General features: G+C 70.4%; 48 protein-coding genes (1 of these 48 running past the window's edge). 30 read left to right on the top strand and 18 right to left on the bottom strand.

Annotation, left to right across the window (positions count from 1 at the left end; translation table 11 throughout):
* Positions 1–190, bottom strand: partial view of an MFS transporter gene (locus tag ACWEOO_RS16880; protein WP_452143736.1) — the 5' portion only. The gene continues 1,010 nt to the left of window position 1, outside the view; the window shows 190 of its 1,200 coding nt (coding positions 1–190); its start codon is at positions 188–190; the stop codon falls past the left edge of the window.
* A 90-nt stretch (positions 191–280) separates the two neighbouring features.
* Here ACWEOO_RS16880 and ACWEOO_RS16885 point away from each other — a divergent pair, with 90 nt between their 5' ends.
* Both ACWEOO_RS16885 and ACWEOO_RS16890 read left to right on the top strand, forming a co-directional pair.
* Positions 281–1,708, top strand: coding sequence for a beta-N-acetylhexosaminidase (locus ACWEOO_RS16885; protein WP_452143737.1), 1,428 nt, complete (start codon positions 281–283; stop codon positions 1,706–1,708).
* A gap of 103 nt (positions 1,709–1,811) precedes the next feature.
* Positions 1,812–3,335 carry a WS/DGAT/MGAT family O-acyltransferase gene (locus ACWEOO_RS16890; protein WP_452143738.1) on the top strand — a complete coding sequence of 508 codons (1,524 nt, stop codon included), beginning with the start codon at positions 1,812–1,814 and terminating at the stop codon, positions 3,333–3,335.
* Position 3,336: 1 nt separating this feature from the next.
* Here ACWEOO_RS16890 and ACWEOO_RS16895 read toward each other — a convergent pair whose 3' ends face one another.
* Positions 3,337–3,969: a VOC family protein gene (locus ACWEOO_RS16895; protein WP_452143739.1), complete on the bottom strand. Its 633-nt coding sequence runs from the start codon at positions 3,967–3,969 to the stop codon at positions 3,337–3,339.
* A 55-nt stretch (positions 3,970–4,024) separates the two neighbouring features.
* Positions 4,025–4,765: a hypothetical protein gene (locus ACWEOO_RS16900; RefSeq protein WP_359932035.1), complete on the bottom strand. Its 741-nt coding sequence runs from the start codon at positions 4,763–4,765 to the stop codon at positions 4,025–4,027.
* A gap of 73 nt (positions 4,766–4,838) precedes the next feature.
* On the opposite strand from ACWEOO_RS16900, the gene ACWEOO_RS16905 reads away from it, so the two are divergent.
* The 6 genes from ACWEOO_RS16905 to ACWEOO_RS16930 are packed head-to-tail and all read left to right on the top strand — an operon-like array spanning position 4,839 to position 9,287.
* Entirely contained in the window at positions 4,839–5,771 is a 933-nt protein-coding gene (locus ACWEOO_RS16905; RefSeq protein ID WP_452143740.1) for a Ppx/GppA phosphatase family protein, read from the top strand.
* Between the two features lie 4 nt (positions 5,772–5,775).
* Positions 5,776–6,630: a sugar phosphate isomerase/epimerase family protein gene (locus ACWEOO_RS16910; RefSeq protein WP_359932041.1), complete on the top strand. Its 855-nt coding sequence runs from the start codon at positions 5,776–5,778 to the stop codon at positions 6,628–6,630.
* Positions 6,627–7,217 (top strand): TetR/AcrR family transcriptional regulator, encoded by a 591-nt coding sequence (locus ACWEOO_RS16915; protein WP_359932044.1) that lies wholly within the window; start codon positions 6,627–6,629, stop codon positions 7,215–7,217. The genes ACWEOO_RS16910 and ACWEOO_RS16915 overlap by 4 nt, the downstream gene beginning before the upstream one ends.
* Positions 7,217–7,786 (top strand): HDIG domain-containing metalloprotein, encoded by a 570-nt coding sequence (locus ACWEOO_RS16920; RefSeq protein WP_452143741.1) that lies wholly within the window; start codon positions 7,217–7,219, stop codon positions 7,784–7,786. The genes ACWEOO_RS16915 and ACWEOO_RS16920 overlap by 1 nt, the downstream gene beginning before the upstream one ends.
* A gap of 44 nt (positions 7,787–7,830) precedes the next feature.
* Positions 7,831–8,553: an ABC transporter ATP-binding protein gene (locus ACWEOO_RS16925; RefSeq protein ID WP_359932050.1), complete on the top strand. Its 723-nt coding sequence runs from the start codon at positions 7,831–7,833 to the stop codon at positions 8,551–8,553.
* Entirely contained in the window at positions 8,550–9,287 is a 738-nt protein-coding gene (locus ACWEOO_RS16930; RefSeq protein WP_359932053.1) for an ABC transporter permease, read from the top strand. Before ACWEOO_RS16925 ends, ACWEOO_RS16930 begins: the two co-directional genes overlap by 4 nt.
* Before the next feature lie 40 nt (positions 9,288–9,327).
* Here the strand turns inward: ACWEOO_RS16930 and ACWEOO_RS16935 are convergent, their stop codons facing one another.
* Genes ACWEOO_RS16935 through ACWEOO_RS16950 form a run of 4 tightly spaced genes read right to left on the bottom strand, consistent with a single transcriptional unit; the run spans position 9,328 to position 12,940 of the window.
* Positions 9,328–10,236: a hypothetical protein gene (locus ACWEOO_RS16935; protein WP_452143742.1), complete on the bottom strand. Its 909-nt coding sequence runs from the start codon at positions 10,234–10,236 to the stop codon at positions 9,328–9,330.
* Positions 10,237–10,294: 58 nt separating this feature from the next.
* The gene (locus ACWEOO_RS16940; RefSeq protein WP_452143743.1) at positions 10,295–11,329 is read right to left on the bottom strand and encodes a hypothetical protein; all 1,035 of its coding nucleotides are present in this window, start codon (positions 11,327–11,329) and stop codon (positions 10,295–10,297) included.
* A gap of 11 nt (positions 11,330–11,340) precedes the next feature.
* A complete protein-coding gene (locus tag ACWEOO_RS16945) occupies positions 11,341–11,847 on the bottom strand; it encodes a SigE family RNA polymerase sigma factor (protein WP_452143744.1) in 507 nt (168 codons plus the stop codon).
* A gap of 58 nt (positions 11,848–11,905) precedes the next feature.
* Complete coding sequence (locus tag ACWEOO_RS16950; RefSeq protein WP_452143745.1) at positions 11,906–12,940, bottom strand: DUF695 domain-containing protein; 1,035 nt, start codon at positions 12,938–12,940, stop codon at positions 11,906–11,908.
* Positions 12,941–13,009: 69 nt separating this feature from the next.
* Here ACWEOO_RS16950 and ACWEOO_RS16955 point away from each other — a divergent pair, with 69 nt between their 5' ends.
* Positions 13,010–13,939 carry a proline dehydrogenase family protein gene (locus tag ACWEOO_RS16955; RefSeq protein WP_452143746.1) on the top strand — a complete coding sequence of 310 codons (930 nt, stop codon included), beginning with the start codon at positions 13,010–13,012 and terminating at the stop codon, positions 13,937–13,939.
* Here the strand turns inward: ACWEOO_RS16955 and ACWEOO_RS16960 are convergent, their stop codons facing one another.
* Complete coding sequence (locus ACWEOO_RS16960; protein WP_452143747.1) at positions 13,940–14,479, bottom strand: hypothetical protein; 540 nt, start codon at positions 14,477–14,479, stop codon at positions 13,940–13,942.
* A gap of 104 nt (positions 14,480–14,583) precedes the next feature.
* Here ACWEOO_RS16960 and proC point away from each other — a divergent pair, with 104 nt between their 5' ends.
* Both proC and ACWEOO_RS16970 read left to right on the top strand, forming a co-directional pair.
* Entirely contained in the window at positions 14,584–15,387 is an 804-nt protein-coding gene (gene proC / locus ACWEOO_RS16965) for a pyrroline-5-carboxylate reductase (RefSeq protein WP_452143748.1), read from the top strand.
* Between the two features lie 70 nt (positions 15,388–15,457).
* Positions 15,458–16,024 carry a hypothetical protein gene (locus ACWEOO_RS16970; RefSeq protein ID WP_355694698.1) on the top strand — a complete coding sequence of 189 codons (567 nt, stop codon included), beginning with the start codon at positions 15,458–15,460 and terminating at the stop codon, positions 16,022–16,024.
* On the opposite strand, the gene ACWEOO_RS16975 is transcribed toward ACWEOO_RS16970, so the two are convergent.
* Positions 16,017–16,451: a PPOX class F420-dependent oxidoreductase gene (locus tag ACWEOO_RS16975; RefSeq protein WP_359932075.1), complete on the bottom strand. Its 435-nt coding sequence runs from the start codon at positions 16,449–16,451 to the stop codon at positions 16,017–16,019. The genes ACWEOO_RS16970 and ACWEOO_RS16975 overlap by 8 nt on opposite strands.
* Before the next feature lie 50 nt (positions 16,452–16,501).
* On the opposite strand from ACWEOO_RS16975, the gene ACWEOO_RS16980 reads away from it, so the two are divergent.
* Positions 16,502–16,858 (top strand): winged helix-turn-helix transcriptional regulator, encoded by a 357-nt coding sequence (locus ACWEOO_RS16980; RefSeq protein ID WP_359932078.1) that lies wholly within the window; start codon positions 16,502–16,504, stop codon positions 16,856–16,858.
* Positions 16,859–16,862: 4 nt separating this feature from the next.
* Positions 16,863–17,765: a TIGR03560 family F420-dependent LLM class oxidoreductase gene (locus tag ACWEOO_RS16985; protein WP_452143749.1), complete on the top strand. Its 903-nt coding sequence runs from the start codon at positions 16,863–16,865 to the stop codon at positions 17,763–17,765.
* On the opposite strand, the gene ACWEOO_RS16990 is transcribed toward ACWEOO_RS16985, so the two are convergent.
* The 3 genes from ACWEOO_RS16990 to ACWEOO_RS17000 form a co-directional block, all read right to left on the bottom strand.
* Positions 17,751–18,497 carry an endonuclease/exonuclease/phosphatase family protein gene (locus ACWEOO_RS16990; RefSeq protein WP_452143750.1) on the bottom strand — a complete coding sequence of 249 codons (747 nt, stop codon included), beginning with the start codon at positions 18,495–18,497 and terminating at the stop codon, positions 17,751–17,753. The two genes, ACWEOO_RS16985 and ACWEOO_RS16990, sit on opposite strands and share 15 nt — an antisense overlap.
* Positions 18,494–19,462 (bottom strand): tryptophan--tRNA ligase, encoded by a 969-nt coding sequence (gene trpS / locus ACWEOO_RS16995; protein WP_452143751.1) that lies wholly within the window; start codon positions 19,460–19,462, stop codon positions 18,494–18,496. Before trpS ends, ACWEOO_RS16990 begins: the two co-directional genes overlap by 4 nt.
* 185 nt (positions 19,463–19,647) lie before the next feature.
* Positions 19,648–20,385, bottom strand: a complete 738-nt coding sequence (locus ACWEOO_RS17000; protein ID WP_452143752.1) for a hypothetical protein — start codon at positions 20,383–20,385, stop codon at positions 19,648–19,650.
* A gap of 300 nt (positions 20,386–20,685) precedes the next feature.
* Here ACWEOO_RS17000 and ACWEOO_RS17005 point away from each other — a divergent pair, with 300 nt between their 5' ends.
* Together ACWEOO_RS17005 and ACWEOO_RS17010 are read left to right on the top strand one after the other, a co-directional pair.
* Positions 20,686–21,861, top strand: a complete 1,176-nt coding sequence (locus ACWEOO_RS17005; RefSeq protein ID WP_452143753.1) for an acetoin utilization protein AcuC — start codon at positions 20,686–20,688, stop codon at positions 21,859–21,861.
* 118 nt (positions 21,862–21,979) lie between these two features.
* Positions 21,980–22,195 (top strand): helix-turn-helix domain-containing protein, encoded by a 216-nt coding sequence (locus tag ACWEOO_RS17010; RefSeq protein WP_012923942.1) that lies wholly within the window; start codon positions 21,980–21,982, stop codon positions 22,193–22,195.
* A gap of 64 nt (positions 22,196–22,259) precedes the next feature.
* Here the strand turns inward: ACWEOO_RS17010 and ACWEOO_RS17015 are convergent, their stop codons facing one another.
* Positions 22,260–22,748 (bottom strand): MarR family winged helix-turn-helix transcriptional regulator, encoded by a 489-nt coding sequence (locus ACWEOO_RS17015; RefSeq protein WP_452143754.1) that lies wholly within the window; start codon positions 22,746–22,748, stop codon positions 22,260–22,262.
* A gap of 64 nt (positions 22,749–22,812) precedes the next feature.
* On the opposite strand from ACWEOO_RS17015, the gene ACWEOO_RS17020 reads away from it, so the two are divergent.
* Positions 22,813–24,057: an amidohydrolase family protein gene (locus ACWEOO_RS17020; protein WP_452143755.1), complete on the top strand. Its 1,245-nt coding sequence runs from the start codon at positions 22,813–22,815 to the stop codon at positions 24,055–24,057.
* Here ACWEOO_RS17020 and ACWEOO_RS17025 read toward each other — a convergent pair.
* Complete coding sequence (locus ACWEOO_RS17025; protein WP_452143756.1) at positions 24,054–24,914, bottom strand: alpha/beta fold hydrolase; 861 nt, start codon at positions 24,912–24,914, stop codon at positions 24,054–24,056. The two genes, ACWEOO_RS17020 and ACWEOO_RS17025, sit on opposite strands and share 4 nt — an antisense overlap.
* 54 nt (positions 24,915–24,968) lie before the next feature.
* Here ACWEOO_RS17025 and ACWEOO_RS17030 point away from each other — a divergent pair, with 54 nt between their 5' ends.
* Complete coding sequence (locus tag ACWEOO_RS17030) at positions 24,969–26,756, top strand: AfsR/SARP family transcriptional regulator (RefSeq protein ID WP_452143757.1); 1,788 nt, start codon at positions 24,969–24,971, stop codon at positions 26,754–26,756.
* Here ACWEOO_RS17030 and ACWEOO_RS17035 read toward each other — a convergent pair.
* The gene (locus ACWEOO_RS17035; protein WP_452143758.1) at positions 26,753–26,968 is read right to left on the bottom strand and encodes a hypothetical protein; all 216 of its coding nucleotides are present in this window, start codon (positions 26,966–26,968) and stop codon (positions 26,753–26,755) included. The two genes, ACWEOO_RS17030 and ACWEOO_RS17035, sit on opposite strands and share 4 nt — an antisense overlap.
* Positions 26,969–27,071: 103 nt before the next feature.
* On the opposite strand from ACWEOO_RS17035, the gene ACWEOO_RS17040 reads away from it, so the two are divergent.
* Positions 27,072–27,245 (top strand): hypothetical protein, encoded by a 174-nt coding sequence (locus ACWEOO_RS17040; RefSeq protein WP_363712679.1) that lies wholly within the window; start codon positions 27,072–27,074, stop codon positions 27,243–27,245.
* A gap of 3 nt (positions 27,246–27,248) precedes the next feature.
* Here ACWEOO_RS17040 and ACWEOO_RS17045 read toward each other — a convergent pair whose 3' ends face one another.
* Positions 27,249–27,920: a class I SAM-dependent methyltransferase gene (locus tag ACWEOO_RS17045; protein WP_452143759.1), complete on the bottom strand. Its 672-nt coding sequence runs from the start codon at positions 27,918–27,920 to the stop codon at positions 27,249–27,251.
* 110 nt (positions 27,921–28,030) lie between these two features.
* Between ACWEOO_RS17045 and ACWEOO_RS17050 the strand changes: the two genes are divergently transcribed.
* Genes ACWEOO_RS17050 through ACWEOO_RS17060 form a run of 3 tightly spaced genes read left to right on the top strand, consistent with a single transcriptional unit; the run spans position 28,031 to position 30,281 of the window.
* Positions 28,031–28,132: a 30S ribosomal protein bS22 gene (locus tag ACWEOO_RS17050; RefSeq protein WP_008356322.1), complete on the top strand. Its 102-nt coding sequence runs from the start codon at positions 28,031–28,033 to the stop codon at positions 28,130–28,132.
* A gap of 36 nt (positions 28,133–28,168) precedes the next feature.
* A complete protein-coding gene (locus tag ACWEOO_RS17055; RefSeq protein ID WP_452143760.1) occupies positions 28,169–29,176 on the top strand; it encodes an NAD-dependent epimerase/dehydratase family protein in 1,008 nt (335 codons plus the stop codon).
* Complete coding sequence (locus ACWEOO_RS17060; RefSeq protein WP_452143761.1) at positions 29,169–30,281, top strand: lysophospholipid acyltransferase family protein; 1,113 nt, start codon at positions 29,169–29,171, stop codon at positions 30,279–30,281. The genes ACWEOO_RS17055 and ACWEOO_RS17060 overlap by 8 nt, the downstream gene beginning before the upstream one ends.
* Before the next feature lie 60 nt (positions 30,282–30,341).
* Here the strand turns inward: ACWEOO_RS17060 and ACWEOO_RS17065 are convergent, their stop codons facing one another.
* Positions 30,342–31,562 carry a DUF5667 domain-containing protein gene (locus ACWEOO_RS17065; RefSeq protein WP_452143762.1) on the bottom strand — a complete coding sequence of 407 codons (1,221 nt, stop codon included), beginning with the start codon at positions 31,560–31,562 and terminating at the stop codon, positions 30,342–30,344.
* A 106-nt stretch (positions 31,563–31,668) separates the two neighbouring features.
* Positions 31,669–32,241 carry a sigma-70 family RNA polymerase sigma factor gene (locus ACWEOO_RS17070; protein WP_238332099.1) on the bottom strand — a complete coding sequence of 191 codons (573 nt, stop codon included), beginning with the start codon at positions 32,239–32,241 and terminating at the stop codon, positions 31,669–31,671.
* Positions 32,242–32,601: 360 nt separating this feature from the next.
* Here ACWEOO_RS17070 and ACWEOO_RS17075 point away from each other — a divergent pair, with 360 nt between their 5' ends.
* The 9 genes from ACWEOO_RS17075 (at position 32,602) to ACWEOO_RS17115 (ending at position 42,472) form a co-directional block, all read left to right on the top strand.
* Entirely contained in the window at positions 32,602–34,047 is a 1,446-nt protein-coding gene (locus tag ACWEOO_RS17075; protein WP_452143773.1) for a class I adenylate-forming enzyme family protein, read from the top strand.
* Positions 34,044–34,280 (top strand): glutaredoxin family protein, encoded by a 237-nt coding sequence (locus tag ACWEOO_RS17080; RefSeq protein ID WP_452143763.1) that lies wholly within the window; start codon positions 34,044–34,046, stop codon positions 34,278–34,280. The genes ACWEOO_RS17075 and ACWEOO_RS17080 overlap by 4 nt, the downstream gene beginning before the upstream one ends.
* A gap of 99 nt (positions 34,281–34,379) precedes the next feature.
* Complete coding sequence (locus ACWEOO_RS17085; RefSeq protein WP_355694665.1) at positions 34,380–35,135, top strand: redox-sensing transcriptional repressor Rex; 756 nt, start codon at positions 34,380–34,382, stop codon at positions 35,133–35,135.
* Positions 35,132–36,409 (top strand): glutamyl-tRNA reductase, encoded by a 1,278-nt coding sequence (locus ACWEOO_RS17090; RefSeq protein WP_363712692.1) that lies wholly within the window; start codon positions 35,132–35,134, stop codon positions 36,407–36,409. Before ACWEOO_RS17085 ends, ACWEOO_RS17090 begins: the two co-directional genes overlap by 4 nt.
* Complete coding sequence (gene hemC, locus ACWEOO_RS17095) at positions 36,406–37,287, top strand: hydroxymethylbilane synthase (protein WP_452143764.1); 882 nt, start codon at positions 36,406–36,408, stop codon at positions 37,285–37,287. Before ACWEOO_RS17090 ends, hemC begins: the two co-directional genes overlap by 4 nt.
* Positions 37,284–39,023, top strand: coding sequence for a uroporphyrinogen-III synthase (locus ACWEOO_RS17100; RefSeq protein WP_452143765.1), 1,740 nt, complete (start codon positions 37,284–37,286; stop codon positions 39,021–39,023). Before hemC ends, ACWEOO_RS17100 begins: the two co-directional genes overlap by 4 nt.
* A 4-nt stretch (positions 39,024–39,027) precedes the next feature.
* Positions 39,028–40,011, top strand: coding sequence for a porphobilinogen synthase (hemB, locus tag ACWEOO_RS17105; protein ID WP_452143766.1), 984 nt, complete (start codon positions 39,028–39,030; stop codon positions 40,009–40,011).
* 81 nt (positions 40,012–40,092) lie between these two features.
* Complete coding sequence (locus ACWEOO_RS17110; protein WP_452143767.1) at positions 40,093–40,419, top strand: CU044_2847 family protein; 327 nt, start codon at positions 40,093–40,095, stop codon at positions 40,417–40,419.
* 4 nt (positions 40,420–40,423) lie between these two features.
* On the top strand, positions 40,424–42,472 hold the full coding sequence (locus ACWEOO_RS17115; protein WP_452143768.1) for a CHAT domain-containing protein: 2,049 nt from the start codon (positions 40,424–40,426) through the stop codon (positions 42,470–42,472).
* Positions 42,473–42,563: the final 91 nt, after the last annotated feature.

A 42,563-nucleotide genomic window follows, 5' to 3' on the forward strand; every position in this document is an offset into this window, starting at 1 on the left:
CCAGGGGGACGGCCAGGACGGCTGCGCCCAGCGTGGTCGAGGTGGCGACCAGGCCCGCGAGTGACGTCGAGCCGGAGACGTTCTCCGCCAGCAGCGCGGCTACCGCGAAACCGCTGGCTGTCGCGACGCCGCCGAGCGCGTTGCTCGCCACCAGGACCCGGAGAGTTGTCCGCTGCTGCTCGCTCGTCACGGGCAAACCCTCTCATGAACCTGACAGGGAAGCCGCTTATAGGATCGTCCTGACATAAATCGACCCGCGCTGCTTCCCCCTGGAGTCCGGATGTCCGACATCGCGATCGTTCCTGCCCCGCGCGAACTCACCGTCCACGACGGCCGCTGGGTGACCGCCGACCCGCTCGGCGAGGCCGTCCGGGACGTCGTCGGGAACCTCGGCGCCGCCGAGTACCGGATCGAGATCACCGGCGAGGGCGCCCGGCTGACGGCCGGCTCCGAGGACGCGCTGCGGCACGCCGAGACGACGTACGCCCAGCTCGTCGAGGCCGCCGAGCCGGCCGACGGCGGGCAGGTCGCCGTACCGCTGGCGCACGTCGCGGACGCGCCGCGGTTCGGCTGGCGCGGCATGATGCTCGACGTCGCGCGGCACTTCATGCCCAAGGAGTTCGTGCTCCAGATCATCGACGTCCTCGCCCTGCACCGCCTGAACGTGCTGCACTTCCACCTCACCGACGACCAGGGCTGGCGGGTCGAGATCGAGGCCTACCCGCGGCTCACCGAGGTCGGTGCCTGGCGGGCCGAGAGCATGGTCGGCAGGATGTCGCACGGCCAGACCGAGTTCGAGTACGACGGGACGCGGCACGGCGGGTTCTACACCAAGGCCGACCTCCGCGAGATCGTCGCGTACGCCGCGGAGCGTGGCATCACCGTCGTCCCCGAGATCGACCTGCCGGGGCACATGCAGGCCGCGATCGCGGCGTACCCCGAGCTGGGCAACCATCCCGACCAGCAGCTGTCCGTGCGGCAGGTCTGGGGGATCAGCGACGACGTGCTGAACGTCAACGACGCGACGGTCGAGTTCGTGAAGACCGTGCTGCGTGAGGTGCTGGACATCTTCCCCGGCGAGTACGTCCACCTGGGCGGGGACGAGTGCCCGTCGGTGCAGTGGGCCGAGTCGGACGAGGCGCAGAAGCGGCAGGCCGAGCTGGGGCTGGACGAGCCGGGGCAACTGCAGGGCTGGTTCACCGCGCAGGTCGCGGAGGTCCTGGCCGAGGAGGGCCGCCGGCTGGTCGGGTGGGACGAGATGGTCGAGACCGACTGCCCGAAGGACGCGGTCATCATGGCGTGGCGGAGCGCCCAGCGCGGCGAGGTCGCGGCGAAGGCCGGGCACCAGGTCGTGATGGCTCCGTGCGAGTCGGTGTACTTCGACTACTACCAGGGCGACCCCGCGACCGAGCCGCTCGCGATCGGCGGCAACATCCCGCTGGAGAAGGTGTACGACTTCGAGGTGGTCCCGGCGGCGCTGTCCGACGCGGAGAAGGCGCTGGTCATCGGCACCCAGTGCCAGATCTGGACCGAGTACATGGAGGGGCCGGAGCAGGTCGGCTACATGCTGCTGCCCCGGCTGTCCGCCTTCGCCGAACGCGCCTGGGGCTCCCCGAAGGTCTCGTACGCCGAGTTCCTCGGCCGGCTCCGCCCGCACCTGGCCCGGATCGAGCGGCTCGGTGTGAACTACCGCCCCCTCGATAGCTGAGGGGATAACAAAATCTCCGTTAGCCCTGTTAGCTGGGGTAGACGACCCGGCCGACCCTGACCAAGGATTGCCAGGAAGGCCGGGTCGGGAAGCGGAGGCGCGCATGACCGCGGTGGGGCCGCTGGATGCGATGTTCCTTGGCGGGGAGACCCGGGAGCAGCCGATGCATGTCGGCGGGCTGATGCTGTTCGAGCTTCCCGAGGGGGCCGGGCGGGACCATGTGTTCCCGGAGTCGTCGCGGGACTTCGTGTCGCGGCTGTACCACGAGATCGTGGCGGCGCCGGAGGTCAACCCGCTGTTCGCGCGCCGGGTGCGGAACCGGCCCGTCGACCTCGGCTACTGGTCCTGGGAGACCGACGACGAGATCGACCTGGAGTACCACGTCCGGCTGTCCGCGCTGCCGCGGCCCGGACGGTTCCGCGAGCTGTTCGAACTCACCGGCCGCCTGCACGGAACCCTCCTCGACCGGCACCGCCCGCTGTGGGAGATGCACCTGATCGACGGCGTCGAGAGCCGCCGGTTCGCGATCTACAGCAAGATCCACCACTCGATGATCGACGGCGTCACCGCACTGCGCTGGATGCAGGACACCGTCACCACCGACCCGACCCGCACAGGTATGCCGGCCACCTACGCCCTGCCGGCCGGGGGAGACAAGCCGGTCCGCGGCGAAGGCGCCGGGTCGAGGGTCGGCTACGGGGTCGCGCCTGGTGCCGCCGGCCCCGGGCTCGGTGCTGCCACGGGAGGGGCGTTCGGCGGGCTGCCTACTCCTGCGGGGTTGCTTGCCGCACTCGGTCGCGTGCCTGGGCGCACGCTCGGTGCCGCTGCGCAGCGAGCCGGCGCCGCCGGGCACCTGCTGGCGGAACTGGCCGGACTCCCCGCCGCCGGGCTCAAAGGGCTGCTGGAGTCGACGGTGCCGTTCCAGGCGCCGCGGACGATTTTCAACCAGCCGATCACCGGCGCGCGCCGGTTCGCGGCGCAGTCGTGGCCGATCGAGCGGCTGGAGAAGGTCCGGGCGATCACCGGCGCGACGCTCAACGACGTCCTGCTGGCGATGTGTTCCGGGGCCCTGCGCAACTATCTGCTCGAGCAGAACGCCCTGCCGGACAAAGGGCTGACGGCGATGGTGCCGGTCTCCCTGCGGACCAAGGACGACGCCCCCGGCGGCGGTAACTCGCTCGCCACCCTGATCGCCGACCTCGCCACCGACGAGGCCGTCCCCGAGCGCCGGATCCACCGGATCATGGCGTCGACCGCGCACGCCAAGCGCGTCCTGTCCGGCCTCAGCCCGCTGCAGAACCTGATCGTCGGCGCGCTGGGCTTCGGCGTCGCCGGTCCTGCCGCGATCCTTCCCGGCGTGGCCGGCCGCACGACGCCGCCGTACAACGTGGTCATCTCGAACGTGCCAGGCCCCGCCGACAGCCCGCTCTACTGGAACGGCTCACGCCTGCTCGGGATGTATCCCGCGAGCATCGTCCTGAACGGCCAGGCGCTGAACATCAGCGTCACCAGCTACGCGCACGAGCTGCACTTCGGCCTGGTCGGCTGCCGCCGCACCGTCCCGCACCTGCAGCGCCTGCTCGGCCACCTGGAAACCTCCCTGGCCGACCTGGAACAGCTCCACTGAGTCAGATGCGGACCGGGCCGTTCGGCGTGCTGAAGGTGGCCGCGACCAGGCCGGGCTGACCGTTCGGGCCGGCCCAGGTGACGTCGAGGTCGTCGAGCAGATGGTCGGCGGGGTGTCCGATCCAGTCGGTCACCCGGGACGGGTCGCCGGCGATCTCCAGGCCGGTGAGCTCGAGGTCCTTGCCGCCGATCGACGGGTGCTCGGCGAGGTCGTCCCAATGGATGAAGAACGGCAGCTGCGGGTCCGCGATCAGGCCCTTCACGCCGATCTGCCGCCAGGTCAGGTTCACCCCGTCCGGCCGGTGCCGGTTGCCGGGCACCGCCTGCCGCCCGAGGCGCTTCTCCATCGCTTCCATGTCGCGGACCGCGACCACCCAGCCCAGCCAGCCGCCGCCGAGCTCCTTGCGGGCCCGGACCGCCTGCCCGAACGGCGCCTTGTCCGACGCCGGGTGGTCGAGCACGTCGACCACCTCGATGTACCGGTCGTTCTCCAGCGGCAGAATGTGGTTGACGGTGCCGAACCGCGGGTGCACCCCGCCGTCCAGGAACTCGGCGCCGAGCAGCGCGGACAGCCGCTCGAGCGTGGCCGCACAGCCATCGGGTCCGCACGCGTACGACAGATGATCCAGACGCATGTCAGTCATTGTTACGTCTCGCACCGACAGCCGACACACCCAGGGTGTGTCGGCGCTATTTCGAGGCGGGGTGCGGCAGCAACGGCCGCGCGGCCTCCAGGCGCTGCCGGCACAGGTCGGCGAGGACGTCGTACGCCTTCACGCCCATCAGCGTCTGCAGCTCCACCTTGCTGGACTCGAACACCGGCTCGACGGCGATGTGCGCCTCGGTGTTACCGGTGCAGTACCAGTCCAGGTCGTGCCCGCCCGGACCCCAGCCGCGGCGGTCGTACTCCCCGATGCCGACCTCGGTGTACGTCGTACCATCCGGCCGCTCGACCTCGCGGAACGTCCGCCGGATCGGCAGCTGCCAGCACACGTCCGGTTTGGTCTCGACGAAATGGATGCCGCGCTTCAGCGCCAGCCCGTGCAGCGCGCACCCGGCGCCGCCCGGGAAGCCCGGCCGGTTCAGGAAGATGCAGGCGCCCTCCCAGACCCGGGTCTTGCGCTCGCCCTCGTCGTCGGTCTCGACCCAGCCGTTGTTGCGGCCCTCCTTGCGGAACTCCCAGTCCTCCTTGCCGAGCTCCTTGACGTACTTCTTCACCCGCTTCTCGTCGTCGGCGTCGGAGAAGTGCGCGCCGAGGGTGCAGCAGCCGTCGTTCGGACGGCCCTTGTAGATCCCCTGGCAACCGCCGCCGAAGATGCAGCTCCAGTTGGAGGTCAGCCAGGTCAGGTCGCAGCGGAAGACCTGGTCGGGGTCGGCGGGGTCGGTGAACTCGACCCAGGCACGCGGGAAATCGAGAGAAACCTCAGGCACCTGAAAAGCGTACGCGCCGAAGCCGCCCATGCGTGAATGCACCGCTGCTGCGGTTGTCCAGTAGCGTGAGGGTATGCGGCTCGGCGTACTCGACGTGGGATCCAACACCGTCCATCTGCTCGTGGTGGACGCGCACCGTGGCGCCGCGCCGCTGCCGGCGTACTCGCACAAGACCGAGCTGCGGCTGGCCGAGCACCTGGACCAGGACGGCCGGATCGCCGAGTCCGGGGTCGACGGGCTGATCGCGTTCACCAAGGAAGCCGTCGTGCTGGCCGAGGACAAGGGCTGCGAGTCGGTGCTCTCGTTCGCGACGTCCGCGCTCCGCGAGGCGCCGAACGGCGAGAAGGTGCTGGCCCGGGTCCGCGACGAGACCGGTGTGGACCTCGAGGTGCTGACCGGTGAGGACGAGGCCCGGTTGACGTTCCTGGCGGTCCGGCGGTGGTTCGGCTGGTCGTCCGGGCGGCTCGCGGTGTTCGACATCGGCGGCGGATCCCTGGAGATCGCGGCCGGGTCGGACGAGCAGCCGACCGTGGCGGAGTCGGTGCAGCTCGGCGCGGGCCGGCTGACCCGCGAGGGGCTGACCACGGATCCGCCGGACAGCGACGAGGTCCGGGCGCTGCGGCGCCGGATCCGGCTGGAGCTGGCCGCGGTCGCAGGTCCGGTCCTGCGGGCCGGTAAGCCGCAGCGTTCCGTGGCCACCAGCAAGACGTTCCGTTCGCTGGCCCGGATCGCCGGTGCGGCCCCGTCCGCCGACGGGCCGTACGTGCCGCGCACGCTGAACCGCGACGATCTGAACGAGTGGATCCCGAAACTGACCAAGATGTCGGCCGCCGAGCGGGCCGCCCTGCCCGGGGTCTCGCCCGGCCGCGCCTCCCAGCTGACCGCCGGCGCGCTGGTCGCGGACGCCGTGATGGACCTCTTCGACCTGCCCGCGCTCGAGGTCTGTCCGTGGGCCCTGCGTGAAGGCGTCATCCTGTCCCGGCTCGACCAGCTGCAACCCCGGTGAACGAATGAACCCCCGTACGACCGCGAAGATCGGCCTGTCCACCGCCTCCGTCTACCCCGAGTCCACCGCCAGCGGCTTCGAACTGGCCGCCCGGCTCGGGTACGACGGCGTCGAGGTGATGGTCGGGATCGATCCGCTCAGCACCCAGATCGACGCGGTCCAGCGCCTCGTCGACTACCACCAGCTGCCGGTGCTCGCGGTCCACGCGCCCTGCCTGCTGATCACCCAGCGGGTCTGGGGGACCGACCCGTGGGGCAAGCTCGAGCGCAGCGCGGAGGCGGCCAAGGACCTCGGCGCCGATGTGGTCGTCGTGCACCCGCCGTTCCGCTGGCAGCGGGAGTACGCGCGCGGCTTCGTCGAGGGCATCGCGCGGCTGGAGGCGGAGACCGGCGTGATCTTCGCGGTCGAGAACATGTACCCGTGGCGGGCGCCGGGCAAGGGTCTGCAGGCGTACGCGCCGAGCTGGGACCCGACCGAGCAGAGCTACGCGCACACCACCCTCGACCTGTCGCACGCGTCCACCGCGGAGCAGGACTGCGTCGAGCTGGCCGCGACGATGGGCAAGAGTCTCACCCACGTGCACCTGACCGACGGCACCGGCTCCGCGAAGGACGAGCACCTGGTGCCGGGCCGCGGCACGCAGCGCGCCGCGGACCTGCTGACCGCCCTGGCCAAGCAGGACTTCCGCGGTCACATCGTCATCGAGATCAACACCCGCCGCGCGGCCAGCCGGTCCGAGCGCGAGATCGACCTGGTCGAGTCGCTGGAGTTCACCCGTAAGCACTTCGTGAAGGCGGTCTCCCGCCGGACGCCGTTCGCGGTCACCCCCGAGGGGGAGATCTCGGAGCTGACTCCGTGACGGTCGCCCGCCGTACGCCGGGCCGCCGTCCGGGCGGGCCCGACACCCGGGGTGAGATCCTCCGGGCGGCCCGGGAATCCTTTGCGGACAAGGGGTTCGCGGCCACTTCGATCCGTGCGGTCGCGCGCCAGGCCGGTGTCGACGCCGCGCTCGTCCACCACTACTTCGACAGCAAGGACGAGCTGTTCATCGAGGCGATGGCGTTGCCGCTGGATCCGCGGCAGGTGGCCGCGGCGATCCTGGACGGCTCCCGCGAGGATCTCGGCCGCCGGATCGCGACGGTGTTCCTCGGCGTCTGGGAGTCCGACGAGGGGCAGCAGCGGATGAAGGCGATGCTGCGCAGCGTCGTGACCAGCGACGAGGTCGCCCGGATCATGCGCGAGGGGATGACCCGGATGATCCTGGAGCCGGTCTCGCGGTTCATCGACGTCCCGGACGCGAAGCTGCGGGTCGCGCTGATCGCGAGCCACCTGATCGGGCTGGCGCTGACCCGCTACGTGGTCGAGCTCGAGCCGGTGGCCTCGGCCGGCCTGGACGCCCTCGTCGACCGGATCGCGCCGGCCATCCAGCAGTACGTCTCCGGCTGATGGAGATCCCGACCGACCGGGAGATCCGCGCGCTGCACCGCGACCACGCGCCGAGCCGGTCGTCGTTCGAGCTGGTGTACGAGCATTGCCGGTTGGTCTGTTCGGTGGCCTCGCAGTTCTTCGCCGGCCTGGACATCGACGCCGACCTGGTGCGGGCGGGCGCTCTGCTGCACGACATCGGTGTCTACCGCCTGGACTCGACGGCCCACGTGCGGCACGGCGTGCTCGGGCACGCATTGCTCGCGTCGCTCGGGCTCCCGGTCGAGATCTGCCGGTTCGCGTCGTGTCACACCGGCGTCGGCATCACGCGCGAGGACGTCGTACGGCAGGCGCTGCCGATCCCGGTCGACGACTATCTGCCGCGGACGCCCGAGGAGGAGCTCGTCCTGTACGCGGACAAGTTCCACAGCAAGCGGCGGCCGCCGGTGTTCCTTTCCGGTGACACCTACGCCGCCGAGGTCGGCCGGTTCGGCGCGGACAAGGTGACGCGCTTCGCGGCGCTGCGGGAGCGGTACGGCGACCCGTCGCTGGACGCGCTGAGCCGGGCGACCGGGTACGCCGTCGTCTGAATCTCCCTGTTGCCGTCGGTCCTGGTTCGCGCTAAATTCATCATATGATGAAAAACGCGGTGAGCTGCCGTGACGTCGTCGTGGTGCGCGGCGACCGGGAGGTCCTGCACGGGGTCGGGTTCGACCTCCGGGCCGGGACCGTGACCGGGCTGCTCGGGCCGTCCGGCTGTGGCAAGACGACGCTGATCCGGGCGATCGTCGGCCTGCAGGCGCGGGTGACCGGCGACGTCTCGGTCCTCGGGCTGCCGGCCGGCGCGCCGAAGCTGCGCGGGCGGATCGGCTACGTGACGCAGGAGCCCAGTGTGTACGGCGATCTGACCGTCACCGAGAACCTGCGCTTCTTCGCGGCGGTCCTCGGGGTCGCGTCGGGCGACGTCGAACGGGTGATCGAGGCCGTCGACCTCGCCGACCGTGCGGACGTCCGTGTCGACCGCCTGTCCGGCGGCGAGCAGTCACGTGCCTCGTTGGCCGCCGCGCTCCTCGGCGACCCGGAGTTGCTGGTGCTCGACGAGCCGACGGTCGGACTCGACCCGGTGCTGCGGCGCGATCTCTGGGCGCTCTTCCATCGGCTCGCCGACGGCGGCGCGACGCTGCTCGTCTCCAGCCATGTCATGGACGAGGCCTCCCGGTGCGACCGGCTCCTGCTGATGCGCGAGGGCGAACTGCTGGCCGACGACACGCCGCAGGCCCTGCTCGCGTCGGCCGGCGCCGGCGAGATGGAGCAGGCGTTCCTCACCCTGATCGACCGGAAGGCTGGTGCGCGATGACCCCGCGGGTGACCTTCGCCGTTGCGGCCCGGGTGCTGGCGCAGTTGCGCCGGGACCACCGGACGGTGGCGATGCTGATCGTGCTGCCGACCCTGCTCGTCAGCCTGATGTGGTGGATGTTCACCGACTCCCCGATGGTCTTCGACCGGATCGGCGGGCCGCTGCTCGCGGTCTTCCCGTCGATCGTCATGTTCGTGGTCACGTCGGTCGCGACGCTGCGCGAACGGTCCAGCGGCACCCTGTCCCGGCTGTTCACGATGCCGATGGGCAAGCTGGACTTCCTGCTCGGGTACGCGCTCGCCTTCGCGCTGATCGCCGTCGTCCAGGCGCTGGTGGTCGTCTCGATCGCCTTGTACCTGCTGGATCTGGACATCCAGGGCGACGCCTGGCAACTCGGTGTGGTCGCGGTCCTCGACGGCGTCCTCGGTACGGCGCTGGGCCTGTTCGCGAGCGCGTTCGCGGCGACCGAGTTCCAGGCCGTGCAGATGATGCCGGCCGTGATGATCCCGCAGATCCTGCTGTGCGGCCTGCTCGTTCCCCGCGACCAACTGCCGACGGTCCTGCACGCGATCAGCGACGTCCTGCCGTTGTCCTACGCCGTCGACGCCGTCCTGGGAGTTGCCGCAGGCAACGGATTCACCTCGGGTGTCGGCGGCGACACGCTGGTGGTCGTCGCGTTCATCTTGGCGGCTCTGGGCCTGGGTGCGGCCACCCTCAGGCGCCGCACCGCTTAGGGGATCTGGCGCGCGCCGTGGGGCGCGCGCCAGACCTGTCCTACTCGCCGAACAGCCAGTCGGACTTCACCGGCGGGGCCCAGCGGAAGTAGCTGGGGTCGGCCAAGGTGCCAGGCACCTTTCCGTGGCCGGTGATCGACGTCTTTGTCCCGTCCGCGTGACCGAAGGTGTAGAGGTACGCCGACTTGGTCTCCTTGTCGATGCCGACGACAACGGTCCCGTAGTTGCCGCAACCGCCGGCGACGAGCGTCTCGAAGCCCTGCCAGGTCGCGGACCGCACCTTGGTGACGACCGGCCGCAGCTGGGAGTTGACCGGGATGCGGATGGTGTAGAGCGCGCCGCCGCGGGTGTTCGCGAGGAACGTGTCGTACGCCGCGGCCTTGCTGATCAGCGTCATCGACTTCACGGCCGCGAACCCGGACGCCGATCCGTACGCCTTCCAGGCGCCGGTGTCGCCGACGACCCACCGGAACAGCACGCCGTCCGAGCGGAGCGCGTACTCGTAGGTCCGCGGGTGCGCCGGGTCGTCGTTGAACACCGACGTCTCGTGGTCGACGAACCTGCTCCACCCGCCGCCGATCCGGGCCAGCTCCGACGACGTCACCTTGCCGCTCTTGTCGAGCTCGAGCCAGTGCTGGTACATCGAGTCCCCGAGCACGACCCGCCCGTACCGGGAACTGCCGGTCGCCGTCGCCTCGTTGACGAGTGTCGCGACCGTCCGCGCCGCGCCGTCGGCGTACACGTTCGGCACGACGCTCCGCGCGCCGGCCGCCGGCGGTGCCGACGCGGTCAGCCGTTGCAGTGTCTGATCACCACCGGCCGTCACCGAGCCGAGGTTCAGCCCGCAGGACGCGGTGGCTGCCATCGTCCCGGCGACGGCGGTGTTCACACCCGCGGCGGCCAGTCCGGCCGCCGCGAGCAAGGTCAAGGTCGTACGCAGTTTCCCCATGTCTCCCCCTTCGAAAGTTCGATGGGTAAGACCAACGAGGCCGCCGTTCGGTTGATAACTATTCGAAGACTTTGACGATCTTCCCGTCCTTGGTGTATGCCGCGACCTTCGGGAACGTGCCCTGCTTGTACTTGGTCGAGCTCCTCCAGGTGTAGGCGAACCAGCCGCCCTCGCCGACCGGCACCTGGTAGATCGGGCCGTTCCCGATCCGCAGGCGGACCGCGACGGCGTCCTTCGACGCGACCCGGCCCCAACCGGACATGCCCCACCCGTTGCAGACTCCCGCAGTGCAGGGCCCACCGCCACCCCCGCCGACGTACATGTCGGTACGACCGGACTTGGCGGCCGGGTTCAGCACCGGATCACTGCTGTTGAGGTTGGTCAGCGTTGCGAAGGTCGTGTTTCCTTGGAGGCCGGTCGCGAGCAGCGCGTTCGTCAGCAGCGAACACTCCATGACCTTGTGCCCGGTGGGGGAGATCGCGACGACGACGGCCTGTCCGAGCGTCTTCGACTCGTCGGATGCCACGACCTGCCAGCCGGTCACGTCGACCCAAGTCAGGACGGAACAGTTACGGAGCTTGCCGGCGATGCTCTTCGGCATCGGATCCTTGGCCGCCGCCGCGACCAGCTCGGCCGACGGCCTGTCCCCGCCGGGGACGATGCACGGGGTGGCCTTCTTCTCGCCGATCTTGATGTCGTACATCGACACGTGACCGGACCGGGCGCCCTTGGTGTCCCGGAGCTTGCGTTTCTCGTCCGGATTCCGCAGCTCACAGCGGCGCTGCGCTTCCGCCATCGTGATCCGCTGGTCCGCGCCGGCCTCGCCGCGCGGCACTCCCGGCACGGCCTCGAACCGATCGGGCGGGTTGCCGGCGATCCCCGGTTGGTTGTCGGCCGAGCTCAGGTTGGGCAGCAGACTGGCGCCGAGGGCGATCACCACGACGCCTGCGACCGCACCGCCCGCGCCCAGCAGCTTGCGGTGGCGCCTGGTGCGGCGGCCGCGGGCCAGTAGTTCGGTCGTGTCCAGCGGCTGCATCGTCTCCGACTCCGCCAGCCGGTGCAGTTCGGCGCTGATCTCTCGTACGTCTTCCATCTCGTTCTCCTTCACAGCGCCCGGCTCGTCCGCCGCTGGTCGATGGCTCGTCGGAGAGTTTCGAGACCACGTGCCGCCTGGCTCTTCACGGTGCCCGTGGAGCAGCCGAGGATGTCCGCGGTCTGCTCGACGGACAGGTCCTCGTAGTACCGCAGGACGACGCAGGCGCGCTGCCGCGGACCGAGCGATCGCAGGGCCGCCAGGACCTCGTCCCGGTCGGCGTACCCGACCGCGAAGTCGTCGTCCCCGGCCCGGTCCGGTACGTCGCCGAGCGTCACCTCCCGGCGCCACGGCCGGCGTTTCCCGTCGTACGCCGCGTTCACCACCGTCCGGCGGGCGTACGCGAACGGGTTGCCCACCCGCCGGACCTTCGGCCAGGCCAGGTACAGCTTGTACAGCGCGTCCTGGACGATGTCGTCGGCCCGGTGCCGGTCACCCGACACCAGGAACGCCGTCCGCCGCAACGCCGCCTCGGCTCCCTCGACGAACTCGACGAACTCCCGGTCCCGCTCCGCCATCCGCGCCTCCACTCTCCATCTCCCCCTCAAGACGAAAAGCCCGGACTCCCAGGTTGCATCACCCCGACAGGTGCGCGACGTTCTGCCAGGCGGGGTCGGGGGAGGCGGTCAGCGCCACCTTGCCGTGCGGCCAGCCGGTCGTGGCGGCCTGGAGCTGGGCGTCGGCGGGCGTGGTGCCGTCGACGTAGTAGTGCAGGATCCGGACGCCGGCGGACGTCTCGTGGGCGAGCAGGTTGCCGGAGCCGCCGAGTCGGTCGGTGAGGTGGTCCTCGAAGGCCCGCAGCTCGTCGAGCATCTCGGACTCAGGCAGCCCGTCGTCGCGGACCAGGGGATAGTGGATGGCGACCGCCACGTGGGTGTCGAGATGCGGCCGGCGGATCGATCGCAGCGGGTACTCGGCAGTCGCGATCACCCGCTGCCCGTCGCGGGTCCCCTCCAGCATTTTCCACGCCGGACTGCCGTCCTCGAGCGTGTGCTCGGCGGCGAACCCGGCCACCACCGGCAGCAGTTCGGTCACCGGTACGGCGTCCTGCGGCGCGTCCGGCAGCGTGTCGATCGCGCCCACCCACGTCTCCACCATCTCCTCGCCGAGCACCAGGTCGAGGATCAGGAACGTCACCCGCCGCTGCGCGTCCACCGGCAGCGACGAGAACACCGGGTGGTGGACGCCGACGTGCACCGCCGCCGCGTCGGGCTCGATCGAGACCAGCGACTCGTCGATCGCGACCGGCGGGAGCCCGTCGAACTGCAGCGTCACCGCGGGCCCGGGGCGGCGCAGGTCGGCGTACTCCCAGACCTGGTCGGACGGCGGGGCGGCGCGCAGCCAGCGGCGGGCGATCGCACGCTGCGCCGGGTTGCCCGCCGCGGTGACGATCAGCACGTGCTCGGCGTGCAGCCCGGGCCCGAGCTCCCACTCCAGGTCGGGGTGGATGCGGGCGACCCGCTCGTTCAGTTCCGCGTTCGCGCCGGCCGGCTCCCGGCGGCCGACGGCGTCCGCGACGCCGCCGGCCCCGGCGCTCGACCACCAGGACCAGAACGCGCCGATCGGGTCCGCCTCCACGGCGTTCCGGCGGCGGCGCTTGAAGATGGGCATGGGCGCATCCTCTAACAAGCAGGGGTGCGACTATCGAACCAGTGACCCCTGGTTGAGGAGGAACACGGAGTGCTTCGGCGAATGCTGCTGGGTGTGTCCCGCAGTCCCCAGATCAAGAAGGCGGTGGCGTCGCTGCCGGTGTCCAGTGGCATCGTCGCGCGCTTCGTCGCCGGTGAGACCGCTCCGGAGGCGGTGCTGGCCACCGAGAAGCTGGTCAGCAACGGGCTGCGCGTCACCCTCGACCATCTCGGCGAGGACGTCACCGATCCGGCCGCCGCGACCGCGACCGCCGACGCGTACCTGGAGCTGCTCAAGAAGCTGTCCGCGGCCGGCCTGACGAAGTACGCCGAGGTCTCGGTGAAGCTGTCCGCGGTCGGGCAGGCGCTGCCCGGCGACGGCGAGAAGATCGCGCTCGACAACGCGCGGACGATCTGCCTCGCCGCCCGCAACGCCGGGACGACGGTGACGCTGGACATGGAGGACCACACCACGACCGACTCGACGCTGGGGATCCTCCGCGAGCTGCGCCAGGACTTCCCGGCGACGGGCGCGGTCCTGCAGGCGTACCTGCGGCGTACCGAGGCCGACTGCCGCGACCTCGCGTACGCCGGCTCCCGCGTCCGCCTCTGCAAGGGCGCCTACAAGGAGCCCGAGTCGGTCGCGTTCCAGGACAAGCGCCAGGTCGACAAGGCCTATGTCCGCGCCCTGAAGATCCTGATGAACGGCCAGGGCTACCCGATGATCGCGTCGCACGACCCGCGGCTGATCCGGATCGCCGGCGCGCTGGCCGACCGCGCGCGGCGCAAGCCGGGCAGCTACGAGTACCAGATGCTGTACGGCATCCGCCCCGAGGAGCAGCTCCGGCTGGCCGGCCTCGGCCACACGGTCCGCGTCTACGTCCCGTACGGCGAGGACTGGTACGGCTACCTGGTCCGGCGCCTCGCCGAGCGCCCCGCCAACCTGCAGTTCTTCGCCCGCTCCTTGATCACCAAGAAGTAATCAGCACGGATAGCCGTATTGCGTGCCGTACCAGGCGCTCCAGCCCGTGAAGTTCCGGGTGTCCCCGTCCTTGAGCTCGTACATCTGCCAGCGGACGCACTTGCCTTCGACGTGGTCGTAGTTGCACTTCCCCCAGCCGTCAGCGGACGGGAGCGCCTGGCAGTACCGGTCCTTGCCGTAGTTGGTCTGTACGTGCACCACGGCGGCCCAGCCGTTGGCGATGCCGTCCACCACCCACTGGTCGTCACCGACCCACTGGTAGCAGGTGGCGCCGATCTCGTAGCCGTAGAGGATGCAGTGGTCGACAGGCGACGTGTACGAATAGCCTGCCGTCGACATCGCCGCGGGGGCGACCACGGTGGCCATGGTCGGGTTGGTCAGGGTTCCGGCGTCGCTGTCATCCGTGTCGGTGTCGGCGGCCTGCACGACGGCGGCAGCTCCAGGGGCGGCCACGGCTTGTGCGGTGGCGGTGACCTGGGTCAGGCCGCTGGCCAGCAGGAGCGCGGCGGCGGGGACGGCGAGGGCGCGCAGCATTCGCATGGGCGGTCTCTTCTCGGGGGCGGAGGAGTGGGAGAGGAGAGCCTATGTCCCGCCTGGTGGGCAGCGGGACCGGGATCTGAGCAGTTCGTCAGTAGTCTGTGGGCATGAGCGCGAAGGTGGCCGTTCTCGGGGCCGGGGTGATGGGGGAGACGTTGCTGTCCGGGCTGATTCGGGCCGGGCGGCGACCGGAGGACCTCCTGATCACCGAGCGCCGGGAGGAGCGCGCCACCGAGCTGCGTGAGCGGTACGGCGTCGACGTCGTGTCGAACGTGGAGGCCGCGAAGCAGGCCGAGACGCTGGTCCTGGTGGTGAAGCCCCAGGACATGCCGGACCTGCTCGCCGAGATCGCCCCGGCGGTCCGGCCGTCGCAAACCGTCGTCTCGCTCGCCGCCGGTATCACCACCACCTTCGTCGAGTCGAGGCTGCCGGAAGGCGTGGCCGTCGTCCGGGTGATGCCGAACACGCCCGCCCTGGTCGACGAGGGGATGGCCGCCATCTCCCGCGGCGCACACTGCGACGAGAGCCACCTGGAGCTGGCCGAGAGCCTGCTGGCCGCGACCGGCCGGGTGATCCGGGTGCCGGAGAAGCAGCAGGACGCGGTCACCGCGATCTCGGGCTCCGGTCCGGCGTACCTGTTCTTCGTCGTCGAGGCGATGATCGAGGCCGGCGTCCACATGGGTCTGCCGCGCGGTACGTCGACCGAGCTCGTCGTGCAGACCGTGGTCGGATCCGCGAAGCTGCTGCGCGAGACCGGCGAACACCCGACGGTCCTGCGCGAGCGAGTGACCTCTCCGGGCGGTACGACGGCCGCCGCGATCCGCGAACTCGAGGACCACAAGGTCCGCGCCGCGTTCCTGTCCGCGATCGAGGCCGCTCGCAACCGGTCACGGGCCCTGGCCGCCGAGTAACACCTCTCGCGCGGGTGGCGTTAAGGTGGGCGCCGAGGTTTCCCACCATGTTCGAGGGATGAGTCCGCCCATGACTAATGGTTCGGTCGAGCCGGTCGCCGCGCCTGCGCCGCAGCAGGAGGTCCCGCCGCTCCCGTGGCGAGTGCCGCTGGACCCGGCGCCGTGGTGGGCCTGGACGTTGTTCGTGCTGCCGTTCGTCGTCGTGCCGGCGCTGAACTCGTGGCTGTGGATGGGCGCCCGCGACATGCTGGCCGTCGGGCTGCTGACGATCATCGGCGCGTCGGTCGTCCGGGTCGCCGGCGGCGTCGTGCTGTACCGCGTCGAGTTGTTCCCGAGCGGCCTGAAGGCGCGGACGAGCATGCTGATCCGCAGCCTGGCCTGGCAGGACGTCGGCAAGATCGAGGTCGGCGACGACAACGTCGTGCTCACCCGCGGCCCGGACGAGCACGAGATCAACGGCATTCCCACCGACCGCACCGCGGAGGTCGCCGCGGTGATGGAGGCCCTCCGCGAGCGTTCCCTGACCACCCCGGTCCGCCGCCACCGCCCGCGCCCCGGCATCGGCGCCGCGCTCGTCCTGCTCTACGTCGTGCTCTCGATCGGCGCCTTCCTGCTCCGCTGGCACATCGTCATCTGACCGCCCACGGCCCTTCGCCGGTCACCTTCTCGACCCGCACCCGCACGACCGTCGCCCCGGCGTACACCTGCTCGCTGCCGAACGGGAACGTCTCCTGGCCGAGGTACTTCCGCGCCAGCCGGTCCATCAGCGTCTTGTACGCCGGGTTGCCGGGTCCCTCCAACTGCACGGTTCCGCGCACGACCAGGTACTGCGTCAGGCCGCGCGGGCTGATCCGGTCGTCCTGCACGAGCAACGTGATCCGCGGGTCCCGGCGCAGGTTCCGGGTCTTGCGGTGCTTCTCCTCGACGCCGATCAGCAGATCGTCGCCGTCCCGCCCGACCCACACCAGCGCGGCCTGCGGCGACCCGTCCGGGTCGATCGTGATCATCGTGACGTCCTTCGGCTCGTCGAAGAGGCGGTAGCTGCTCTCGGGAAGTCTGCTCATGCGGCAGACGCTAGACAGCGCCGTGGGAACCTCTGGGTACCCTGACCGCTGTGCACGGAGTGGAACCCGGAGATGTCTTCCTGGCCGACTGCCCGGCCCGGCTCGCGGTCGAGGTGATCGCCGACAAGTGGGCGGTCGTGGTGCTGTGGGGTCTCAACGATCACGCCAGACGGCACTCCGAGCTGCTCGAACTGATCGGCGGCATCTCGAAGAAGGTGCTCACCCAGACCCTGCGCCGCCTGCAGACCAACGGTCTGGTTGCCCGTACGGACCACGGCGGCGTACCCCCTCGAGTCGAGTACGCGCTCACCGAACTCGGACGCACGCTGATGGGACCGGTCCGGCTGCTCACAGAGTGGGCAGAAGAGAACGGCGAGGCGGTGCTGGAGGCGCAGGAGAGAGGATGACGGCATGGATTTCTCTTTGTGGCCTGCGGCCTCCCGGAACTGGCGGTCGGTGCTCGATGGCGCCGAGTACGCCGAGCGGACCGGCTGGCACGGCGTGTGGATCGCTGACCATTTCATGCAGAACGGGGACGACCTGAGCGTTCCGGTGAACGAGGCCCTGGCGCTGGTCGCCGGGATCGTCGCGCGGACCGAGCGGGTCCGGGTCGGCACGATGGTGCTCGGCAACACCTACCGGCACCCGGCCGTGGTGGCGAACGCGGCCGCGACCATCGACCAGATGGCGAACGGCCGGTTCGTGCTCGGCATCGGCGCGGGCTGGCAGCTGAACGAGCACGCGGCGTACGGCATCGAGCTGCCGGCGATCGGGCCGCGGCTCAAGCGCTTCGAGGAAGCGTGCCAGGTCATCAAGGGGTTGCTGACGCAGGAGCGGACGACCTTCGAGGGCAAGTACTACCAGCTGTCGGACGCGCCCTGTGAGCCGAAGCCGGCGCAGCTCCCGATCCTGATCGGCGCGTCCGGCGAAAAGGTTGCCCTCGGCATCGTTGCCAGGTATGCGGACGAGTGGAACCACTGGGGACGTCCCGATCTGGCGGCGCAGAAGGGCGAGGTGTTCGCCCAGCACTGCGAGCGGGTCGGGCGGGATCCCCGGACCGTCAGGCGGTCGGCCCAGACCTTCCTCGAGATCGTCGACCCGGGGGACACCGAGGCAGCCGAGCGGAAGGCCCGGTTGGAGCAGCGTGGGGCCCAGGTGGTGATGGGGTCGGCTCAGGAGGTGCTCGACGCGGTCGCGCAGTACCCGGCGGCCGGGATCGACGAACTGCTGGTCCCGGACGCGTTCCTCGGTGAGGGCAACCGGCGGTTCGACGCGCTGGAACGGCTGCGCGAAGAGGTGCTACTGAAGTTCTAGCGTCGCGAACAACGGCCAGTGGTCGCTCGGCACGCGGCCGTCCGGGCGGTAGTGCGAGACGGCCGCGTCGGTCACGGTCCACTCCTTCGTGACGAGGATGTGGTCGATGCGGTCGTCGTCGGTCGCGCCGGTGAAGTCGTGCCAGCTGCCGCCCGCGGCGGCCGGTACGGCGAGGCGCAGCCCGGAGTCCACCAGCGTCTTCAGTGGCGGGGAGTCCGGTGTCGCATTCAGGTCACCCATCACGATCCACGGCAGCGACCCGGTGATCCAGCGCGCGATCAGCCGGGACGACTGCAGCTGCGCGACCTCGCCCGCGTGGTCGTAGTGCGTGTTGACGAGGCCGACCGTCGTACCGTTGCGGTGCCGCAGCCACACCAGGGTCGCGACCCGCGTCAGGTCGGCGTCCCACCCGATCGATCCCGGCGTCCCGGGGTCGTCGGACAGCCAGCGGGTCTCGTGGCGCTCGATCCGCCAGTCGCCGGGCCGGACCAGGACGGCGGCGTGCTCGCCCGCGCTCATGCCGTCGTCCCGGCCGGCGCCGACCAGCTCGTGCTTCGGGAACCGCCAGCGCAGGTAGTCGAGCTGGTCGGGCAGCACTTCCTGCAGCCCGACCACGTCCGCGTCCAGGTGCTCGATCGCCGCCACCGTCGCCTTCCGCCGGACCGGCCAGGCGTTGTCGCCGTCGGGCGCGGAGGAGTTGCGGATGTTGAACGAAGCGGCGCGGATCTTCATACAGGTGATCCTGCCAAACCCATCGCGCGGGACGCCGCCCGGAGTCGCGGTGTGCTCGCCTCGAGCGCCCGGTCCCGGCCCTGCTCGAGCAGATCCTCGATCGCGCCGCGGTCGGTCGTGAGCCGCGCGTACTCCTTCTGCAGCGGCTCGATGACGGCCAGCACCGCGTCCGCGACGTCCTGCTTGAGCGCGCCGTACGACGCGTAGGACTTCGCGAGCTCGACCGGATCGCCGTCGGTGCAGGCCGCGAGGATCTCCAGCAGGTTCGTGATGCCGGGCTTGTCCGCCTCGTCGTGCCGGACCTCGTTCCCGGAGTCGGTGACCGCGCGCATGATCTGCCGGCGGATGACGTCCGGCGGGTCCAGCAGCCGGATCGTGCCGATCGCGTCGTCGGCATCGGACTTGCTCATCTTCGCGGTCGGGTTCTGCAGGTCCTTCACCCGGGTCGCGAGCGCCGCCTTGTTCAGCTGCGGTACGACGAACGTGTCGCCGTACTCGCGGTTGAACCGGATCGCGATGTCCCGGGCCAGCTCGACGTGCTGGTCCTGGTCGCCGCCGACCGGGACCTGCTCCGCGCCGTACAGCAGGATGTCCGCGGCCATCAGGCACGGGTACGTGAACAGCGAGGCCCGCGTCATCGGGCGGCCCTTGCCCTTCTCCTTGTACTGGATCATCCGGGACAGCTCACCGACGTACGACGTGCACTCCAGCAGGTACGCGAGCTGGGCGTGCGTGGGGACGTCGGACTGGACGAAGACGGTGCCCTCGGGGACACCGGCCGCGAGCATCAGCGTCGCGAACTCGCGGGTCAGCGCGGCGAGTCTTCGCGGATCGTGCTTGGTCGTCATCGCGTGCAGGTTCGCGACGAAGTAGAAACCGTCCGGGTCGGTGAACCGGCGCAGCGCGCCGAGGTGGTTGCCGAGCGTCAGCCGGCCGGACGGGGTGATGCCGGAAAGCGAGGTCATGATCGTGCCCTTTCGGTGGTGTGTGAGGCCCCACCGAGGACATGAAAAAGGCCGCCTCGGCGAGGCGGCCTCAGTGGCTGCGTGCGAACACGCCGGGTGGACCGCCCTAGGCGGCCCACCACAGCTGCAGGTTCGTGTTCACACTGCCAGCATATCTCACCGACCGGGGCGGTGGAGTGGGGAATTCAACGCTGGACGAGCGACTGGACGATCAGCTCGTTGCGGGCGTCCTGGCCGAGCGGCACCGTCGGGTGCACGCCGTCGCGCAGGTAGTTGAGCAGCCGGTACGGCTTGACCCAGAGCCACTCGGCCCACCGGATGATCCGCAGGTTCGGGTACTTCTCCTGCTGGTCGTAGAGCTGCATGTTGAGCCACGAGCTGTTCCGCTGGTCGGCGAGCTGCACGGTCGAGGTCACGCTCTTGCGGACGACCTGGATGTTGACCCAGTACAGGATCCGGTTCTGGCCGACGATGCTGACCGCCCGGGCCACCTGGGCGGCGAACTTCGGCGGGTCGAAGATGTCGTTGGACCCGCTCGCCATCAGGACGCGCCGCGGCAGACCGTACGCCGACGCGCACTGCTGGAGTGCGTCGACCGCGCCGGAGGTCGGCCGGCTGGACCAGTTGTTGACGGCCAGCTGGCTGCCGTCGCGGTCCTGCAGCCGGATCGCGAGCGCCTTGCCGTCCTGCACGGAGATGCTGTCGCCGAACATGAACACGCCGTTGGTCTCACGGGTGTGCTGGAACTGCGCCGCGGTGGAGATGGCACGGGTCGCACCGGCCCAGGAGCCGAGCACGCCGGAGCCGTACGGCCCGGTGTCCGACGACGTGGCGGCGGACGCGGTCTCGGTCGAGGCGGCCACCGTCGCGGCGGCCGCGGCCGCCGCTCCTACTGTAAAGATCTGCCGCCGGTTGGGTTTCATTTGCCTCACCGGAGAACTGTGGCGGCCGACCGAGGGTACTCGCAAGTCCGAATCTCACTGTCCGCAGTCGCCCGACGCCGCGGCGGACCCAGAATCTGCGGTTTCTGCGCCTCCGACGGCAAAATCTGTAACGCTTTGCAGTCCGGCGCCGATGAATCGACTGTTGGACCGCTGGCGGGGCCGGCGCGGCCAGGGAGGGGTGTCGCGCCGTCCGTGCCTGTTGAGCCCGGACCCCGCTCAACCCGGTTGGAGCGGCTTCGGACCCGCGCTTGCGCAGGCGCGACGGTTAAGGTCGAGGGCATGAGCGGTGAGGCGTTGCTGGTGTTCGACGACGGGCTGACGGCGTACGACTTCGGCCGGGGACACCCGATGAGTCCGATCCGGGTGGAGCTGACCATCAAGCTCGCTCGTGAGCTCGGCGTCCTCGACCACCTCAAGGTCGCGCCCGCGCCGACCGCCGACGACGCGTTGCTCGAGACCGTACACACCGCCGAGTACGTGGCCGCGGTGAAAGCGGCCGGCGACCACCCCGACGAGGCCGATCCGGTGCACGGCCTGGGCACGTCGGACACGTACTGCTTCCCGCGCATGCACGACGTCTCGGCGCGGATCGCCGGCGCGACCGTGGAGGCCGCCCGCGCGGTCTGGGAGGGGGACGTCCTGCACGCCGCGAACGTCGCCGGCGGCCTGCACCACGCGATGCCCAACCAGGCCAGCGGATTCTGCGTCTACAACGATCCGGCGATCGCGATCCGGTGGCTGCTCGACCACGGCGCCGAGCGGGTCGCGTACGTCGACGTGGACGTCCACCACGGGGACGGCGTACAGACCGTGTTCTACGACGACCCGCGGGTGCTGACCGTCAGCCTGCACGAGTCGCCGACCACGCTCTTCCCCGGCACCGGAAGCGCCGGTGAGACCGGCGGACCGGGCGCCGAGGGTACGGCGGTCAACGTCGCGCTGCCGCCCGGCACCGGGGATGCGGGCTGGCTGCGTGCGTTCCACGCCGTCGTACCGGACGTGGTGAAGGCGTTCCGCCCGAGCGTGCTGGTCACGCAGCACGGCTGCGACTCGCACGTCGAGGACCCGCTGGCGCACCTGACGAAGACGATCGACGGGCAGCGGGCGGCGTACGTCGCGCTGCACGACCTCGCGCACGAGGTGGCGGACGGGAAATGGGTCGCCACGGGCGGCGGCGGGTACGCGATCATCGACGTCGTGCCGCGGGCCTGGACGCATCTGCTGGCGATCGTCGCGGGTACGCCGATCGACCCCGCGACGCCGGTGCCGGACGCCTGGCGCGAGGAGGTCCAGCTGCGGTTCGGGCGGGTCGCGCCGCTGCGGATGACCGACGGCCGCGACGCGTCGTACGTCGACTGGTCGACCGGTTACAACCCCGACACCTGGCTGGACCGCGCCATCAAGGCCACCCGTGACGCGAGCTTCCCGCTGCTCGGTCTCGATCCGAGCTGGTGAGTCACACGAGTCCCCCTCTTTCCCATTCGTACCAACAGCCACTAGGCTCGTGACATGCACGGACGGAGGTGCCGGAGGGGAAGCCGGCGCACGATCCGTGCTGGAAGTGCGGTGCGCAATGGCATCAAAGAAGTCCGGTGGTGAGCAGCCGCTCGCCGAGGTGAAGTTCCTGACCGTGGCGGAAGTCGCCACGGCCATGCGCGTGTCCAAGATGACGGTGTACCGGTTGGTGCACTCCGGTGAGCTGCCCGCGGTGCGGGTGGGTCGTTCGTTCCGGGTGTCGGAGGACGCCGTGCACGACTACCTCAAGGGCGCCTTCTTTCAAGCCGGATAACAACGAGAACGAGGCGGCTCGGCCCTGAGGGGTCGGGCCGCCTCGTTGTCTGTCCGCGCGGGGTTTACCGGCGGCGGGCGGACAGGCCTCGTAGCGCGGCGGTGGCCGCCTCGAGCGTGTCGGCCGGGATGTCGGCCCACAGCTCGGCGTGGGCGGCCGAGCTGGCCTTCACAGCTTGCTCGGCGAGGCTGATTCCCGCCGGGGTCAGCCGGACCTGCGTCCCGCGACCGTCGTCCGGGTCGGGCTCGCGGACGACCAGGCCGCGGCGGACCAGCTGGTTCGTCACATTGCTGGTGCCGCCGGAGGACAGCAACAGGATCCGGACCAGGTCGGACGGCTTCTGGCGGTACGGCGCCCCGGACCGGCGCAGCGAGACGATCACGTCGAACTCCGCCATCGTCAGCTCCAGGTCGCGGAGCACCCGCCGGGTCGCCGAGTTCAGCTCGCCGGCGAGCAGCATGATCCGCTTCGTCAGCTCGCTGGTCGGATAGAGCACCTCGGGCAGCTCGTGCTCCCAGGAGGCGATCACCCGGTCCACAGGGTCGTCGGTCACGGTTGACAGCCTAGCTTTCTTTGATGATAGCTTTCCCAAAAGCTTTCTACTGAGGGAGATGCTCGTGAGACTTTTGCTGAAGGGCGGGACGGTGATCGACACCTCCCCGGAGGTCGTCGTCCGTCGGGACACCGACGTCCTGATCGAGGACGGACGGATCGCCGCGGTCGGGCCGGGGCTGGAGGTCGACGCGGAGGTGATCGACGCGCGGGAGCGGATCGTGCTGCCCGGTTTCGTCGACACCCATCGGCATCTGTGGCAGACGGCGCTGCGGGGGATCGCGGTCGACGCCGGTCTCGGGACCTATTTCGAGCGGGTGCTCGGCGCCCACGGGTCGCGGTTCCGGCCGGAGGACGTTGCCGCAGGCAACCTCGTCGGCGCGCTCGAGTGCCTGGACGCCGGGATCACCACCGTGCAGGACTATTCGCACGTCCAGCGCACCCCCGACCACGCGGACGCGGCGCTGGACGCGCTGGAGTGCAGCGGCATCCGGGCCGTCTTCGGTTACGGGCCGTCGCCGTTGAGCGGCGGCGCCGTGGATGCGGGGGAGATGCGCCGGGTGCTGGCCCGCCGCTCCGGGCGGCTCGGGCTCGCAGTGGCGGCGATCGGGCCGTCGTTCGCGCCGTTCGAGACCGTGCGGGCGGACTGGGAGCTCGCGGATGCTCTCGGGGTGCCGGTCGTCGTACACATCAGCAGCAGTTCGGACGTGCCCGATCCGGTCACGCGGTTGCGGGACGCCGGGCTGGCGCGGCCCACCACGCTGTACGTTCACGGCAACAACCTGCCGGACTCCGAGCTGAAGGTGATCGCGGAGACCGGCGCGGCCGTCTCCGCGACACCGACCGTCGAGGCCCGCATGGAGATGGGCCAGCCACTAGCCGGCCGTCTGCGAGCAGCCGGCGTCGACTTCAGCCTCGGCATCGACGTCGTGACAACAGCCGGCGGCGACATGTTCCGCGCCATGCACGAGGTGCTCTCCCTCGGCTACCGGACCTTCTCCGCCGCCGAGATCCTGCAGCTGGCGACATCCGCCGGCGCGCGTGCCCTGGGCCTGCCCGACGTAGGATCGCTTGCCGTCGGCAACCAGGCCGACGTGATCCTGCTACGCACCACAGATCTCAACCTCGCCGGCGGCCTACACGACCCAGTGGCCACCGTGGTGACATCCGCCCACCCCGGCAACGTCGACACAGTCCTGGTCGCAGGCACCCCAGTCAAGCGCGACGGCCACATCATCAGCACGTCGCTGCGAGACGCCCTGTCCGAGCTCGCGGAGTCCGCGGCGTACCTCGAGGGGGCAACCGTCTAGCGGTTGAGGAGGGTGCGGATGGCTGCGGTGATCTCGGTGGGGGATTCCTCGGCCATGAAGTGGCCGGAGGTTGTGGTTTGGTGGTGGAGGTTGGTGGTCCAGGTCTTCCAGCGGGCGGCGGCGTCGAAGCCTAGGGCGGTGCCCCAGTCCTGCTGGATCACGGTCACCGGCATTCGCAATTTGTTGCCGCGGGCAAGGTCTTGCTCGTCGTGCGTGATGTCGACGGTCGCCGTGGCGCGGTAGTCCGCGACGATCGACGGCACCGCGCGCCGGCACGCCTCCAGGTACGCCGCGCGGACGTCGGACGGGATCGCCGCGGGATCGTTCACCCACTGATCCAGGAAGTATCCGAAGAACTCGTCCGAGGTGGCCGCGATCATCCGCTCCGGCAGGCCGGGCGGCTGCGCCATCAGGTAGAGGTGGAAGCCGACCGCAGCACTGGCTCCCTGCATAACGTCCCACATGTCGAGGTTCGGCAGAACGTCCAGACACATCAGATGGGAGATGGCATCGGGGTGATCAAGACCCGCGCGGAACGCCACCAACGCTCCCCGGTCGTGCCCGGCCACGGCGAAGCGCCGATGACCCAACCGACCGGCCACCGCGACGATATCGGCCGCCATGGCCCGCTTCGAGTACCCGTCGGCCGGTTTGCCGCTCTCGCCGTACCCGCGCAGGTCCGGGCAGATCACGGTGTGATCCGCGGCCAGCGCCGGAGCAACGTGCCGCCACATCAGGTGCGTCTGCGGAAACCCGTGCAGCAACACGATCGGCGGACCGGATCCGCCGACGGCGACGTTCAGGTCGACCCCGTCCGTGCCCTCGACCTGCTGGTACTCAAAGCCTTCGATCAACATGCCGACCAGCGTCGCGGATCCGGATGAGCAACGGATGAGCGCTACCGTGGCCGCGTGGAGTTCGGTGTGCTGGGGCCGGTGGTGGCCCGGGACGGGGGACCGGTCGACCTGAAGGGCCGACGGCACCGGGCGGTCCTCGCGCGGCTGATCGTGGCGAGAGGGCGGGTCGTGCCGGCGAGCGTGCTGGTGGACGATCTGTGGGTCGATCCGCCCGACGGCGCCCTGGGCGCCGTGCGGACGTTCGTGGCCGCGCTTCGCCGCGCGATCGAGCCCGACCGAGCGCCTAGGCAACCCGCCCGGCTGCTGGTGACGTCCGGCCCCGGCTACGCGTTGAAGACCGACAACGTCGACGCGTGGCGGTTCGAGACCTCCGCCAGGGCCTCGCTGCCACCGGAACAGCTCCTGCCGGAACTCCTGGCCGGATTGGCCCTGTGGCGAGGGCCGGCGTACGCCGAGTTCGTGGACGAGCCGTGGGCGTCGGCCGAGCGTGCCCGGCTGACCGAGCTGCGGCTGCACGTGGTCGAGCGGGTCGCGGAGACGCGGCTGGAGCTGGGACGAGCCGCCGAGGCGGTGCCGGATCTCGACGCACACGTCACCGAGCATCCGTGGCGCGAGGACGCGTGGCGGTTGCTGGCGCTCGCGCTGTACCGGAGCGAGCGCCAGGGCGACGCTCTCGCCGTACTGCGCCGTGCCCGGGAGACCCTGGTGGATCAGCTCGGCGTCGATCCCGGTCCCGCGCTGAGCCGGCTCGAGGGCGACATCCTCAACCAGGCAGCGCATCTGACGCCGGCCGGCTCCGTCTGGGCCGAGACCACCGCCGCGTACGACCGTGCCGTCGGCGGCACCCGTGCCCGGATCGAGTCGACGGTCGGCCTGCTGCGCAACCTCGCGGTCACCGGGGGCGGCGGCCTGGAAGCGGCCCGCCGGCATCGCCTCGCCGCCATCTCGGCGGCCGCGGAACTCGGCGACCCCGATCTCACCGCGCGCGTGATCGGCGCGTACGACGTACCGGCGATCTGGACCCGCTCCGACGACGAGGCGCAGGCGGCCGCGATCGTCGCGGCGGCGGAACGGGTGCTGCCGACACAGGATCACGCCGGCCCCCGCGCGCGGCTGCTCGCCACGATCGCGCTCGAGTCCCGCGGTTCCCGGTCGCCGCGGGCCCGCGAGGCAGCGCTCGAGGCCGAGCAACTCGCCCGCGGTCTCGACGATCCCGCGCTGCTCGCGTTCGCGCTGAACGGCCTGTTCATGCAGACCTGCTACCGCGCCGGCCTCGCGGCCGAACGCGACACGATCGGCGCCGAACTCATCACACTCGCGCAGCGCCACAACCTCTTCACCTACGAGGTTCTCGGCCACCTGATCCGTCTGCAATCCGCGTGTGCGAGAGCCGATCACACCGCGGCCGACGACCATGCCGCAGCCGCCGACGCGCTGGCCGCCCGGCACGAGCTGCCGCTCGTCGCCGTCTTCACCCGCTGGTACGCCGCGCTGCGCGACGATACCCCGGAGTCCTACCGCGCAGCTGCCGCGCTGCTCGACGGCGCGGGCATGCCCGGCCTGAGCGAGGGGCTTCTCCCGCTGGCGTTGGCCGCGCACGCCGTACGGCATGACGAACCGATCCCCGAGGCCGACTACGGACCACACGCCCCGTGGGTGCACGGATCGCCGGATCCGCCGCCTGGGCTGCTGTTCGAGGCGTACTGGGCATTCACCGCCCACAGCACCAGAGACCCCGAGCTGCTGGCGAGAGCGCAAGCTGCTCTAGCGCCGGCGGCCGGCGAACACGCGGCCGGCAGCGGCCTGCTCACCCTCGGCCCGATCGCCGGCTACCTCGGTTAGAGGTCGTCCGGAGAGCCGGACTCGGACTTCCGGCCGGCCTGCCGGCGCAGCTCGTGGTGCGACTGGTGCGCGGTCGTCCGGTACGCCTCCTCGTACGCCGCCAGCGCGCCGGCCACCCCGGATCCGTGACCGTGGCGCTTGGCCCACCGGGCGAACCAGGTCAGCCCCGCGAGCACCGCCGCCAGCCCGGCGAGAAATACGACGTACGCCATGCCGTCACCGTACCCGGACCTCCCAGGGGCCTCCCAGGAATCTCGCAGCACCGTCGCAGGCCGGGAGACCAGGATGGAATCACCAACCTGAAGGAGGCTCCCGATGCCGATCCGTTTCGTCAAGAGCGTTGCCGTAGGCACCATCGCGACCCTGGGCCTGGCCGCCGTCGCCTTCACTCCCGCCGCCTACGCGAGCACCAGCACCAAGACCGCCACACCCCACCTGGCCGTCCTGACCGAACCGATCGCCCCGGTCGCGATCCGGAAGGCGGCCTAGGTCCTAAGCCTTCCGCGCCCGGAACGCGAGTGCGTGCGGGATGTCGTAACCGCCGGGCTCCTCGAAGCGCTCGATGACCAGACCGCTGTCGACGACGGCGTTCAGGTAGTCGGCCAGGGTGAGGTGGGACATGCCGATCCGCCGGCGGATCCCGTCTTCGGCCCACCACGGCATGTCGGTGTGCCAGCCCGACTGGCGGTACGTCGGATGCACGGTCCGGCGACCGTCGTCCTCGTAGACGACATGCGGTCCGTTGAAGCAGGGGTGCACGCCGTACGCGACCAGGATGCCGCCCGGCCGGAGCACCCGGGCCGCCTCTCGCAGGACGGCGCCGAAGTCGTCGACATCGGTCGAGATCCACATCGAGACCGCCGTGCCGAAGGACGCGTCGGCGAACGGCAGGACCGCGGCGTCACCGTGCAGCAGCGGGCCGTCGGTGCGCGTCCGGGCACGGCCGAGCTGGTCGATCGAGTAGTCCAGGCCCACGGGGGTGCGGCCGCTGACCCGGATCGTGCCGAAGTTGCGTCCGGTGCCGCAGCCGATGTCCAGGCACGGCCCGGATCCGGGCCCGAGCAGGTCGAGCAGACCGGGCTGATGCGGCTCCGCGTCGACCACGAACCGCTCGTCGTACCACTCCGCCAGACCGTCGTACCGCGCAGTCTTCCGGGCCTTCATCCAGCCTCCCCAGGTCCCTGTCCACCCTACCGACCGAGCCTGCTTTAGGTCGGGGAAGCGACCTCCAGGTAAGCTTTGCCGACGTTCTCTTTGAGTTTGGATGGTCCACCGTGGGTTCCGTAATCAAGAAGCGCCGCAAGCGTATGGCGAAGAAGAAGCACCGTAAGCTGCTGAAGAAGACGCGGGTGCAGCGCCGCAAGCTCGGTAAGTAAGCAGGTCTGCCGCGCCCGGTCGGCTGGGAGTTGCCCGTGGCACAGGTGGTGATGGTGACCGGCGTCTCGCGAGACGCCGGCGCTCGCTGTGCCCGCAGACTGGCCGAAGACCCGTCGATCGGCACCGTTCTCGGTATCGATGTGGTTCCGCCGCGCGCGGAGCTCGGGCGGGTCCGGTTCGTCCGGGCCGACATCCGTAACCCGGTGATCGCCAAGGTGATCGCCGCCGAGGCCGTGGACACGGTCGTCCACACCGGCGTCGTGGCCACTCCCGGCAGCGCCGGCGGCCGGTCGTCGATGAAGGAGATCAACGTCATCGGCACCATGCAGCTGCTCGCCGCCTGCCAGAAGGCGCCCGGCGTGGCCAAGCTGGTGGTCAAGTCGTCCACCACGGTGTACGGCGCGGGTGCGCGGGATCCGGCGATGTTCACCGAGGAGATGGCGCCGCGGGCGATCCATCACCACGGCCTGAGCAAGGACGCGGTCGAGGTCGAGGGGTACGTGCGCGGCTTCGCCCGGCGCCGTCCCGATGTCTGCGTCAGCACGCTGCGGATGGCGAACTGGATCGGTCCCAAGACCGATTCCCCGATCACGCGGTACTTCGGCCTGCCCGTCGTCCCGACCGTTCTCGGGTACGACGCCCGCCTGCAGTTCCTGCACGAGGACGACGGCGTCGAGGCGATCCACCACGCGACCGTGAACGACCTGCCCGGGACGTTCAACCTGGCCGGTGACGGCGTTCTCTCGCTGTCCCAGGCGATCCGTCGGCTCGGCCGCCCGACGCTGCGGATGCCTTCGTTCACCGCGTCCGGCACCGCCGCCGCCGTCCGGCGGGCCCGGCTGGCGGACTTCTCGCCGGACCAGATCACCTTCCTCACCTTCGGGCGCGGCGTGGACACCACGCGGATGCGCGCCGAGTTCGGGTTCGAGCCGAAGTACACGACCGCGGAGGCCTTCGACGACTTCCGGCGGTCGCTCGGGACCGGCGCGACGACGCGGGTGTCGAGCCTGCTCACCGCGGGCCTGGGGGCGTTGCGTGGCTGACGCGGACGTGATCCCGATCGGCTCCGGCGGTCGCCCGGGCCGGGGTACCGGACGCCGTACGACGCCTTCGGCCGCGGCGCGGGCGCTCGCCGGACAGGCCGGCCGAGCGAAGAAGGGCCGCGCCACCAAGAGCGCCGACGACGTCGCCGCGGGTTCGCGGGCGGCGGAGCTCCAGGGCGAGCCGGCCGGCGCCGTAGCGGACGTCGACGGACCCGAGCTGCCGCCGTTGGACTTCGCGGGACTGGAGCGGGCCGTCCGTGGGCTGTTCGGCGAGGACGGCGAGCGCCGGGTCGCCGAGTGGCTGGCGTTCCTGCGCCGGCGGCTGACCGGCGACTACGAGCTCGACGAGTTCGGGTACGACCGTGACCTGTCCGACCAGGTGCTGCTGCCGATGCTGCGGCCGATGGTGGAGAAGTGGTTCCGGGTCGAGGTCCGGGGGATCGAGAACATCCCGTCCGACCGCAGCGCGCTGATCGTCGCGAACCACTCCGGCACGATGCCGCTCGACGGGCTCGTCACCCAGGTGGTCGTCGCGGACCACACCGGACGGCCGCTGCGCACGCTCGCGGCGGACCTGGTGTTCCAGACGCCGTTCGTCGGCGAGCTGTCCCGCAAGGGCGGCGCGACGCTGGCCAACAACGACGACGCCGAGCGGCTGCTCCGGCAGGGCAACCTGGTCGGGGTCTGGCCGGAGGGCTTCAAGGGACTCGGCAAGCCGTTCTCGGAGCGGTACAAGCTGCAGCGCTTCGGGCGCGGCGGCTTCGTCAGCGCCGCGATGCGGACCGGCGTACCGATCGTGCCGTGCTCGATCGTCGGCGCCGAGGAGATCTATCCACTGGTCGGGAACATCGCCTCGCTGGCCCGGCTGCTCGGCGTCCCGTACATCCCGGTCACGCCGTTCTTCCCGCTGCTCGGGCCCCTCGGCCTGATCCCGCTGCCGTCCAAGTGGCTGATCGAGTTCGGCGAGCCGATCCGCACCGACGAGTTCCCCGACGGGGCCGCCGACGACCCGATGCTGGTCTTCAACGTGACCGACCAGGTCCGCGAGACCATCCAGCAGACGCTCTACGCGTTGCTCATGCAGCGCCGCAGCGTCTTCTTCTAGGCCCACGCAGAAGCCCCTGGCACACGATCCGTGTGCCAGGGGCTTCCCGCTGTTGCCGGCCTACTTCCAGGGTGGAAGCAGGGTCTGGATGATGCCCGGCAGGTTGATCAGCGGTGTCGTCGGGAACGGCCACGGCCAGGACGGCGTGGTCGGCGTCAGTGAAGGCAGCTCCGTGGGCGTCGCAATCGGCGAGTTTGACGACGACGGCTGCGGTGGCGTCTTCAGGTTGGTCGGTGGTGCGGTGGACTCGCCCACGATGGTGGTGTTCGGCACCTTCGTCGGCAGGGTGGACGGCTCCTGGGTGCTCGAGCCGACCGGTGCCGGGATCGTCGTCGACGCCTTCGGGCTCGACGACGCCTTGACCGGGTTGCTCGACTCGGCGCCGGTGCCGGGCGTGGTGCGGCCCGGCTTGGTGTTGCTCGTGGTGCCGGTGCCCGGCGCGGCGGCCGGTTTCGGCGACGCGCACTTCGGGCACGCCGCCGAGGTGAGCTGCGTCAGCTGCTCGATCGTGGCCAGCGCCTCGACACCGGACTTCAAGGACTCCGGCGGGAGGTTCGGCGTCGCCGCCACCAAAGCCTGGCGGGCACTGGTGATGAACGAGGTGATCGCGGTGATCGAGCTCTCGTCGCCGTTCTGCTGGTACGAGGCGAGCAGTCTGGACACACCCTTGCGGGCCTGTGCCGAGAAGTCGTCCAGGGTCGCGTTGATCGTGCCCACGGACCCGCCGTTGCCGGCCAGCTCGCGGACTTCGGACAGTCGGGTCATCGCGTGCTCGAGATCGCGCCGGCCGCGGGAGTCGTCGCCGACCCCGACATTGGTCGCCACGTTCTCGATGCTGCGCTTCATGCCGTACAACGTGTCGCCGGGCATGGCCTGCTGCGCGGCGGCGGCCGAACCGATGCCACCTCCGAGCAGCACCAGCGCGGCGGTGCTGGCCACCAGGCGGATCCTCCGGCCCTGGCGGCGACGGATAGCTGTCACGGACGCGCCAACGTCCTCGCTCCCCGGCGGCTCGTCCGAGTCGTCCGGTGCGGTGTGCACCGTCAGTGGAGTCGCAGTGGTCGCCGCGCGCGCCGCCGCCTGCTCCAGCAGGCGGTGCCGCAGCTCGGCACTGAACTCCGGTCGCGGTGCAACTGCGCCGGCGGTCCTCAGCCGTCCGACCAGTTCCACAGCTTCCAGTAACTCGGGGTCGTCGCCCAGTCGCGTGGAGTGACGGGGCCCGTGATCGACGGCGTGCGCGAAGGTCTCCGCGCGCGCTCGAGCCCTGTGTAGGTCACTCATGAGTTCTCGTTCTCCTCAATGGCCAGTCGGGGTCACCGACAGGTCCTCACCAGGCAAACGAGGTAACTCCCTGACGGGTTACGAAAGACGTTCGTTGTCATCCGCCTCATCTCAAGTCCTTGGGGATAACCTTCGCCAAGTGCCGTACGGCTCTCAGTTGCAGTTGCTTGACGGCGCCTTCGGATTTCTCCAGCGCCTTGGCCGTCTCGGCGATCGACAGACCGGCGAAGAACCGCATCGTCAGGCAGTCGCGCTGCTCGTCCGGCAGGCCGGCGACAGCGTCCCGGAGCACCTCGGCGGTGGCCGCGGCCAGCACGTCGATCTCCGGACCCTCGGTCTGCCGGTCGTGGGTCTCGATCTCGTCCGTGACCACTTCGAGCCGGACCCGGCCGGACTTGTAGTGGTCGGTGATCAGGTTCCGGGCGATCGTCACCAGCCAGGCGCCGAAGTCCCGGCCCTGCCAGCGGAACGAGTCCAGTGCGCGCAGCGCCCGGACGAAGGTCTCGCTGGTCAGGTCCTCCGCGAGCGCCGACGACGACACCCGCGCGTAGATGTAGCGATAGACGGTGAGCGAGTACTCGTCGTACAGCTCGCCGAAGGCACCGACGTCCCCGGCCTGGGCGCGATCGACGAGCTCCGCACGTCGCATCCCGTCCGGGCTTGGTTCCGGCGTGGTCAAGTGTTCTCCCCGTTCAACTGACACGTCGTTCGACACATCCGCGAATGGCCACAGCGACTGGACAGCACCGAACGTTACTGCTCGGGCACGTACTGTCAACAGGCTGGGGCGTGCCGCCTTCCGTCCGGTCCGATGGTCACGAATGCGCCAGCGGACTGCCTCCATCGACGGAGCAGCCTGCTGTCGGGGGTGTTGCATCGCGCATGAGGTCCCCGCGCGGCCGGGTTTCTGCAGTGTGAGGTTCAGCAGAAGCGCGCCCGCGAAGTCACCTGTATATCGGTGGTTACGCTCCGCTGCAACCATTCTGGGTAAGACGGTCGGTCCCGGACCGGATCCCCGGCGTGACAGACTCGCCTGGTGATGGTGAATTTCGCGGACATTCTTCGTGACACAGCGCAACGTCACGGCGAGCGTCCCGCGCTGGTCGACGGGGATCGGCGGCTGACCTGGGGCGAGCTCGACCAGGCCGTCGACCGGACCGCGCAGGGCCTCGCCGCGGCCGGCCTGGTACCCGGGTACCGGGTCCTGCTGCTGGTGGCCAACAGCATCGAGTTCGTTACGTCCTACCTGGGCATTCTCCGCGCCGGGCTGGTCGCCGTGCCGCTGAACACCGGCCTCACCGAGGCTGAGCTGGCGACCGTGGCGGCGCACTCCGGGGCCCGGCTCGCGATCGCCGGACCGGGGCTCGCGGACCGTTTCAAGGGCATCCGGACGGTGGCGCCCGACGAGCTCCAGGGTGACGCTCCGTTACTTCCGTCAATCGACCCCGAGACGCTCGCGGTGCTCCTCTACACCTCCGGAACCAGTGGAGATCCGCGCGCGGCGATGCTCACCCACCGGGCGCTCGCGGCGAACGTGCGGAACCTCGGCGAGCTCGGCGAGGACCGGATGGGCCCCGACGACGTGGTGCTCGGCGTGCTGCCGATGTTCCACGCCTTCGGTCTGAACGCGGTCCTCGGCTGGGCGGTCGCGACCGGCGCCGCGCTCGTCGTCGAGCAGCGCTTCGACCCCGAGCAGACCCTCGACCTGATCCGCAGGTACGGCGTGACGCGGCTGCCGCTCGCTCCGCCGGCGCTGCACGCCTTGCTGACCCGGACCGATCTGCGCGACGCGCTCGAGACGGTCAAGGTCGTGCTGACCGGCGCCTCCACCCTCGACCGGGCGCTCGCCGACCGCTTCGAGCAGGCCAGCGGTCACCATGTCCACCAGGGGTACGGCCTGACCGAGGCGTCCCCGGGGGTCACCACGACGCTGGGCGAGGCCGAGCCGAAGCCGGGCTCGGTCGGTCGCGCTTTGCCGAACGTCGAGATCCGCATCGCCGACGAGCAGGGCGCGGACGTGGAGGGCGACGACCCCGGCGAGATCCTGATCCGCGGCGGCAACCTGTTCTCCGGCTACTGGCCGGACGGCGTGGACGGCCCGGACGCGGAGGGCTGGTACCGGACCGGCGACGTCGGATTCCTGGACGGCGACGGCGACCTGTTCCTGGTGGACCGGCTGCGTGAGCTGATCATCGTGTCCGGGTTCAACGTCTTCCCCAGCGAGGTGGAGGACGTGCTGGTCGCGGCTCCGGGGGTCCGGGAGGCCGCGGTCATCGGCGTACCGTCCGAGGACACCGGCGAGGCGGTGAAGGCGTTCGTGGTGCCGTTGCCGGACGCATCGGTCGACGTCGCGGCGGTCCGCGAGTACGCCGGGAGCCGGCTGGCGCGGTTCAAGTGCCCGGTCGAGATCGAGGTGGTGGAGAACCTGCCGCACTCGGTCACCGGCAAGGTCGCGAAGGGCCGGCTGCGGGGGGCGGAGCGATGAGCCGGGTGGTGATGTACGGAAAGCCGGGCTGTCATCTGTGCGACGACGCCCGGGAGATCATCCGGGCCGTCTGCTCCGAGACCGGTGTGGAGTGGAGCGAGGTCGACATCACCCAGGACGACCGTCTGTTCACGCAGTACGGCGAACAGATCCCGGTCACCTTCGTCGACGGCAAGCAGCACGACTTCTGGCGGGTAGACCCCGCCCGACTACGCAAAGCCCTGATGAGCTAGCTCACTTCTCGCCGATTTTGTTCTCACGTTCACAAGCTCCTAGAGTAAGAGAGCCGCCGGCCGTCAGACCGCGGTGAACCAACCGCTCCCAGGAGAATTGTGACGCGTGCCAGCAGCCGTCGCCCCGGCCCGCCGACGAGAACCGAACGCGGCATCCCCGAGGCGACTGTCGCGCGCTTGCCGGTCTATCTGCGGGCCCTGACCGCGCTCTCGGACAGTGGCATCGCGACCGCGTCGAGCGAGGACCTGGCGACCGCCGCCGGCGTCAACTCGGCCAAGCTCCGCAAGGACCTGTCCTACCTGGGCTCCTACGGCACCCGCGGCGTCGGGTACGACGTGGAGTACCTGCGGTACCAGATCGCCCGCGAGATCGGCGTCACCCAGGACTGGGCCGTGGTCATCGTCGGGATCGGAAACCTGGGTCACGCGCTGGCCAACTACTCCGGCTTCGGCACCCGCGGCTTCCGGATCGTCGCCCTGCTCGACGCCGACCCGAACCTGGTCGGCGAGCGGATCGGCGACATGGAGGTCCGCGACTTCGCCCAGCTCGAGGAGATCGTCGAGGCCGACCGGGTCTCGATCGGGGTGATCACCACGCCCGCCGGTCCGGCGCAGGAGGTGTGCGACCGGCTGGTCGCCGCCGGCGTCACCAGCATCCTGAACTTCGCGCCGGTCGTGCTGTCCGTGCCCGACGGCGTCGACATCCGCAAGGTGGACCTCTCGATCGAGCTCCAGATCCTGGCGTACCACGAACAACGAAAGTCCGGAGAGGCGGCGCTCCCCCAGGTGCCCGAACTACCAGCGATGAACGGCCTGACGGATCTCCCGAGCGTCGGGGGAGGTGTCGGGGCATGAGCTACTTGGTGGTCGGCATCAGTCATCGTTCCGCCGCCATCGACGTGCTGGAGCGGGTCGCCCTCGACGCCGAGGCGGCCACCAAGCTCGCCCTCGCGGTCGGCAGTTCCTCGTCCGTCGCGGAGTCGGCGGTGCTTGCCACCTGCAACCGCACCGAGGTGTACGCGACGGTCGACCGGTTCCACGCCGGGATGGACGAGGTCACCGCGATCCTGTCCGACATCACCGGCGTACCGCTGCTGGACCTGGCCGAGCACCTCTACGTGCACTTCGAGGAAGGCGCCGTCGCGCACCTGTTCCAGGTCGCGGTCGGGCTGGACTCGATGGTCGTCGGCGAGAGCCAGATCCTCGGCCAGGTGAAGGAGACGCTGCGCGTCGGCCAGGACCTGGAGACCGTCAGCACCGACCTGAACGCCCTGTTCCAGCACGCGTTGCGGGTCGGCAAGCGGGCCCGCACCGAGACCGGGATCGACGCGGCCGGCCGCTCGGTGGTCTCGGCCGGCCTGGACGCGGTCGGCGGCTTCGAGGGCCGCCGGGCGCTGATCGTCGGCGCCGGCTCGATGGCGTCCCTCGCCGCGCAGACCCTGGCGAACGGCGGCGCCCGCAGCGTGACCGTTGCCAACCGCAACTACGACCGTGCGGTCGCGCTCGCGGACCGGATCGGCGGTACGGCGGTCCGCCTGGCCGACGTACCGGCCGCGCTGCACGACGCCGACCTGGTCGTGTCCTGCACCGGCGCGCGCGGCGTCGTCCTGACCGAGGAGATGATCCGCTCCGCCGCGGACGGCCGGCCGCTCGGCGTGCTGGACGTCGCGCTGCCGCGGGACGTCGCCCCTGAGGCGGCCCGGATCCCGGGCGTCACCCTGATCACCCTGGCCGACCTGATCGGTACGGCGGGCGGCAGCCAGGCCGACATCGACGAGGTCCGCCGGATCGTCGGCGAGGAGACCGGTGCGTTCGAGGCGACCCGCCGGGCCGCCTCGGTGGCGCCGACCGTGGTCGCGCTGCGGGCGATGGCGAGTTCGCTGGTCGACGCCGAGCTGGCCCGCCTGGAGCGGCGGCTGCCCGGCCTCGACGAGCACGAGCGGCACGAGGTCGAGCGGACCATCCGCCGCGTCGTCGACAAGGTGCTGCACAACCCGACCGTCCGGGTGAAGGAGCTCGGCGGCGACCCGGGCGGACCGACGTACGCCGACGCGCTGCGGCAACTGTTCGCGCTCGACCAGGCGACCGTGGAAGCCGTCACCACGCCGAAGGGGAGTGAGCAGGCATGATCCGCCTCGGTACCCGCCGCTCCAAGCTGGCGACCGCGCAGTCGACCATCGTCGCCGACCAGCTGCGGGCCCTCGGCCACGAGGTCGAGCTGGTGCTGATCACGACCACCGGTGACGTCAACCGCGCACCGGTCGAGCAGATCGGCGGCACCGGCATCTTCGTCAGCGCCTTGCGGGACGCCTTGCTGGCGAACGAGATCGACATCGCGGTGCACTCCTTGAAGGACCTGCCGACCCAGCCGGTCGACGGCCTGACGCTCGGCGCGATCCCGGTCCGCGAGGACCCGCGCGACGTCCTCGTCGCCCGCGACGGCCTGACCCTCGGCGAGCTGCCGCACGGCGCCCTGATCGGCACCGGCGCGGCCCGCCGGGTCGCACAGATCGACGCGCTCGGCCTCGGGGTCGAGTGCACCGGGATCCGCGGCAACGTGGACACCCGGATCGGGCTGGTCACCGACGGCAAGCTGGACGCGGTGGTGATCGCGCGGGCGGGCCTGGCCCGGCTGGGACGGCTCGGCGAGGTGACCGAGACGCTGGACCCGATCCAGGTGCTGCCCGCCCCGGGGCAGGGCGCCCTGGCGATCGAGTGCCGCGCGGCCGACACCGGCGTACTGGCTGCACTGGCTCCGCTGGAGGACCCGGCCACCCGCGCGGCGGTGACGGCCGAACGGCAGCTGCTGGCCACCCTCGAGGCAGGGTGCACGGCTCCGGTCGGCGCGCTCGCCGAGGTGGTCGAGGGTGAGGACGGCCCCGAGTTGTGGCTGCGGGGCGCGCTCGGCCAGGACGACGGCGTACGGCGGCTCAGCGCGAACGGGCCGGTCGACGACCCGGTGTCTCTCGGCAAGGCGCTGGCGAACGAGTTGCTGGAGCGAACATGACACCGGCACAGGGCACGAGTACTGCGGCCCATCAGGCGGCCAAGAAAACGGCCCACAGGACGAGCAGGAAAACGACGAGGGCGAAGGCAGACGTGAGCGCGAAGACAGCCGCCACCGCGGCACCGCAGAAGGCCGCGACCAGTACCGTCAAGCAGACCAAACCGCTCGGCCACGTGACATTCGTCGGCGTCGGTCCCGGTGACCCGGCGCTGCTGACGCTGGCCGGCCGCGACGTGCTGGCGAACGCCGACGCGGTCGTCGTCGAGGGCCCCGAGCACGACGCGTTCCTGAGCTACTGCCGGCCGGGAGTCGAGGTCGTGGACGGCTCCGGCGCCGAGGGCAGCCGCGCGCTGCGCGTCGCCGCCCGGGCCCGGCTGGTCGTGAAGACCGCCAAGTCCGCGGCGAACGTCGTCCGGCTGCTGAGCGGCGACCCGTTCACCTTCTCCAGCGGCGCCGAGGAGGCGGCCGCCTGCAAGAAGGCGGGCATCGCCTTCAACGTCGTCCCGGGTGTCAGCGAGGTGAGCGCGGTCCCGACGTACGCCGGGATCCCGCTGACCATGAAGGGCGACCGCGAGGTCACCGTCGTCGACCTCGCCGAGAACAAGCTCGACCTGACCCGCCTGCAGCCGAAGCAGACGCTCGTCCTGCTGAACGCGATGGACGTCCTGAAGGAGACCGTCGGCGCGCTGGTCGAGGCAGGCTTCGACGCTTCCACGCCGGTCGCCCTGACCGTCGGTGGTACGACGACGTCGCAGACCAGCGTGGTCGGAACGCTCGAGACCATCGTCGCCGACCTGCGCGCGGCGAAGGTGACCGGCGAGGCCGTGGTGGTGGTCGGCGCGGTCGTCGAGCAGCGCGAGGCGCTGTCGTGGTTCGAGACCAAGCCGCTGTTCGGCTGGCGGATCCTGGTGCCGCGCACCAAGGACCAGGCCGGTCCGCTGATGGACCGCCTGCGCCGGTACGGCGCGATGCCGGAAGAGGTCCCGACGATCTCGGTCGAGCCGCCGCGCAACCCGCAGCAGATGGACAAGGCGATCCGCGGCCTGGTCGAGGGACGCTACGAATGGGTCGCGTTCACGTCGGTCAACGCGGTCAAGGCGGTCCGGGAGAAGTTCGACGAGTACGGGCTGGACGCGCGGGCGTTCTCCGGGCTGAAGATCGCGGCGGTCGGCGACAAGACCGCCGAGGCGATCGGTGCCTGGGGCATCCGTCCGGACCTGGTCCCGTCCGGTGAGCAGTCGGCCGCCGGGCTGGTCGAGGACTGGCCGCCGTTCGACGAGGTGCTGGACCCGATCAACCGGGTCTTCCTGCCGCGCGCCGACATCGCGACCGAGACCCTGGTCGCGGGCCTGACCGATCTCGGCTGGGAGGTCGACGACGTCACGGCGTACCGGACCGTGCGCGCCGCCCCGCCGCCCGCGCCGACCCGCGAGGCGATCAAGTCCGGCAAGTTCGACGCGGTCGTGTTCACCTCGTCCTCGACGGTGCGCAACCTGGTGGGCATCGCCGGCAAGCCGCACGCGTCGACGGTGATCGCGGTGATCGGCCCGGCGACGCTGAAGACCGCCGAGGAGCACGGCCTGCGGGTCGACGCGATGGCCGAAACGCCGTCCGTCGAGGAACTGGCCGACGCTCTCGCCCGGTTCGGCGCGGACCGGCGTGACACCATGGTGGAGGCCGGGGAGCCGGTCACCCGTCCGTCCGAGCGTCGCCCGGGTTCTCGTAGGAAGAGCTGATTCTGTGCCTGGTTTCCCGGAAGTGAGGCCCCGGCGGCTCCGGTCGTCGGCGGCGGTGCGCAGGATGGTCGCGGAGACCACGCTGGAACCGCGGCAGCTGATCCTGCCGATGTTCGTCCGGGAAGACGCCCGCGAGCCGATCGCGATCAACTCGATGCCGGGCGTCGTGCAGCACACCCGGGACACCGCCCGCAAGGCGATCGCGGAGGCAGCGCAACTCGGCCTCGGCGGCGTGATGCTGTTCGGCGTACCGTCCTCGAAGGACCCTGTCGGCTCCGGTGCACTTGATCCCGACGGGATCCTCAACGTCGCGATTCGCGACGCGGTGTCCGAGGTCGGCGACGCACTGCTGATCATGTCCGACCTCTGCCTGGACGAGTTCACGTCACACGGACACTGCGGCGTCCTCGACTCCGCAGGACGCGTGGACAACGACGCGACCCTGAAGATCTACGCCGAGATGGGCGTCGCGCAAGCAACGGCAGGCGCGCACGTCGTCGGCCCGTCCGGGATGATGGACGGCCAGGTCGGCGTGGTCCGGACCGCGCTGGACGCGGCCGGCTTCCTCGACACGGTGATCCTGGCGTACGCCGTGAAGTACGCGTCGGCGTTCTTCGGCCCGTTCCGCGAGGCCGTCGACTCGTCGCTGACCGGCGACCGGAAGACGTACCAGCAGGACAACGCCAACGCCCGCGACGCGATCCGCGAGGTCGACCTCGACATCGCCGAAGGCGCCGACATCGTCATGGTCAAGCCGGCCCTGGCGTACCTGGACATCATCCGCCAGGTCCGCGACCACGTGAACGTCCCGGTTGCCGCCTACAACATCTCCGGCGAGTACGCGATGGTCGAGGCCGCCGCCGCGAACGGCTGGATCGACCGCGACCAGGCCATCCTCGAAACCCTCACGTCGATCCGCCGCGCCGGCGCCGACACCATCCTCACCTACTGGGCCGCCGAAGCGGTCCACCTCCTCGGCAACAGGTAACCGACCCACCGCGTATTCCGCAGCCGCTCGTCATGGTGCGGCGGGCCAGGCCGTGCCATCGTGGATGTGGGGGTGGGATTGATGAGGCGGCTTGTGGAGTTTCCGCTGGACCAGGGCGGGACGGTCCTGGTCGAGGTGGACGAGGGCGGGCCGGTGATGCGCGGGATCGGGAAGGATCGGGCGGCGCTGGTCGAAGAGGCGGACCGGACCTTCGAGGCCGCGACGTCGGTGGTGGCGCCGGCTGCGCGGAGTTTGATTGCTCGGCTGCGGGGGATGGACGACGCGCCGGACGAGGTCGGTATCGAGTTCGGGTTGCAGCTCAGCGCACAGACCGGGGCGTTCATCGCGTCGGCCGCGGCGCAGGCCAACTTCAAGATCACCGTGACCTGGCGGAGCCGCGAGGGCTGAGGTCGTGCAAGCGCTGCTGAACTTCGACCTGGCGATCGAGGCCCGGGCGGACGGATACCGCGCCAGGGTGATGGCCTCACCGGCCGGTGAGGCGGAAGGCAGCTTCGAGCTTCCGTTCTCCGAGAAGGATCTGCAGATCCTGGTCCTGAAGGTCATCGGATCGGTCGGACGGAGGCGTCGCAAGCTCCGGCGCTTCGAGTCGGTGGAACGCCGGATGCTGGAGGACTTCGGCGGTCAGCTGTTCCAGGCTGTGTTCGCGGGCAGCGTGCGCAGCTGTCTGGAGCGCAGCCTCGCGGCCGCTGAAGGTGAAGATGCCGGGCTGCGCATCCGTCTGCGGTTGGCGCCGTCGCTGGAGAACGTCCCGTGGGAGTACCTCTACGACCGGGATTACGGGTTCCTGTGTTTGTCCCCGGAGACACCGCTGGTGCGGTACGTCGAGATCCCGCGGCCGGTGCGGCCCTTCCCGGTCCGTCCGCCGTTGCGGATCCTGGCGATGATCGCCGCGCCCACCGACGTACAGGCGCTCCAGAACGAGGAGGAGTGGAACAAGCTCAACGGTTCGCTCGGTGAGCTGATCGAGCGGGGGATGGTTCAGCTCGACCGGTTGCCGGTCGGGTCGCTCGCGGCGTTGCAGCGTCCGTTGCGGCAGCGGGAGTACCACGTGCTGCACTTCGTCGGGCACGGGTTGTACGACGAGGACGCCGAGGACGGGGCGCTCGTACTCGAGGACGAGAGCGGGCAGGGGCGGCTGGTGACGGGCCGCGACCTCGGCACGATGCTTCGCGGTCATCGGTCGCTTCGTCTGGTGGTGCTGAATGCTTGTGAGGGTGCGCGGAGTGCGGTCGATGATCCGTTCGGTGGGGTGGCGCAGGCGTTGGTGCGGCAGGGGGTGCCTGCGGTGATCGCGATGCAGTTCGAGATCTCGGATCCGGTCGCTGTGGTTTTCAGTCAGTCGTTCTATCAGGCGCTCGCGGATCTGCTGCCTGCCGACGAGGCGATGGTCGAGGCACGGCGGGCGATCTTTGCCGCCGACAACGAAGTCGAGTGGGCGACGCCGGTGATCTACCTTCGCGCACCCGATGGCCGGATCTTCGCCGAGGTCCCGGTCGACGAAGAGAAAGAACAACGCGAACGCGAGGAGACCGAGCGGCGGGAGCGGGAGTCGGCTGAACGCCGGGAGAGGGAAGCGGCGGAACGGCTGGCGCGGGAAGAAGAGGAGCGTCGGCGGGAGGAGGCTGAGCGGCGACAGCGGGAGGAAGAGGAGCGGCGGGAGCGGGATCGGCGGGTGGGGGAGTGGAACGAGGTGGCGGCGGGGGCGTTGCGGGAGGGGCGGTGGGACGACGCGGTTGGGGTGCTGGAGCAACTGGTGAATGCGGGCCAGAACGATCCGGCGACCATGCAACGTCTGCGGTCTGCGCAGGCTCAGCAGCAGCGTGCCAGGCTGGTTGCCGAGGCTCGCAGGCTGTACTCGGCGGGTCAGTGGGCGGATGTGCTCACGGTGGCCGAGCAGCTGGATCGGCTCGGCGCCACGGACAAGGAAACAGCCCGCCTGACCGCCTCCGCGAAATCCAAGCTCGAAACCGCCGCTCGCAAACAAGCCCGCGAACAAGCGCAGGCCGCGGGCCGTCCAGTGGTCGCCGACATGCGCGACCGTCTGTTCGCCCGGCTCGTCGACCTAGGCATCTATCTGATCCCGTTCCTGCTTCTGACCCCGCGGTACGCGCCGGAATCCGGCGAACAGATCACCACAGGCGACACACTGCGTCTCGGAGGCATCGTCCTGGCCATCGCGACCTACGAGGTCGTACTCACCGCCATCTGGGGCAGAACCCTGGGAAAGCGCCTCCTGCGACTACAAGTGGTCCGCAGCGACGACCGCGGCCCGGTCGGCTGGAGCGAATCGTTGCTGCGCTGGTTCATCCAGCTCCTCGCCTGGGCAACCTGCACCTTCGTGCTTCTCTACCTGACCCCGTACTGGGACAAGTCCGGCCGCCGCCAGGGCCTCCACGACCGCGTCGCAGGCACCCTCGTCGTCAAACTCCCACCGCGCTAGCTGGCTGTGGGTCGAGTCAAGTCTGGTGATGGCTGTGGGGGATTGTTCCGCCTGGGTGGGGTGGATTTTGTGGGTGGTATGGGGCCGGGAG

Source organism: Kribbella sp. NPDC004138 (assembly GCF_053603655.1).

What these genes read in the sequence shown, in the direction of transcription:
- ACWEOO_RS17110 (WP_452143767.1), top strand. Translation starts at nt 40,093, where the DNA reads ATGAGGCGGCTTGTGGAGTTTCCGCTGGACCAGGGCGGGACGGTCCTG.
- ACWEOO_RS17065 (WP_452143762.1), bottom strand. Translation starts at nt 31,562, where the DNA reads ATGAGTGACCTACACAGGGCTCGAGCGCGCGCGGAGACCTTCGCGCAC.
- proC (WP_452143748.1), top strand. Translation starts at nt 14,584, where the DNA reads ATGAGCGCGAAGGTGGCCGTTCTCGGGGCCGGGGTGATGGGGGAGACG.
- ACWEOO_RS16970 (WP_355694698.1), top strand. Translation starts at nt 15,458, where the DNA reads ATGACTAATGGTTCGGTCGAGCCGGTCGCCGCGCCTGCGCCGCAGCAG.
- ACWEOO_RS17090 (WP_363712692.1), top strand. Translation starts at nt 35,132, where the DNA reads ATGAGCTACTTGGTGGTCGGCATCAGTCATCGTTCCGCCGCCATCGAC.
- ACWEOO_RS16885 (WP_452143737.1), top strand. Translation starts at nt 281, where the DNA reads ATGTCCGACATCGCGATCGTTCCTGCCCCGCGCGAACTCACCGTCCAC.
- ACWEOO_RS16910 (WP_359932041.1), top strand. Translation starts at nt 5,776, where the DNA reads ATGAACCCCCGTACGACCGCGAAGATCGGCCTGTCCACCGCCTCCGTC.
- ACWEOO_RS17010 (WP_012923942.1), top strand. Translation starts at nt 21,980, where the DNA reads ATGGCATCAAAGAAGTCCGGTGGTGAGCAGCCGCTCGCCGAGGTGAAG.
- ACWEOO_RS17035 (WP_452143758.1), bottom strand. Translation starts at nt 26,968, where the DNA reads ATGGCGTACGTCGTATTTCTCGCCGGGCTGGCGGCGGTGCTCGCGGGG.
- ACWEOO_RS16890 (WP_452143738.1), top strand. Translation starts at nt 1,812, where the DNA reads ATGACCGCGGTGGGGCCGCTGGATGCGATGTTCCTTGGCGGGGAGACC.
- ACWEOO_RS16975 (WP_359932075.1), bottom strand. Translation starts at nt 16,451, where the DNA reads ATGAGCAGACTTCCCGAGAGCAGCTACCGCCTCTTCGACGAGCCGAAG.
- ACWEOO_RS17000 (WP_452143752.1), bottom strand. Translation starts at nt 20,385, where the DNA reads ATGAAACCCAACCGGCGGCAGATCTTTACAGTAGGAGCGGCGGCCGCG.
- ACWEOO_RS16895 (WP_452143739.1), bottom strand. Translation starts at nt 3,969, where the DNA reads ATGCGTCTGGATCATCTGTCGTACGCGTGCGGACCCGATGGCTGTGCG.
- ACWEOO_RS16940 (WP_452143743.1), bottom strand. Translation starts at nt 11,329, where the DNA reads ATGGAAGACGTACGAGAGATCAGCGCCGAACTGCACCGGCTGGCGGAG.
- ACWEOO_RS16920 (WP_452143741.1), top strand. Translation starts at nt 7,217, where the DNA reads ATGGAGATCCCGACCGACCGGGAGATCCGCGCGCTGCACCGCGACCAC.
- ACWEOO_RS16950 (WP_452143745.1), bottom strand. Translation starts at nt 12,940, where the DNA reads ATGCCCATCTTCAAGCGCCGCCGCCGGAACGCCGTGGAGGCGGACCCG.
- ACWEOO_RS17040 (WP_363712679.1), top strand. Translation starts at nt 27,072, where the DNA reads ATGCCGATCCGTTTCGTCAAGAGCGTTGCCGTAGGCACCATCGCGACC.
- ACWEOO_RS16990 (WP_452143750.1), bottom strand. Translation starts at nt 18,497, where the DNA reads ATGAAGATCCGCGCCGCTTCGTTCAACATCCGCAACTCCTCCGCGCCC.
- ACWEOO_RS17080 (WP_452143763.1), top strand. Translation starts at nt 34,044, where the DNA reads ATGAGCCGGGTGGTGATGTACGGAAAGCCGGGCTGTCATCTGTGCGAC.
- ACWEOO_RS17045 (WP_452143759.1), bottom strand. Translation starts at nt 27,920, where the DNA reads ATGAAGGCCCGGAAGACTGCGCGGTACGACGGTCTGGCGGAGTGGTAC.
- ACWEOO_RS16960 (WP_452143747.1), bottom strand. Translation starts at nt 14,479, where the DNA reads ATGCGAATGCTGCGCGCCCTCGCCGTCCCCGCCGCCGCGCTCCTGCTG.
- ACWEOO_RS17005 (WP_452143753.1), top strand. Translation starts at nt 20,686, where the DNA reads ATGAGCGGTGAGGCGTTGCTGGTGTTCGACGACGGGCTGACGGCGTAC.
- hemC (WP_452143764.1), top strand. Translation starts at nt 36,406, where the DNA reads ATGATCCGCCTCGGTACCCGCCGCTCCAAGCTGGCGACCGCGCAGTCG.
- trpS (WP_452143751.1), bottom strand. Translation starts at nt 19,462, where the DNA reads ATGACCTCGCTTTCCGGCATCACCCCGTCCGGCCGGCTGACGCTCGGC.
- ACWEOO_RS16925 (WP_359932050.1), top strand. Translation starts at nt 7,831, where the DNA reads ATGATGAAAAACGCGGTGAGCTGCCGTGACGTCGTCGTGGTGCGCGGC.
- ACWEOO_RS17025 (WP_452143756.1), bottom strand. Translation starts at nt 24,914, where the DNA reads ATGTTGATCGAAGGCTTTGAGTACCAGCAGGTCGAGGGCACGGACGGG.
- ACWEOO_RS17075 (WP_452143773.1), top strand. Translation starts at nt 32,602, where the DNA reads ATGGTGAATTTCGCGGACATTCTTCGTGACACAGCGCAACGTCACGGC.
- ACWEOO_RS17100 (WP_452143765.1), top strand. Translation starts at nt 37,284, where the DNA reads ATGACACCGGCACAGGGCACGAGTACTGCGGCCCATCAGGCGGCCAAG.
- ACWEOO_RS16930 (WP_359932053.1), top strand. Translation starts at nt 8,550, where the DNA reads ATGACCCCGCGGGTGACCTTCGCCGTTGCGGCCCGGGTGCTGGCGCAG.
- ACWEOO_RS16935 (WP_452143742.1), bottom strand. Translation starts at nt 10,236, where the DNA reads ATGGGGAAACTGCGTACGACCTTGACCTTGCTCGCGGCGGCCGGACTG.
- ACWEOO_RS16985 (WP_452143749.1), top strand. Translation starts at nt 16,863, where the DNA reads ATGGATTTCTCTTTGTGGCCTGCGGCCTCCCGGAACTGGCGGTCGGTG.
- ACWEOO_RS16945 (WP_452143744.1), bottom strand. Translation starts at nt 11,847, where the DNA reads ATGGCGGAGCGGGACCGGGAGTTCGTCGAGTTCGTCGAGGGAGCCGAG.
- ACWEOO_RS16905 (WP_452143740.1), top strand. Translation starts at nt 4,839, where the DNA reads ATGCGGCTCGGCGTACTCGACGTGGGATCCAACACCGTCCATCTGCTC.